Here is a 57529-nt window from a genome sequence, read left to right on the forward strand (position 1 = left end):
GGAGCTATTTCCGCGTTGCGATAGCTGCGGAAACGCGGGGTCCGTTCAGGCTGTTGCGTTGAGATTGAAAATCAACCGCGTCGTGTGCCGTCGTTTAATAAATAATTATCTGTGTTGATAAGAGTTTGTCATCCATCATTCGGCGAACGGCAAGACAAAGCCGCCGAGGCTTATATCCCCGACGGCATTACCCGGCGCTATCGACAAACCAAATGGATCTTACTCGCATCGAAGTGCATGCGCAGCGTCTCGCCTGCTTGCGGCAGCTCGTCGTCAGGCACGCCCACCTTGTTGACCTTCCACTGCAGACGTGTGGGCGCATCGACGCGCGGCACGTCCAGCAGCACCAGCCGCTCAAAGCGCGAATCGCTCACACGGGCCACGTGCAAATCATAGCTGTTGCGGCCCCGCTCCGCGCGATTGTCAACATGGAAGTAGCTTGCGCGAATGCCCAGGTACGCCACATCATCGGGAACCTCGCGACCCACGTTAAAGGTCATGCCCCAGTCGAGGGCCTCAACTTCTTCGTCGCCGATCTTGCGCGCCCGGCTTGTGTTCTTGCAGCCCGTCAGGCGCAGTGCCGCCAGCGTCTGCGGACGACGGACCACGTCCTCGATGGAGCCAATCTCCTCAACATGCCCGTCGTGCATCACGCAGATGCGCTGACACAGGCGGCACGCTTCGTCGATGTCGTGGCTCACATAGAGCACGGTACGGTTGCAGACGTCGAACAGGTCGAGCATGTTTTGCTCAAGCGCGCTCTTGAGATACGCATCGAGTGCGCTCATGGGCTCGTCGAACATAAAAATGCCCGGGTGCGCCGCCACCATACGGGCAAGCGCCACGCGTTGCTGCTGCCCGCCCGAGAGTCGCGCGGGGTAGCGATCGACAAAATCGGCCAGACCGAAAATGCCCAGATAGCGCTCGGCGAGCTTTTTGCGCGCGGCGGCGTCGCCAGCATCCTTTACACCGGCGCATACGTTATCGGCCACCGTCATGTTGGGAAACAGCTGATAGTTTTGGAACAACAGGGCGCATTTTCGCTCCTGGGGTGACAGGTTGATGCCAGCCGCCGAGTCAAAAAAGGTCACGCCGTTGACGACGATCTTGCCCTCGTCGGGCGTCTCCACGCCGGCAATGCAGCGCAGTGTGCAGCTCTTGCCACATCCGGAGGCACCGAGCAAGGCCACGCGCTCCTCGCCGGCCTCAAGCTGCATGTCGAGCACAAACCCGGGATAACGTTTCTTAATATCCAGAACGAGCGACATGGCCTATCGACCTCCCTGTAATGCGGCATCATCGCGCATGAGCTCGGCCAGTGCCTCGCGATCGATACGCAAGGCATCACCGCCCGCCGGGTCGAGCGAATCGCCCTGTCCGGCGAGATCTTTGGCCTGCTTACGCTCCGCACGGGAAAGGCCCCGCTCGCGGTACTTTTGCGAATGCGCCGTGTACATATTGATGAACAGAATGACCAGGAAACTGAACGCGATTACGACAACGACCCAAAAGAGGGCCACCGACGTATTGCCGCCCATCCACTCAAAATAGATGGCGATGGGAATGGTCTGCGTAATGCCGGCGTAGTTGCCCGCAAAAAACAGGGTGCAGCCAAACTCGCCCATCGCACGGGCAAAGGCGAGCACCGTGCCAGCGGCAATCGAGGGCCAGCCGAGCGGCATCATAAGCCTGGTAAAGATGCGGCGCTCGGACCATCCCAGGGTTCGCGCCGCATCGAGCATCTGCGTGTCGAGGCTCTCGAAGGCTCCGAGCGCCGTGCGGTAGACGAGCGGGAACGACACCACCACGGCAGAGATCACCGCCGCCGGCCAGGTAAAGACAACCGAGATACCGTGCGCGATGAGCCACTGGCCCACCCCGGTCGAGCGGCCAAACAGCATAAGGAGCAGAAAGCCGCAGACCGTGGGCGGCAGCACCATAGGAATCGTAAAGACCGAATCGAGCAGGCCCTTGATGCGACTCGTCGTACCCATGGTCTTCCATGCGGCAAACAGGCCCAGCGCAAAGGAGATCAGCAGGGCAAGGCCGCTCGTTTTAATGGACACCCAAAGCGGGCGATAGTCGATGTCGCCCAAAAAGGAGGCCAGAGAGGTCAAGGGCCCCTGCTCATCCCGCAACACGACGGACGATGCTTCTACCATTTGAGCGCTATCAAGCCAACGCGCGCCGCCCTTGGCATCACCCGAGGCTGATGCAATCACCACATAGCGGTCCCCATCCGCACCGCGCTCGTCAAAGCCATAGGTATACCCGCCGGCATCAAACGTTGTTTCCGCCGTGACATACCAAGGAAGATCCACGTCCCCTAGCTGCGCACCTCCCATGCAGTTTGCGCTGTCGAGCTCACTGACGAGGGCCTTGAGACCCGATACGCACTCGTTATCCTGCGGATCAAATCCATACTTCTCGACCGCCTTGGGCGATATCCACACCACAACGCGATCGGCAGCAGGTGCCACTACAAGGTCCACGTCCTCGTCAACGGGAAACCGGTAGCCCTCAGGCTGGCCCTCCATGGCACGAGCGGTCCCCCTGGCCAACCGCTCAAAACCCTCGATCCCATAGGAAAGCCCATGAGCGGTCGCAGCAACCTGGGCCCCGTCCTCAGTGTCCCCAGCAAACGCAAATCCTGGCACCCAGCAAAGCGCGAAGGTCAAAGCACAGGCGACAAGCATGCGGAATCTATTAAGCACGAAAAGCTCCAAGCGAATACAAGGACGGAGTGAAACATAAAACGATGGAATTATCGCGCCAAGCCGCTCTACGCGGAAAGCTCAAAGCCGTACTTGGCCCAAATCTTCTGGGCTTTCTTGTTGGTCAGGCAGAAGTCGATGAACGCCTTGGCCTCGTCGGCGTGCTCGGAGCTCTCGGCAACGGCACCCGGATACACGATGGGCTTGTGCGAATCCTCGGGGCACACAAAGGCCTCCTCGATGCCGTCGTAGCGGAAGATATCGGAGCTGTAGACAAAACCGGCCACGCAGTCGCCCGTAGAGACGTAGGCGGCAGCGGTGCCGACCTTATCGGCCAGGGCCACCTTGTCGGCGAGTTCGGGCGCATACTCGCCGTCGTCACCCTCGGTGCCGGTGTAGAGGCCCACGGAGGCCAGGGCCTGGTTGGCGTACTTGCCGGCGGGGACGGTCTTGGCGTCGCCAATGGCGATCTTGCCGTCCAGATTCGCGACGTCGGCGATGGCCTCGACCTTGGTGTCGGAGCCCTCGGCGCGAATGATCACGAGGTCGTTGACGAACATGTCCTCACGCGTATCGACGTCGACGAGCTCGGCGGCTTCGGCGTCGTCCATGGTGCCCTTGGAGGCTGTGATGAGCACGTCGACAGCGGCACCGGCGCGCATCTGCTCGACAAGGTCGCCGGAGGCCTTAAACTGCGTGTCTGCAAACGTGGTGCCGGTCTGCTCTGTGTAGAGCTCCTGAACCTCGGGCAGAGCCTTCTCGAGCGAGTTGGCGGCAAAGACCTGCAGCTCGACAGCCTTCTTGGAAGATGCCTTAGCAGAACCGGCATCGGATCCGGCCGGCTCGGACGTCTTGCTGCCCGAGCAGCCAGCAAGACCAAGGCCGGCAGCGGCGACAGCAGAAAGCGAGACGAATCCGCGACGAGAAACCATATCGAACATATTCAACCCTTTCGGACCTTGTGCCCGGGTACCCCACCGCGGGCTTTAATCTGCAATCAGATTATACTTTTGCGCGAATAATGTTAGTGAGAAATTATTCTCGCCAGAGAATATAGTTTCGAGTTACCGTACACCTCGGCGTCGATTCGGCGGAAAACAAAAGCGGAGCGACCGATAAGGTCGCCCCACCGCAGGTAAATAGCTTAGTTGGTATGTCCGCCGCCCGCTGTCATCTGAGCCGCGTGCTCCAGCTGGTCCGCTATGGCCTCCCAGCTTTCGCGGGCGGCCTTCGTGGAACCGGGAAAGTTTACGACAAGTGTATGACCTCGTTGCATGCAAATAGCACGCGAGAGCATAGCGCGGCGCGTCTTGGTCATCGAGTACGCACGAATTGCCTCTGCAATACCCGGCACATCGCGGTCGCAGACGGCACGCGTCGCCTCGGGCGTCACATCGCGCATCGAAAGCCCCGTGCCGCCGCAGGTGAGCACGACATTGGCGTGGCACTCATCGGCGGCTTCCACAATGGCATCACCAATCTCGCTGACGTCATCGCGCACGACCACATGTGAGGCGACCGTCCAGCCCTGCGCCTCGATAAGTTCCTCGAGTGCAGCTCCAGCCTCGTCCTGGGCAAGATCGCGCGTATCCGAGCACGTCACAATCGAAATCTTCAGCTCCATAGCATTCCTCCTACAACACCGTTCCCTCGGGCAGGTCGACACGCACGACATCCACGACGTCGCCTGCCTTGAGCTCACACGGCCCTTCGTCAATACGCAGCAGACAGTTGGCACGCTGCATCGTGCCGAGCAGCGCCGAATTCTGCGTCTTGGCCTCGGTCACCAGCAGCTCATCGGTCTCGGGGTCGCGCAAAACCGTGGCGCGATCGAAGAAGCGTCGGTCCTGGCGCTTTTTCACACCGTGGGTAAGAACCGCTCGCTGCACGGGGCGCGCCCCCTCGGCAAAACCACGCATCTTGCGAATCGCCGGGCGCGCGAGCATCTCAAAGCCCACATACGCCGCGGCCGGATTGCCTGAAAGCCCCAGGTAGGGCTTACCCCCGAGCAAGCCAAACGTGATGGCCTTGCCCGGACGCATCGAAATGCGGTCAAACAGCACCTCGCCCTCGCGCCGGACGAGCGCCGTCACGTAGTCGTAATCGCCCGCCGAGGCGCCACCGCTCGTAATGACAAAATCGCACTCCTGCACGGCGCGATGCACCAGTTCGGCAATCGCCTGCTCATCGTCGGGCGCAATGCCAAAGAACACCGGCTCGGCTCCTGCATCGAGCGCCTCGGCCATCAACGCCGAGGAGTTGGAGTCGCGAATCTGCCCGCGCGCCGGCACGTTACTCGGTGCGACCAGTTCCGTGCCCAGCGAGATGATGCCCACACGCGGGGCAGCGTGCACCTTCACGCTCGCGTATCCGGCGCTTGCCAGCAGACCCGCGCCCGCCGGAGCCACGACCTCGCCGGCGCGCATCACAGCATCGCCGGCATGGGCCTCCTCGGCGGCAGAGCGAACGTTCTCCCCTACCTTGGCCGGCGCCGAGAAGCGAACGTGCGAGCCCTCGTTGCCATCGCCGTCAAGCACGTCGACGATCTCGTATTTCACTACGGCGTCAGCACCCTCGGGCACCGGCGCGCCCGTCATGATGCGGACGGTCTCGCCCGTGCCGACCACGCCCTCAAAGACATGGCCCGCTGCCTCGTGTCCGATAACGTCGAGCGTCACCGGCGTCTCACCAGACGCCTGCGCCAAGTCCGCCGAGCGCACGGCATATCCGTCCATAGCGCTGTTGGCAAACGGCGAGATGTCGATATCGGCCACCGCGTCCTCGGCCAAGGGAAGACCGGCGGCCTGCCACACGGGAATCTCGACGAGATCGGTCGGAGCAACGTGCGACAGAACGATCGACTGCGCGTCCTCCAGCGGAATGAGTTTCTCTGCCATATGCACCTCTTTAATGCCACGGCGCACAACAGGGACGCCGATTCTTTATGCTTGTCTCAGTATAATCCCCCGACGCGCGACCGCGATTTGGCCTGTACCCGCAAATACACCTGTCGGCCGCAAGCCGCGAAACAGAATGGAAAGCAACCCACCGGCTCGTCGCGCTTGCCACGTTTTATAATGCTTGCGTTGCAACCTAAAAGAGGAATATATGGCTCATAACAACAAACCCGAAAGCGCAAACGAAGCGCAGGATCATTCCCAGCCGCTCGACGATGGCGGCTTTTTCTCCCTTAGCGACGTCATCATGGCCGGCAGGCGTCAACTCACCCGCTCCGAGCAGCTCTTGGCCGCCGACACACGCCGCAACGCCCGCAACCTGTTTGCAAGCGCCAAACTGCTCGCGCTCGTCGTCATCGTCTCGCTCGCCATGGGTGTTGCCGCTTGGGCATTTTTGGCCTCGCTGAATATCGCGACCGATTATCGCGAGCACCACGTGTGGATTTACGCGTTGCTTCCCGTTGTGGGCGTTGCCACCGCATGGGTGTACAAAAACCACGGCCTTGCCGCCAAACGAGGTAACAACCTGGTCATCGACTCCGCCCTGGGCACACGCCTTATCCATATGCGCATGGCCGTCCTCACCTTCGTCTGCTCCACACTCACGCACCTAACAGGCGGATCGGCCGGCCGCGAAGGCGCCGCGGTGCAGATTGGCGGCACCATCGCCAGCAACATCTCGAGCCTCGCCCACCTCAAAAAGCATGACCACCACGACCTCATGCTCGCCGGCATCTCGTCGGCCTTTGGCGCCGTATTCGGTTCACCCCTCGCCGGAGCCTTCTTTGGCATGGAGATGTGCTTTATCGGCAAGATCGACTACACCGCGGGCATCTACTGCCTGGTCGCCTCGTTTACCGGCTACTTTACATCACTTGCCCTGGGTACCGAGTACGAAGCGAATGTCATCGCCAGCGTTCCCGCTATGACGCCCACAACGGTCGTCATCGTTGTTATCAGCGCCATCATCTTCGGTCTGACGGCACGCCTCTTTGCCTGGTCGGTTCGAACCGTCAAGAGCCTGTACGGTCGTTTTATCACCAACTATATTGCTCGCGCACTCGTGGGCGCGCTCGTAGTGCTCGCGGCCTACGCGATGCTCGACGCCTGGAAGTATGCCGGCCTTGCCACCTGGCTCTCGGGTGCCGGGTTCGCCGGTAACACGACCCTTGCCGACGCAGCCATCAAGCTCGTGGTGACGGCGCTCACCCTGGGCGCCGGCTTCCAAGGAGGCGAGGTCACGCCCCTGTTTGGTATCGGTGCGGCGCTCGGCGGCTGGATCGGTTGCCTCGTCGGAATCGACCCCAGCTTTCTGGCAGCGCTGGGTATGCTCGGCGTGTTCTGCGCCGGCCTCAACGTGCCCATCACCACCTGCATGATGGCCATCGATCTGTTCCACGGCACGGCCGCCGGGTTCTTTGTCATCGTGGCCTTTATCAGCTATCTCGTCGGCGGCCACCGCGGCGTGTACCCCGCCCAGCGCATTATCTCACCCAAGCGTCGTTCGCTTATTGTGGATGAGGGCGGTACGGTAGCGGATGCTATCGAGCGCCACAACGGCCTGATAGAGTAGACGTAAGTATTCGCCGTGCAGCCACAATCGGGGGCAATTCGACCTGAGCGCGACCGCACCGTCACGTCATACGCCGGGAGTCGCCCCATGCACGTAACTGATTTTGGTCGCACGCTCATCATCGCCAACCCCGCCGCCCAGTCGGGTGCGGCGCGCGAGGTCGCTGAGCGCCTGCAGCGCTTTTTGGACATGACCGCGCGCGCATCCCAGTTTGACTTGGTGCTGACCGAACGCGCGGGGCATGCCAAGGAGCTTGCCGCACAGGCCCAGGGCTACCGCACGGTTATCGCGCTCGGCGGCGACGGCGTGATCCACGAGGTCGTCAATGGCTTGATGGCGCAAGAAGAGGCGGTTCGACCGGCGCTTGCCGTCCTGCCCGTAGGCTCCGGCAATGATTTTGCCCAAACACTCGGCATCGACGATTTCTCCGGCAAGGATTTTGGCGCGCTGCTCACCTGCGAGCTGCAGCATCAGGACATCGGGCGTATTCGCTCGTGGAGCCCTGCAAGCGGCAGCGGCGAGGCTGCCGCTGAGTACTACGACCAGACGCTTTCGGTCGGCATCGATGCCGCCATCGGCCTTGGCACCACCGAGCTGCGCAAAAAGACGGGCCTCGCCGGCGCTCCGCTCTACACCCTATCGGGACTTGAGCAGTTTGGCCTGCGCTACCGCAACTATCCCATGACGGTCAGCTTTGACGGTGCGCCCGCAGAGCGCGTGCGGGCGATTATTATGGCCATCCAGCTGGGGCCCACGTACGGCTCGGGCTATCGCATCTGCCCCGAAGCCGACCCCTGCGACGGCATGCTCGACGTCTGCTACGCCTGCGGCCCCGTCCCCCGTGCGGTCGCCCTGCCTATGTTTCTTTCGGCCAAGGACGGCCATCATACCAAGCTGCCGCCGGTTCGCATGCGTCGTTGCCGTCATGCCGAGCTCACGTTCGAGGAGCCCGACTACCCCATCCAGGCCGACGGCGAGCCCATCGTCGCCTCGCGCATCGAGGTCGACGTCCTCGGCGGAGCCCTCCACGTCTGGCGCCCCACCCGCTAACCCCACCTAAGTTGCGGTGAAATGGGGACTGTTTATGCAGCTAAAGCCGTAAAACAGTCCCTATTTCACCGCAACTTATGAGGAGATCATTCGTCTCTGCCCGGTTTGCGACGGTTGGCCTTTTTAATGGCGTTGAAGTGCTTATCATTGAGCCTGCGCTGGCGAGAGCGCTGGGGCACCTTGGTCTTTACGCGTCGACGCGGCGGACGGCTACGACGCTCAAGCTCTGCCCGCAGCTTACGCAGACAGCAGCTACGGTTCTGAAACTGGCTGCGGCTCTCGCGCGCCGTCACGGTAATTCCCGAAGGGATATGCTTCATGCGCACCGCGGAGTCCGTCGTGTTGACGCCTTGTCCGCCCGGACCCGTCGCGCGAAACACCTGCACCTCGCAATCGCGCGCCAACTCTTCGGCCGACATCTCGGCAAAGCGCGCATACTCGCGCCATCCCATCTTGTTCTCATCCATATCAACACTTCCCCTCATACAAAAAATGTGACAAAGGGACAGTCCCTTTGTCACATCGCATACCAATCGCTTGTGTTGCGCGCCTAGGCGAAGGCGATCTCACCGTTCTCGCAGTCCATTTCGGCGATACGGGCCAGGCTCTCAACGCGGAAGCCGCGCTCGCGGAGCTTATCGCCACCGCCCTGGAAGCCCTTCTCCACCGCAATGCCAATACCGGACACCTCGGCACCCGCAGCCTCGCAGATCTTGATAAGACCCTCGAGCGCACAACCGTTGGCCAGGAAGTCGTCGATAATCAGGACCTTATCGCCCTCGGACAGGAAGCGCTTGCCAACGATAACCGGGTACTCCTTCTGCTTGGTAAAGGAGTAGATGGTCGTGGCATACTGCTCGCCGTCGAGGTTGATGGACTGGGCCTTCTTGGCAAAGACCACCGGCACGCCGCCAAAATGCTGAGCTGCGATGCAGGCCATACCAATGCCCGAAGCCTCGATCGTCAGGATCTTGTTGATCTCGACACCCTCGAACAGACGGGCCCACTCGGCACCCATGTGGTCGAACAGCTCAACGTCGCACTGGTGGTTGAGGAAGGCATCAACCTTAAGGACGTTACCGGCCTTTACGATGCCGTCATGGCGAATACGATCCTCAAGCTCCTGCATGGCGCAACCCCTTCTCGCGGCAACGATACCGCGCGATTAATAAACGTTGTTCGATAGTCTACCACGGACCGACCCCCGCCCGCCCCACAAGCCGCATCGCACCATAAAGCTGCAAGACCAGTAGATAAGCCCGATTCTTGGCAAGCCTGCCACCACAAGCTAATGGCGGGCGCGCATCCTCACCAAACGCACCATGGCGAGCGCAAAGCCCACAGCGGCCACAGCCATGAGCACGTAGAACACCGAGCGAAAGCCAAACAGGAACACATCCGGACGGCCTGCAACAAAACTGGTCACGGCCTCGCCCATCGCCACACTCATCTGCCCATACAGGATATTCGACGCCACCGTAATGCCGAGTGCCATGCCGGCGTAGCGCGCCAAACTGCCCAAGCTGCCTGCAAAACCAAGTGCCTCGCGCGGGGCTGAACCCATATACAGCGAGTTGTTGGGGCTCTGGAAAATCGACGTACCGCACGACATAAATGCGACGCAGCACACGATCACAGGGATAGAAGAGCGCTCGTCGAGCGTGCTCACCGCGAAGAGGCCGCACACGTACACGCCCAGACCAACCGCCGTAGGACCCTCGCAGCCAACACGGTCCGAAACCGTTCCCGAAAGCGGGCCGATAAAAGCATTCACCATCGGCAGCGCCAAAAAGAGCAGTCCGGAAATGTCAGAACCAAAGCCGTGGGCGTCCTGAAAATAGAACGGAAGAATAAACTCGGATGCGCCAATACCAACGAACACGATGAGCATGCAGGCAAGGTTGATGGTGAAGGCCGAATTTGCAAAGCAGCGACGCGCGGCCTCCGCCAACGACATGGGGCGCTCGCCAGCCTCCGGCTTAACATGCGGCAGCGTGTAGAGCCCCACGATAAACGAGATGACGCCAATGGGTAGGTTGATGAGGAAGATGCTCTCCCAGGGAAAGCTTGCCACCAGCATGCCGCCCAGCACGGGGCCACACATCATGCCGAGGGCCACGAAGGTCGCGAGGATACCCATGGCACGACCGCGCTCGCGCGCCGGAAACGACTCGGTGATGATTCCCATGTTGTTGGCCATGGCCGCCGCGCAACCAATACCCTGCACAATGCGTGCCAGAATAAGAACTTCGAGCGAGGCCGAAAGGCCGCACAACAGCGAACCGACCGTAAAGACGATGACGCCCAGCTGGAACACGCCGACCTTGCCGCGCACGTCGCCCAGACGGCCAAACGGCAACATAGCCACGCACGTCGCAAGCAGATACACCGAACTCACCAGCTGAATGCGGTCGAGGCCCACGCCCAGCTCCTTTTGCATCACGGGCAGCGCCACGGTCACGACGGTCGAATCCAGACACACCATAAACGTCATGATGAGCACGGTAAACAGAATCGCCCATTTGTTCTTGCCATGGGTGTCGCCCTCTAGAGCAATGTGCTCGCGGCGCAGCTGCTCTGCAGTTTTCTCCATATCCATCCTTTCGAGTGGCCCAACGCAAAAAAACGGGGCCCCAATCGCCTGCAAACAGTCGCGATTGAGGTCCCGCCTACGGAATCGGAACGAAAGGTCGCCGAAGCTTTCTGCCAGCATCGGCTCCTTGTGCGAACGCTAGCCTAGCACTGCTCGAGCGCCTGCTCAAGGTCGGCAATCAGATCGGCCGTGTCCTCGAGGCCGCACGACAGGCGTACCATGTCGGCGGAGATGCCACAGGCGATGAGCTCCTCATCGTTCATCTGGCGATGCGTGGCGTTAGCAGGATGCAGGCAGCAAGTGCGGGCGTCGGCCACGTGTGTAGCGATCTGGGCGAGCTTGAGGCTCTTCATAAAGGTCTCGGCCGCCGCGCGACCACCGTTAAAGCCAAAGCTCACGACGCCGCAGGTACCGTTGGGCATGTACTTCTGAGCCAGGTCATAGTACTTGTCGCCCTCCAGGCCCGGATAGCTCACGAAGCGTACCTTGGGATGGCTCTGCAGGAACTTGGCGACCGCCAGACCATTCTCACAATGGCGCGGCATGCGCACGTGCAGGCTCTCGAGCGAGCTGTTCAGGAAGAATGCCGCCTGCGGGTTCTGCATGGGGCCGAGGTCGCGCATAAGCTGCGCAGTGGCCTTGGTAATAAAGGCGCCCTCGCGACCGAACTTCTCGGCATAGGTCACGCCGTGGTAGCTCTCGTCAGGCGTGGTGAGACCCGGGAACTTGTCCGCATGGGCCATCCAGTCAAACTGGCCGTGATCGACGATCACGCCACCCAGGTAGGCCGCATGGCCATCCATGTACTTAGTGGTGGAGTGCGTAACGATATCGGCGCCCCACTCAAAGGGACGGCACATCACGGGCGTCGGGAAGGTGTTGTCGACCATCAGCGGTACGCCGTGGTCGTGCGCGGCCTTGGCAAAGCGCTCGATATCGAGTACGGCAAGGGCGGGGTTTGCGATCGTCTCGCCAAAGACGAGCTTGGTGTTGGGCTCAAAGGCCGCCTCGAGCTCCTCATCGGTGCAGTCGGGGGCAACGAAGGTGCAGGTCAGCCCCATACGGCCCATGGTGTGGGCGAGCAAGTTGTACGTACCGCCGTAGATGGCAGAGCTTGCGACCACGTGATCGCCGGCACCGGCAACGTTAAAGATCGCGAGGAAGTTCGCAGCCATGCCCGAGCTCGTGAGCATCGCGGCAGTGCCGCCCTCCATCTCGCAGATCTTGGCGGCAACCAAATCGCACGTGGGGTTCTGCAGACGGCTGTAGAAATAGCCCGACTCCTCCAGGTCAAACAGCTTGCCCATGTGCTCGGACGTGTCGTACTTCCACGTGGTGGACTGGTAGATGGGCACCTGGCGCGGCTCTGCATCTCCCGGGCGATAGCCGCCCTGAACACATGTGGTACCGATGGTCTGCTCGCTCATATCTTGCTCCCTTGCCTGGGTTACGTTTTATTCGGTTCACGATACCGCTACCCCGCACCCCTCTCAACCCATCACCAAGGTGGGTTATTGGACAAATTGATCAGAGTATTTATCTCAAGCCTTAGGCATTTGCTCGATAGATAAAAATGAGGCATACATGAAGCTCTCGATGATTACATGCCCCGTCACGGGTACCATAGGCGGGTACACCGTGACCAAGGAGACAACGATGAAGCAAATCGATACGGCCCAGCTCGACATCACCGCCTGTCAGGCTCAAGCTGCCGAATACCACGCCCGTGGCTTTAACTGCGCGCAGGCCGTCGCCTGCACGCTCGCGCCTGCCGTCGGACTCGACCCCCAGGTCGCCTTTACCCTCACCGAGGGCTTTGGCGCCGGCATGGGCGGCATGACCGAAACCTGCGGCGCCATCTCGGGCGCCGTGGCCATCATGGGGTTTGTAATGAGCGACGGCATGGAAAACCCCAAGACTAAGGGCCAGACCTACAAGCTGTCGCGCGAAATCGCCAAGCGTTTTGGCGAGAAGAACACGACAACCGTCTGTGGCACGCTCAAGGGCATCGGATCGGACAAGGGTCCGCTCCGCAGCTGCCCCGGCTGCATCGACGATGCCGTCGAAATCGCCTGTGATGTGCTAAAGCGGCTCGCAGAGTAAACGGCAGCAACATAAAACGACGGCCGGCTCGCTTGGGATCCATCCAATAGTACGCCAGCCGTCGCCGTTAGAACTCGGCAAATGCGGAAGCGCCGACCTCAATCTCCTCGCGCCCCGCCATAAGCTCGCGCATCTTGGCGCAAAACGACTCCTGCTCCCCTGCCTTAAACACCAAGTGAAGTGTCACGGTATCCGCGTAATCGGTATCCGAAACCTTGGCACCCGAATCCTGGGCCAAGCGAAGCACCTGCTCATACTGCGGATAGGCCACATGCACGTCAACCGGCACGACACTCGTCATCTCGACGATCTGCCCGGACTCCTGAGCCGAGGCCACCGCCGCCTGCGTCGCCGCGGTATAGGCGCGCACCAAGCCACCAGGACCCAACAGCGTGCCACCAAAATAGCGCGTCACCACGCAGCAAACATTTTTGAGCCCCGCACCGCGCAGCACCTCGAGCGTCGGCATACCACTCGTGCGGCTCGGCTCACCATCATCGCTCTGGCGCTCGCGCCCATCGACCAAAATCCACGCGGGAACATTGTGTCGAGCGTCGTAATGACGCTTGCAAACCATCTCGATAAAGGCATTCGCCTCATCCTCGGACTCAATATGGACCAGCTGGGCAATAAACCGGCTCTTGCGGTCCACAAACTCGCCCGAAGCCTCAATATTCGATTGCAGAGTAAAATAGCTGTCCAACAAAGCCCCTCAACAAAATAAAGCGCGGCAACAAACAGCCTCAATAATACGGCAAAGGCCGTACCGATAACCCCAGTAAATAGAACGGCAACGCCGATGATTCCGTAAACGAAAGCGAGACGGCGTCAGCTGAGTCGATTTGGCCCGAAAGAGGAGGGAGCACGCCTTATGGCGGCGACCGACGAATGAGCGCCAAATCGGCCAGCTGACGTCGTCGCAGCGTCAAGAAAGTGCTGAGTGGGCCGATAAGCCGGGTTCTGTCGTGAACGGTCATTTATCTTGTCTGCACGTTACCGTGCAGCTCCACGCACGCTACCCGAACGCGGACCGGGCCGGCCCATAGCGTTCCTATTCGCGCTTGCTCCGGATGGGGCTTGCCAAGCCGCCGTGTTGCCACGACGCTGGTGGTCTCTTACACCACCGTTTCAGCTTTTCCCTTTACGCCTTGCGGCGCAGGTGGGAGTCTTCTTTTCTGCGGCGCTTTCCGTCGGATCACTCCGCCCGGCCGTTAGCCGGCATCCCGCCCTCTGGAGCCCGGACTTTCCTCACGCGTACTGTAAGCAGCACATCGCGCGACCGTCTGGCCCACTCAGCAGTGCAAGAGTGTAGCACACCGTTGCCGCAGGCAATGGCACAACACAAGCGTTCGACACGATAAACCAAGAACCACGCTATGCAGTACAATAGTGTCGTCGATGGGCAACGTCGTCAGTCGAGACGCGACCGCGCTCCGCACCCCTCCGTCTACTCGGTGCGTTCCCGCCTCCTCCCCGAGGCGGGATGTCGGCATTTTTCATGCACCAACAACCTAATAGCCCGTGAACAGCCTAGGCGGCATTGCACACGGGCAGCATCGCGCATCTCGGCAGGAAATGCAAAAAGGGACCCGTCCATTGCGGACGGATCCCTTAAAACAAGTGATCGTCAAACCGATTTACTCGGCGTCGGTCTCCTCGTCCTTCTTCTCGGAAGGCAGCGGGGTAACCTCAATCTCGACGCCCAGAGTCTCAGCAGCAGACTTCATGGACAGGGAGATACGACGACGGTCGAGGTCGATCTCCATGACCTTGACCTGAACCTTGTCGCCCACGTGGGTGACCTGAGAAGGCTGATCGACGTGCTTGTTGGCCATCTCGGAGATGTGCACCAGGCCCTCGATGCCCTCGCCCAGGTCGACGAAAGCGCCGAACGGGACAAGCTTGGTCACAGTACCCTCGACGATAGCGCCGACGGGGTACTTCTTGACCAGTGCGCGCCACGGATCCTCGGTGGTCTGCTTGAGACCCAGGGAGATGCGCTCACGGTTGAGATCGACGTCGAGAACCTCGACCTCGACCTCCTGGCCGACCTTGACAACCTCGGAAGGATGGTTGACGTGGTTCCAGGAGAGCTCGGAGATGTGGATGAGGCCGTCGATACCGCCGAGGTCGACGAAGGCGCCGAAGTCGACGATGGAGGAAACGGTGCCCTGGAGACGCATGCCAGACTTGAGCTTGGACAGGATCTCGGAGCGCTCGGCCTTACGGGACTCCTCAAGCACGACACGACGGGAGAGGACAACGTTGTTGCGGTTGCGGTCCATCTCGATGACGCGGGCCTCGATGCGGGTGCCCATGTAGGAGGTGAGGTCCTTGACGCGACGGAGGTCGACGAGGGAAGCGGGCAGGAAGCCACGCAGGCCGATGTCGAGGATCAGGCCGCCCTTGACAACCTCGATAACCTCGCCCTCGACGTTCTCGCCGGAGTTGAACTTCTCCTCGATGCGGTTCCAAGCACGCTCGTACTCGGCACGCTTCTTGGACAGGACCAGACGACCGTCCTTGTCCTCCTTCTGGAGAACCAGGGCCTCGATGGGATCACCGAGTGCAACGATGTCTGCAGGGTTAGCGTCCTTGCGGATGGACAGCTCGCGGACCGGGATAACGCCCTCGGACTTGAATCCGATGTCAACGAGCACCTCGTCATGCTCGATCTTAACGACAGTGCCGTTAACGAGATCGCCCTCATCAAAGTCGGTAATCGTACCGTCGATGAGGTTGTTCATCTCCTCCTCATTGACATCGTCAAGAGAGAAAATGGACGAGTTCTGAATCTCACTCAAAGGTGGACCCCTTTCGAACTACGGGGCCCCGATTGCTAGGACCTACAGAAGGGTGCGACAAGCACACAACGTTTAGGAACACTCGGGAGCCGACAGATACTAATGTGACGCTTATGCAATCACGTTCGTATAGGTTACGGGGAAATGAGTTCGATTTCAAGCGTGAACTGCGTTTTTTTACTCGTGTGGAGACTTTTTCGTAATCTTATGGACAGCTGTCTCCACAACTTGACGATAAGCAGTTTGCCCATACGCCTTTGGGGTAAAGTATCCCAGACATACGATTCTGAAATGATTTTTCGAGAAAGGTGCCCGCGTGCTCAAAGCAGTCGTTTTCGATATGGACGAAACGCTTCTTAGCATCAACCTCAACGCGTTCATCCTTCGGTATTTTAAGGATGTCTCGTCGATGCTCGCGGACATCGGGCGACGCAGCCGCGGTGGCACGATGGCACGCCTCGGAACCATCCTGGTCGACCTCAACGCCAATCGCCGCAGCGGCACGGACAATCGCACCAATCTTGAGTTCTACCAAGAAGAGGTTGAGCGCCGGTGCGGCATCTGCCTCTCGGACCCACTCATCTACGAGGCGTTTACCTACTACGACCGCGAAGTTCTACCGCACAAGAACGACGATGTCATCAACGCCCACGCCATGCCCGGCGCACACGCCGCGCTCCAGGCCGTACAGGATGCAGGACTACGTTGCGCGCTCTTTACCAATCCCAGCTTTCCGCAAGGGGCCATCGAGTGCCGCATGGGTTGGGGCGACCTGGCCGACGTCCCCTTCGAGCTCGTGACGCACATGGGAAACACCACCCGCTGCAAGCCCGATGCAACCTACTATCTCGAGCAGCTTCAGGTGATGGGGCTCGAGCCGCACGAGGTCCTCATGGTGGGCAACGATCCCAAGCGCGACTTCCCCAGCCCCGCCTGCGGCATTCAGACTGCCTATGTAGGCCAGGGCAAGCCCAGCCGAGCCACCTGGCGCGGAACCATGGAAGACTTCGCCCGCGACTTTAACGCCGTAGTAGAAGCCTTCTACGAACACCAAGTAGCCGACGAACTGTCATAGGACCCCTCGCTCCAAACAAAATGGCGCCGCAGGTTGAGCACAAGTCAGCGAAAATGCCCCTAAGCGAGCAATGTGCCTTGAAAGAGGAGGGCATAGGCCTTCTGGCCATGCCCGACGATTGAAAGGCAGATTGCCGCTTAGGGGCGTTTGCAGCGTCGACTGGTTACGCGGTTTGGTAAAACCGCGCAACTAGCACACCTGCGTTTTGCCGATCATGATGTTGAGGATCTCGACGTCGGTATCTTTCATGCCCACGCGGCCTACGTAGCCCATGCTGGCAATCGTCTGCTCGACGGTATCCTGGATCAGGCCCTCGCCGGCACGGAAGCCGCGGCCCTGCATGGCCATATCGTGGCCCAGAATCGCCGCATCAACGGCAGCCGAGATCTTGGCGGCACAGCTCGCCTTGGCGCCGTCGCACACGATGCCGCCCACGTTGCCAAGCGTATTCGAGACCGTCGCGCCAATCTGCTCGCGCGTGCCACCGCACAGCCAGGTAATCGCAGCGCCGGCACCGCACGCGGCGCAAATAGCACCGCAAAACGCCGAGAGCGCACCAATATAGCTCTTGATATGCACGGCGATAAGATCGGACAGCATCACGGCGCGCACCAGGCGCTCGTGGTCGCAGCGCAGGTACTCGGCATACTCCATGACGGGCAATGCGCAGGTAATGCCTTGATTGCCCGAGCCGCACACAATGGCGACCGGCAGCGCGCAGCCGTTCATGCGGGCGTCGGACCCGGCGGCCGCACGGGCACGGGCACGGCAGGCGACGTCATCGGCACGAGCACCCAGCAGCGTACGACCCACCTCGGCGCCCCAAGCGTGCGCAAGGCCCTCGGCACTGATCGCGCCATTCAGCTCAATCTGACGCTCAACGGCAGCGCGGGCGTCCTCAATGTCGCCGTCCTCGATAAAGTCAATGATGGACTCAATCGACATGGGCGTGTCGGCCTTATCCGCCGCTCGCTCGGCCACCACGCGCTCGGCGCAGGCGGCACACTCCCCCGCCGACTTGCCGCATACCGGAATACCGTCGAGCGTATGGCACGTGACGTTGGTGTGGTGGTCGGTAATCTCGACGACCGCGGTATGGCCCCCGGCCGTCGCAGTCACCTTGATGTAGAGGTTGGGCACACCCTCGACAAGCGATACATCGCAGTAGTCGGCGTCGGCGAGGAGCTCGGCCACACGTGCACGGTCTTCATCGTTAACGCTCTCAAGCACCTCGAGCGCGCTCTTGGCGTCGCCGCCCACGGCACCCAGCACGGCCGCGGCTTCAATACCGTGCATACCGCCCGAGTTGGGCACGGTCACGCTCTTGACGTTCTTGATGATGTTGCCCGAGCAGGCAACGTCCATGTGATCGGGTTCACAGGCGAGCGTCTGGCTCGCCAGCGCCGCTGCATAGGCAACGGCAATGGGCTCGGTGCAACCGAGTGCACAGACAAGCTCGCGGTTCAAAACATCGCAAAACGCGGCATCACGAAGGGAATCGGTAGGCATAGGTATCTCCTACTTGTATAACGGACTGGGCTCTCAATAATAGTTAGCTCCTTTATTTGATAACAATGCATCAAAAACCGCAACCATGGTTCCGGCGGACGGCGCTCGAGCACAAATTGGCGGCATCATTCATGAGAAGCCGATCTTGTTGCATGCTAAAGCGTTTGACCAAAAAACGCCCGAGCGTTTACACAAAAGTCGCGCTATCATGCAGTCGAACGCGGTAAAACCTTTAGCAATTCCGCCGCACGGACCAGAGAGGAACCACTCATGAAGATCGGTATCGGTAACGACCACGCCGCCGTCGAGCTCAAGAACATCATCTCCGAGCACCTAAAGGAGCGCGGCTGCGAGGTCGTGAACTTTGGCACCGACACCTCCGAGAGCTTTGACTACCCCATCGCCGGCTACAAGGTTGGTAAGGCCGTTGCCAACGGCGACGTCGACCTGGGCATCCTAATCTGCGGCACCGGCGTCGGTATCAGCCTGGCTGCCAACAAGGTCGAGGGCGTACGCGCCGTCGTGTGCTCCGAGCCCTTCAGCGCCAAGCTCTCCCGCATGCACAACAATACCAACGTGCTCGCCTTTGGTGCCCGTGTCGTGGGCTCCGAGCTTGCCAAGATGATCGTCGACGAGTGGCTCGACGCCGAGTTTGAGGGCGGCCGCCACGAGCGTCGCGTCAATCTCCTCAACGAGATCGACCAGACCCGCGGACTCAAGGTCGTCGACGAGGCCTAAACTACTCAGTACCACAAGCTAACAGCAGGGGCCCGCTCGGAACACATGTCCGAGCGGGCCCCTTCATAGATTTTGGAATAAAACGGGCGCCGCGGATGGAATTCCGCGGCGCCAAAGCCACACGCTAACAGCTTTAAGGAGTCAAAGCTGGTTTAGCCAAAGAAGCGCTTGATCTCGATCTCGGCGTTCTCCAGGCAGTCGGAGCCGTGAATCACGTTGGCGTTGACATCGACAGCGAAGTCGCCGCGGATGGTGCCGGGGGCAGCATCAAGCGGGTTGGTAGCACCCATAAGGGTGCGCATCTTGGAAACAGCGGAGAGACCAGAAACGACCATCTTGACGACCGGACCGCTCGTCATAAAGTCGCAGAGACCGCCAAAGAAGGGCTTGTCGGCCAGATGGGCGTAGTGTTCCTCGACGGTAGCGCGCTCGAGCGTGGTCATCTCCATGCGCTCGATGACAAGGCCGCTGCGCTCAATGCGAGCAACAATCTCGCCGATCTTGCGATCGCGCACGGCGTCGGGCTTAATCATGATGAAGGTCTTCTCGATAGCCATAAGGTAGCCTTTCAAGTAGGTTCGCGCGTGCCCAAGTCCCATTCCGGCACCCGCCTGGACTGCATCGTAACAGAGTTTTAGCTGCAGTTAAACAAAAAGCTGTTTATTGAAACGCTGCAATTTATTGAAGCGTTCCATATGTGTCACTTCTGTTTCGAAGCCCGATTAGAGTACCATCCGGCCGCCCATCAACCGCACCGAACAGAGCAGGCGGTCGGTTGCCGCCCGCGAACGTATCCCCTTCACAACCTGCCCAAAGGTCCTACAGAAGTTCTCGACAAGCCCCTCCCCCATAGCAACAAAATACGGGCGCCTACATCAGCAGGCGCCCGTAAAGCGAAAACGATTTATCAATAAATGGACAATACGTCTTCAGCCAAACCTCTACTTTGCCCCGTGACCCATCTCGACGACCTTGGTTAGCGATCCAAACACGCCTTCGTCGGCCACGAACTGTGCCTCGGCACGCTGCAGCTGCACGGCAACGGCGGCAGGAGCGGTGCCGCCCTCGGTCGTGCGCGCGGCGACAATCGACGGGATGTCGAGCGCCTCGGTAATGTCGCGCTCAAAGAGCGAGCTTGCCTCCTGGAACACCTCAAACGGCAGGTCCTCAAGATTGCAGCCGCGCTTCTCGCACATCAGGACCAGATGGCCCACCACGGCATGTGCCTCGCGGAACGGCAGGCCACGCTTGGCCAGGTAATCGGCAACATCGGTAGCGGCAAGGTGCCCCACGCCGCACTCGCGCGCCATGGCATCCTCGTTGACGGTCCAAGTCGAAATCATACCGGCCATAACGGACAGGCACTGCATGAGCGTGTGAGCGGTATCGAGCGCGCCCTCCTTGTCCTCCTGCAAGTCCTTGTTATAAGCAAGCGGCAGGCCCTTCATGGTCACGAGCAGCTGCACCAGGTTGCCATAGACTCGGCCACTCTTGCCGCGGATAAGCTCGGCAAAGTCGGGGTTCTTCTTCTGCGGCATGATGGACGAGCCGGTGGAGTAGGAGTCGGAAAGCGTGATAAAGCCAAATTCGGAGCTCGACCACAGCACGATCTCCTCGGAAAGACGCGACAGGTGCATCGCCATGACAGAGCCGGCGTAATGCAGATCGAGCAGGAAATCACGGTCGGAAACCGCATCGAGCGAGTTGGGAATCACGCCCGCAAAACCAAGTTCGGCAGCCGTCATCTGGCGATCGAGCGGATAGCTCGTACCGGCAAGCGCGGCAGCACCTAGTGGACAGTTGTCGGCGGCATCAAAGGCGGCCTTCAGGCGCGTAAAGTCACGCGCGAACATCCAGGAATATGCCAGCAGATGATGCGACAGCAGCACGGGCTGAGCGTGCTGCATATGCGTGTAGCCCGGCAGAATCACCTTGTCGTACTTCTTGGCCGCATCCACCAGCACATAGCGCAGCTCAAGATTGGCCTCCATGAGCTCCTTGGCAAGCGCCTTGACGCCCAGGCGCGTATCGGTCGCCACCTGGTCGTTGCGCGAACGCCCGGTATGCAAGCGCTTACCGGCCTCACCGATGCGACGCGTCAGCTCGCTCTCGATGGACATATGGATGTCCTCGTCGTTGATATCGAAGGTAAAGTTGCCGGCATCGATATCCTGTTCGATTCCGGTCAGGCCCTCGGCGATCGCCTGCTCGTCCTCGGCACTGATGATGCCCTGGGCGGCCAGCATCTTGGCATGTGCCTTAGAGCCGGCGATATCCTGCTTATAGAGATGCTTGTCGACCGGCAACGACGCGCCAAACTCCTGCGTGACCTCGGCCACGCCCGCCTCAAAACGACCGCCCCAAAGAGCCATGGAACCGTCTCCTTTCTCCAAATACCAAAACAAGCGCCCAAAGCAATGCGCCATATCGCTAAAGCGATTTTTCAACCGCTAGTTTTGCATATTCCCCACCGTGCGCGAGGCCATATAGCTAATTTGCAAAGAAGTGACGCACCATGCACTTGGCGCCCAACGTCTCCCTCCGGATGTTGCCCTGCGAACCGTCAATCCAAGCCTTCAGGCTCATAGGAACGTCCTCGACCTTTGCAGCATCGAGCTCGGGCGCGAGGGCAAGTAAAGCATGCACGACAGCATTGAACATAATGGATACTCCTCATATATATAGGCGCAGAGCCGCCAAATTGATAGAAGGAGCCCCGCCGGACAACCCCGGCGGGGCTCGGACTCAGCCGCAGTCGCGGCGTCATATATGCGGGCGGAACGTAGGGGCCACCGATGTTAAGAAGTGTCAGCAAGCATAACGAAAGGTAGGGACCCCATGCGCCCGTTGTGTATCACGCGGATGGGCCGCGCGGATACCAAGGAAAGGAAGACTTAAGCCTGGGCAGCGGCAGAGCTGGGACCCTGGACCTTGGCCCACGTCTTGAGCGACAGCGTATCGATCTTGATAAAGCCGGCGCTGGCCTTCTCATCAAACGTGGTGTCGCGGTCGTAGGTAGCCAGACCGTAGTCGTAGAGGCTGAAGGGGCTCTTGCGGCCGACGACGTGGCAGTTGCCCTTGAAGAACTTCAGGCGGACGGTGCCGGTCACGAACTTCTGGGTGTCGGCCATAAAGGCGTCGAGCGCGTTCTTGAGCGGGCTGTACCACTGGCCGTTGTACACGGCGGTGGCCCAATCCTGCTCGAGCTTAATCTTAGTCTTGAGCAGGTCGCCCTCGACGCAAATGTCCTCGAGTGCCTTGTGGGCGGTGATGAGCGTCAGGGCGCCGGGAACCTCGTAGCACTCGCGGCTCTTGAGGCCCACCAGACGATCCTCGACCAGGTCGAGACGGCCAAAGCCGTTGTCGCCCGAAATCTTGTTGAGGGCGATGACGATCTCGGAGAGCTTCATCTTCTTGCCGTCGACGGCGACGGGCTTGCCCGCCTCAAACTCAATCTCGGTGTAAGTCGGGGTATCGGGCGTGTCCTCGGGATTCTTGGTCATAACCCAGGCGTCGTCGAGCGGCTCGTTCCAGGGATCCTCCAGGTGGCCGCACTCAATGGCACGACCCCACAGGTTGTCGTCAATGGAATAGGGGTTATCGTTGGCACCCTCGGGAACCGGCACGTTGTGGGCGTGGGCATAGGCGACCTCGTCGGGACGGCACTTCAGATCCCACTCGCGAACCGGGGCGATGACCTTAAGCTCGGGATCGAGGGCCTTGACGGCAGCCTCAAAACGAACCTGGTCGTTACCCTTGCCGGTGCAGCCGTGGGCGACGTAGGTCGCGCCAAACTCGTGGGCGACCTCGACAAGCTTCTTGGCAAGCAGCGGGCGAGACAGGGCGGAGAGCAGCGGGTACTTGTTCTCGTACATGGAGTTTGCGGCGATGGCCTTAGTCAGGAACTCATCGGAGAACTCGTCGCGCAGGTCGAGCACCTGGCAATCGAGAACGCCCAGGTCAAGCGCCTTCTGCTTCTTGGCGTCCAGGCCGGTCTCCTCCTGGCCCACGTTGCCGCAGACGCAAACGACATCGAGATTCTTCTCGTCCTGGAGCCACTTGACACATACAGATGTATCAAGACCACCGGAATATGCGAGAACGACTTTTTCCTTGCTCATGGCTGTTTCCTTTCGCCCTTGGTAGCTAGTTAGAACATCGGTCAGTTGCAAGTCATTTCAAGGTCATATACCGTGCAATATCAGGTTAAATAGCAAAAATCAGCACATACATGCCCTAGAAACATGCAGCAATGTCGTGCTAAAACCCAACGACCTCAAAATGACTCTGTTGAGGCAATTCGCCCCATGCGGACAGAGACGATTGTTATCGTCGTCGGGAAATTGCGCGCTGGCGTCGGATGGCATTGTCTGCAGTAGTGATGATCTTTACGAACTGCATCTGCCTCTCCTTTCACCTATCGCCGGGCGCAATTCAAATATCGTAAACGGTACCTTTTCCTCGGTAAGCGGCTCTTTTGCCGTCTCCGTTTTCGATGGTCGCTATATTACGCTAAAGTGCCCGCAGCACAAGCGACAAATTCAAATTTCTGAAAAGTTTTTTCATTACTTTGTGAAGCGTGGTGCAAATACGCTCCGTTCCTGCGACAATACGCTCGGTTACTGGTTGATGGTTATAACGTCTGAAACAATTTCGAAACGAAAGGCGCGCTTTTATGCAAACTTACGAATCGGACACCAATATCGGCAGCATTAAGATTCTCGCCGTTGATATGGACAAGACGCTGCTCACCGACGAGCGCGTGTTGCCGCAGGGTCTTGATGAGCGCCTGGACAAGCTCGCCGACGCCGGCATCGTGTTCTGCCCCGCCAGCGGACGTCCAGCCCCCAAGCTCGAGGAGATGTTCGAGAGCATCAAGAACCGCCTCGCCTTTTGTCCCGACAACGGAGCGTGCGTCATCTATCGCGGCAGTTATATCTATAAGAGCAACATCGATGTGGCGCTGTATCAGCAGGTCTTGAGCCGTGCCTCGGAGGATCCTCGCGCCGTTCCCGTCCTGTGCTGCTTCGACGAGTTCTACGTGCTTGCCCGCGACCATCAGTACCACGACGAGATCAGCGTCTACTACAACACAATCAACTACGTCGACAGCTTTGAGGGCATGGATTTCGAGTCCAACAAGATTTCGGTCTTCTTCCCCGGCTACGACGCCGAGCCCGCTTTCCGCGAGACCTATAGCCCCGAGTTCTCGGACAAGCTCTACGTCACCAACGCCGGGCGCGAGTGGATCGACTTTATGAACCTGGGTGTCGACAAGGGCGCCGGCGTCGCGCATCTGTGCGAGCAGCTCGGCATTGATATCGCCGATGCCGCCGCCGTGGGCGATACGTACAACGATATTCCCATGCTGGAGCGCGTCGGTCACAGCTTTATCGTGGACAATGCCGAGGAGCATATGAACGCGCATGCTAAGTGGCGCATTCCGAGTAACAACGACGGGGGCGTACTGACGCTCATCGACGCCATCTTGGCGGCTCGGTAGCCGTCCCATCGGGCCTGGCCGGGCGGCACGGGTTAACTTTTCGCTCGGTCAGGTCCTGCGCAAGACGAAAGCCACATTAAGTGGCTTTCTTTGCGTGCGGAATCTACGAAAAGTTAACCCGTGCCGCCCGGCTAGGCCCTAGGTTTACTTACCTGCCGCCAAGATGGCGTCTTGGCCTCTAGATACTAGGCTGATTTTTTGGAATGAAGGGGGCTCCTTGTTGGTAAGGAGCCCCTTCTGCTTTTGGTTACTTTGGGTATGTTGGTGCTTCTTTATTTGGCATCGGCCCAGGTTATGCCGGTGCTGGCTTCGGCGATGAGGGGTACGCGGAGGTCTACTACGTGCTCCATGACGTCGCGGACCATGGTGGTTAGGCGCTCGACTTCGTCGATGGGGCACTCAAAGTCCAGTTCGTCGTGTACCTGCAGAATCATGTGGGCGGCAAAGCCCTCTTCTTCCAGGCGGCGGCTTACGCGGGCCATGGCGATCTTGATGATGTCGGCGGCGGTGCCCTGCATGGGGTGGTTCATGGCCGTGCGCTCGCCAAAGCCGCGGAGTTGCGGGTTTTTGGCCTTGAGCTCGGGAATATGGCGTCTGCGGCCATACATGGTCTCGGCATAGCCCGTCTGCTTGGCGCGCGCCACCACATTGTCGAGGAACGTGCGCACGCCCGGGTAGGCCTCGTAGTAGCGATCGATCATATCGCGCGCCTCGGCCATCGAGATATGCAGCGACTGCGACAAACCGTAGGCCTGCTGGCCGTACACGATGCCAAAGTTCACGGCCTTGGCGCGGCTGCGTAGGTCGGGAGTCACCTCGGACACCGGCACGCCAAACACGCGCGCTGCCGTCTCGGCGTGGAAGTCCTCGCCCTCGTTAAAGGCGCGCACCAGGTGCTCGTCACCCGAGAGATGCGCCAGCAGACGCAGCTCGATCTGCGAGTAGTCCACCGCCAAAAAGACGCTTCCCTCGCCTGCCGAAAACGCCGTCTTGACGGTACGCCCCAGCTCCGAGCGCGTCGGGATGTTCTGCAGGTTCGGGTCGCTCGAGGACAGACGCCCCGTCGCGGTGATGGTCTGGTTGTACGTGGTGTGCACGCGACCGTCACCACGGCGCAGCGGACCTAGCGTGTCCAGATAGGTCGACTTAATCTTGGACTTCTCACGCCAGTCCAAAATCAGGCGCACGATCTCGTGATCGCGGGCAAGATCGCTCAACACCTTGGCGTTGGTCGAATAGTAACCGCGCTTGGTCTTCTTGAGGCCCTTGGTCGGAAGCCCCATCACATCAAAGAGCACATGCGAAAGTTGCATGGGGCTGCCGATGTTAAAGGTCTCGTCACCCGCCAGGTCGCGAATGCTTCGTTCGACCTCGGTGATCTGGGTCGCCAGACCCTCGGACAGACTGTGCAGGCGGTCGGGGTCCACGAGCATGCCCGCGCGCTCCATCTTGGCAAGTACCGGAACGAGCGGCATCTCGATGCCATCGAACACGTTGGCAGCGTTCTCACGGGCCATGCACTCGCGCAACGGCGCCACGAGCGCCAGCGTCAGAGCCGCAGTACGGGCGGCAGGCGCCGGAGCGTCCTCACCAGCACCCTCTGCACCGCGCGCCGCAGGCAACGCCATCTGCAGATAGGTATCGGCCAGATATGCCTCATCGAACTCGGAGCGATCGGAATCCAGCAGATAGGCAGCGACCACGGTATCGAAGATACGCGTGGAATCGGCAGCGAGCGGATCCATGAGCTCGGGCTCAGAAGAATCGATGGGCGAAAGCTCGTGCAGCAGCGCTTTCGTATCCGGGCTCGCCACGCGGCCCTCCATAAACAGGCGCGCAAGCACGCCGGCGATCACACCGTGAGCGAAGTTGAAGCCCTCAACCTCAGCCGCCGCACAGCTGTCGCCCTCCTCGAGCGCGAACAGGCCCTTGGACGTCGCCAACCACAGCGTGCGCGTCAGCCCAAAGAGCGCGCCCTCTTCCTTGTCGTCGTCCACCACGGCGGCGACCCACTCACCGGCACCAATCGCGCGGGAGACCTCAGCCGCAACGGCACCAAGCGCGTCGGCATCGCCGGCGGCTGCGCGAACCATAGCAGGTATCTCAAACACACTGGAGGCAGCAGCCCCGCCCTCGCCGCCGATCAGCGCCAAGAAACGGTTCTGCATGGCGGTGATACCAAGCGTACCCAGCGCCGCGGAAACCTCATCGGCAGAAAACGCCGGGAAGGACGTCGCCTCAAAGTCGAGCTCGACGGGCGCATCGGTGCGAATGGTCGCAACCTTGCGGCTCAGTAGTGCGTCATCGATGTGTGCACGCAGGTTCTCGCCCATCTTGCCCTTGACCTCATCGGCATGCGCGATGACTTCGTCCAGGCTACCGTACTTCGCAATGAGCGCACTCGCCTTTTTGGGACCGATGCCCGGTACACCGGGGATGTTGTCGGACGTATCGCCCTTTAGACCGTAAAAATCGGGCACGAGCGCCGGCGTAATGCCGTGATACAGGTCGTCCACGCTCTCGGGCGTCATAATCGCCACGTCGGACAGGCCCTTGCGGGTCGAGACCACGTTGACGTGCTCGGTCACGAGTTGATACATGTCGCGGTCGCCGGTCACCAGTAGCATGTCGCAGCCGGCCTCTTCACCCAGGCGCGCCATGGTTCCCAGGATGTCATCGCCTTCCCAGCCCTCGGACTGCAGAATCGGCACGTTGAGCGCGGCGAGCAGCTCCTTAATCATAGGGAACTGCGCATGCAGATCGGGGTCCATGGGCGGGCGTTGCGCCTTATACTGCGGCAGCATCTCCATGCGCACGCGCGGTTTACCCTTGTCAAACGCCACGACGACGCCGTCGGGGTTAAAGGCATCGATCATCTTGAGAAACATGTTCAGAAAGCCAAAGATCGCGTTGGTGGGGCGACCGTCCGGCGCGTTCATGGTCGGCGGCACGGCGTGGAAGGCGCGATGCATGAGCGAGTTGCCGTCGATAACGGCAAAGGTGCGGCGCTTGTCAGACATATTGAATACCTCGCTTTGGGCTGGGCACGGTTTGCTCACTCCAGTTTACACGCTCCCCGCCCCGCGGCCACCTCACATCAAGCTCCCCCGCCACCGTGAGCCCGCGCGTGATACGATGGCTCACGGTACATCAACCAGCACGATCGATCCGAAAGGAGCCTGCGTCATGGAGCGTCCCTGCGCATGGAAAAAGTACACGCCACAGCAAGTCGAGGAACTCGAGGAGCTTTGCCGCGGCTATAAGCAGTTTTTGAGTGAGAACAAGACCGAGCGCCTGTGCGTCAAGACCGGTATCAAGATGGCCGAGGAGGCGGGCTACGTCAATCTGGAGACCGTGATCGCCGAGGGCCGCGCGCTCAAGGCCGGCGACAAGGTGTACGCCGCCAATCACGGCAAGGACCTCATGCTCGTCAACCTGGGCACCGCCCCGCTCGAGCAGGGCTTTAACATCTTGGGCGCCCACGTGGACTCGCCGCGCCTGGACCTTAAGCAGAACCCCGCCTTCGAGGCCGGCGACATGGCCTACCTCGACACGCACTACTACGGCGGCGTCAAGAGCTACCACTGGGTCGCTTCCCCGCTCGCACTCGTAGGCGTCATCTGCAAAAAGGACGGCACCACCGTCGACATCAACATCGGCGACAAGGCAGACGATCCGGTCTTTACCATCTCCGACCTGCTAATCCACCTCTCGAGCGAGCAGATGGCCAAGCCCGCCAAGGACGCCGTCGACGCCGAGATCCTCGACGTGATCGTGGGCGGCCGTCCCGTCAAGTTTGACGAGGACGACAAGAACGCCCCCAAGGAGCCCGTCAAGCAGATGTTCCTTGACATCCTCAAGGAGCAGTACGACGTCGAGGAGGAGGACTTCCTCTCCGCCGAGATCGAGGTCGTGCCCGCCGGCCCGGCCCGTGACATGGGCCTCGACCGCTCCATGATTCTGGGCTATGGCCACGACGATCGCGTCTGCGCTTACCCCTCTATGCTTGCCCAGATCGACGTCGCAAACGTGGAGCGCACGAGTATCACGCTCATCGTCGACAAGGAGGAGATCGGCTCCGTAGGTGCCACCGGCATGACGAGCCGCTTCTTCGAGAACACCGTCGCCGAGATCATGACGCTCGCCGGCGAGGATAGCCCGCTGGCCCTGCGCCGCGCGCTCGCCCGCAGCCGTATGCTCTCCTCCGACGTGTCCGCCGGCTTCGACCCGGGCTACGCCGGCAAGTTCGAGACCAAGAACGCCGCCTTCATGGGTCGCGGCCTGTGCTTCAACAAGTACACGGGCAGCCGCGGCAAGGGTGGCTCCAACGACGCCGACGCCGAGTACGTGGCCCTCGTCCGCGACATCATGGACGAGGCCGGCGTGGACTTCCAGACCTGCGAGCTCGGCCGCGTCAACGCGGGCGGCGGCGGCACCATCGCCTACATCATGGCCAAGTACGGCATGAACGTCATCGACTCCGGCGTTGCCGTCCTGTCCATGCACGCCCTGTGGGAAGTCGCCAACAAGGCCGATATCTACGAGGCCTACCGCGGCTACAAGGCCTTCCTCGAGCGTGCCTAATCCACCCTTGTAAAACGAGCCCAAACAGCCCTTTATAACTTGCGGTGAAATAGTTCCCAGACATGCCTTTTAACAGGCAAAACAGGAATTATTCCACCGCAACTTCCTTTTTGGCAGAGGAGAGTCCGTGCTGCAGGTCATCATTTCGCCCGCCAAGCAAATGCGCGCGGCCCAAGATGCTTTTGAAGTCCTGGGCATTCCACCCTTTGTGCGCGAGACGGCTCGCCTCCACCGCGCACTGCTAGATATCGAGCGGAATGAAGGCAGAGCCGGCCTGCAGGCGCTGTGGAACGTGAGCGACAGGCTGCTGGGGCCTTGCCTCAACACCCTGCATGAGTTCGGGCCCATCCTGAAAAACGGCGATCTCGACAATCCCGCACTCGCCCGTCACCTCTCCCCTGCCGTCATGTCCTATCACGGCATTCAATACCAGAGCATGGCACCCGAGGTGATGGATGCCGCGCAGCTCGCATGGCTGCAAGACTATCTGTGGATCCTCTCGGGCCTTTACGGATGCATACGCCCCTTTCATGCCGTCGAACCGTATCGGCTGGAGATGGGCGCGAAGCTCGCCGTTGACGATGCCCGAGACCTCTATGCGTTTTGGAGCGACAAGCTCGCGCGGGCTATCGCCCCGGCAGGCTCAAACACCACGATCGTCAACCTCGCCAGCGTAGAATACGCCAAAGCCGTTCTGCCCCACCTCGCGGACGACGCCACAGCCGTCACGTGCCTCTTTGGCGAGGGCATCCGCAACGGGAGGCCCATCCAACGGTCGACCGCCAGCAAAAAGGCGCGCGGCTCCATGGTGCGGTGGATGGCGGAAAACAAGGTCGAGGACGCCGGCCGTCTCACCGAGTTCAACATCGGCTATCGCCACGCCCCCGAGCTCTCATACCCAGGCACCCTCGTGTTCATCAACGAACAGGTGCTCTAGAGCAGCCACCCAAAACTGACCGCTCAGCCTTCTCTATATAACTTGCGGTGGAATAGTTCCTATTTGAGCCTTTTATCGCACAAACGGGAACTATTCCACCGCAACTTTTATGAATTGGCTGGCTAGGCTCGACACCTATTCTGCTAGACCGTCGGCCTTTGCAATCCCGTTTGTCGAACCGTCCTGATAGACAATCTTGACGTGCTCAACCTCGGACACCGCAACACCCGTCGGAGGCTCCAGACGCCATTCCGTCAGGGCGATATCCATGGTCGTGGGCACATCTCCTTGATCTTTGAGCTTCACCGTCAGCGTTTTGAGCGCCGCGTCAAACGTCACGCGTTCGATTTCTTCGCCTGGAATGGACCCACCACTCAGCTGCAACTGCACAAACTCATCGCGCGGGTACCAATAATCGCCCGGAATGGCGAGCGTATTGGCATTACCGCCAGTACTCCTCACCGTCATAATCGGTAGGCTATCATCGGCCTCAAACTCCCAGGCAGTGCCGCCGCGACCACCAAACGTCCAGATACAAACGGCAATCACAAGCACGGCAAGCACCGCAAAACCAATCGCGACAAGGCCATGGTGCGCACGGCTTTCCTCGGCCGATACATCCCATTGCGTCTCTCGATATAGATGCTTGTCTTCCATGTTCGCCTCCTCACAGGCACGCTCGTTAGGCCAATCGTACCCATTCAGGCTATACTTGAGCCCACCACTTAAACGGGGAGCTTGCAGGACAAGACGGCAGGCTGAGACTGGGCGCGCCCGCCCTGACCCGCAAACCTGATATGGGTAATGCCAACGAAGGGAGCCGTGCCAATGAGCACACAGACCGAGCCCAAGCTCGTCACGCAAATCGACTTCGCCCGCGCCGGACAGATCACGCCGCAGATGAAGGAAGTCGCCGAGCGCGAGCATCGCGACCCCGAGTACATCCGTGAGCGCGTGGCCGACGGCCGCATCGCCATCCCCGCCAACATCGTGCACATCAAAAAGGGCATGCGCGCCTTTGGCGTCGGCGAGGGCCTGTCCACCAAGGTCAACGTGAACCTGGGCATCTCGGGCGACAAGGCCGACGCCGCCGAGGAATGGAAGAAGGTCAAGATCGCCGAGGACTTTGGCGCCGACGCCATCATGGACCTCTCCAACTCGGGCAAGACACGCCAGTTCCGCCAGCAGCTCATCGACGAGACGCCGCTCATGGTGGGCACCGTCCCCATGTACGACGCCATCGGCTACATGGAAAAGCCGCTGGTCAAGCTTACCAAGGACGACCTGCTCGAGGTCGTGCGCGCACACGCCGAGGACGGCGTGGACTTTATGACCATCCACTGCGGCATCAATAAATCGGTCATCAAAACTTTCAAGGAGACCGGCCGCCTTATGAACATCGTCAGCCGCGGCGGCTCGCTGCTGTTTGGATGGATGGAGGTCACCGGCAACGAGAATCCGTTCTACGAGTTCTACGACGAGGTGCTCGAAATCTGCCACGAGTACGACGTGACCATCTCGCTCGGCGACTCCTGCCGCCCGGGCTGTCTCTACGATTCCAACGACGCCACCGAGACCGCCGAGATGATTGAGCTCGGGAAGTTGTGCAAGCGCGCCTGGGCCGCCGGCGTCCAGGTTATGGTCGAGGGACCGGGCCACATGGCGCTCGACGAGATCGCTGCCAATATGAAGCTGCAGAAGCGCCTGTGCCACAACGCCCCGTTCTATGTGCTCGGGCCGCTGGTGACCGATATCGGCGTGGGTTACGACCACATCACCGCAGCCATCGGCGGCGCTATCTCCGCGAGCTCGGGCGCCGACTTCCTGTGCTACGTGACGCCCGCCGAACACCTGTGCCTGCCCAACGCCCAGGACGTGCTCGACGGCCTCATGGCCACCAAGATCGCCGCACACGCCGCCGACATCGCCAAGAAGGTGCCCCACGCCCGCGACATGGACGACAAGATGGGCCAGGCACGCCGCAAGCTCGACTGGGACGCCATGTGGAAGTGCGCGCTCGACCCGGTCACCGGCAAGAAGCGCTACGAGGAATCCCCTGCCGCCACCGAGGGCACTTGCACCATGTGTGGCAAGATGTGCGCCGTCCGCACCGTTAACAAGGTGTTCGAAGGCACGACGATCGACCTCGGCATGGAGGACTAACTCGTCACCGGAGCCACAAACGGCCACAAGGTGTTCGTCAATTGTTGACATGTGAACATTTGCTTGCGTTTGCGTAAAGATTGCACTACCCGCCCGGGATCGGCATACAGCCGGACCGGGCAACTTTATAATGCAGGCAGAAGACCCATTTGAATCCGACCGAACAAGGGAGCGAACATGGATCGCAGTAAGGTACCCGCCGTTCTATCCATCGCAGGATCCGATTCCAGCGGTGGTGCCGGCATTCAAGCCGACATCAAGACCATCACGGCGCACCGCCTGTATGCCGAGACGGCCATCACGGCCATCACCGCACAGAACACCCTGGGCGTCACCGCTGTGCAGAACATCTCCCCGGATATTGTCGCAGCGCAGATCGATGCCGTTTTTGACGATATCCGACCCAGCGCCGTCAAGATCGGCATGGTTTCCTCTGCCGAGATTATCGAGGTTATCGCCGACCGCCTGAGCGCTTGGGACGCAACCAACGTGGTCGTCGACCCCGTTATGGTCGCCACGTCGGGCGCTCGCCTCATTGCCGAGGATGCCGCCGAAGCGCTTACGCGTCGCCTGTTCCCGCTGGCGACCGTCATCACCCCCAACATTCCCGAGGCCATGGCGCTGCTCGACTACGAGGTCGATTCCGAGCGCACACAGCAAAACGCTGCCATGCTCCTCACCCGCCGCTTTGGCTGCGCGTCCCTCGTTAAAGGCGGGCATTTTGTCAACGAGGCCAACGATGTGCTCGCAGAGCCCGCGCCGCTCGATGACGAGGGCAACCACCTGGGTGATCCGCTCACCACGTGGTTCCGCCACAAGCGCATCGAGACCGGCAACACGCATGGCACCGGCTGCACGCTCTCATCCGCCATCGCCTGCGCGCTGGCCCAGGGCATGGATCTTGCCGACGCCGTCAACGCCGGCAAGGCCTACCTAACCGGCGCTCTCGCCGCCGGCTTTGACATGGGCAAAGGTTCCGGCCCCGTCAACCACATGTGGCAGTATTAAAGCCCGCAGCCCAAAACCACCGCAAAGGGGACAGGCACCTTTGCGGTGGTTCCCAAAAACATCTCGATCTGTAACAGTTAGAGCCCATTTTTCGGCCCACCTGTTACAGATCGAGATATTCAAATTCCGCTGAGAAGACAATCTCGATCTGTAACAGTAACTCGGCAAAATCGACCCTAGATGTTACAGATCGAGACAAACGACCGATATCGACCTAAATAATCTCAATCTGTAACATCTAGCCCGTTTTCGGCCTTACAACTGTTACAGATCAAGACAAACAGACGACCCCAAGCCACCGCAAAGGTACCTTTGTGGTGGCTTGGGGTCGCGCTACTCACCGAGCATCTCTTTGAGCTTGGCTGCCACGGCATGTCCCAAGCTCTCATGGCTTTCGGGCATCATATGCAGATAGTCGATATCGCCCGGCTCGGCAAACTCGGCGGCATTCAAAAAGTCGCAGCCAAACTGCTCGGCCACGTGCGCATAGTACTCGCCAAAATGTTCAGATGCCTCAACGGAATGCTCGTCAAAGTCGGTCATATACACATCGGCGATCTGCGGCTTGATCTTGATAGGAGCCATCAGCAGAATGTGCGGACAAGGCGCAGCGTCGGTCCACGGAAACGCGCGGACGGCGCGAATCAGTGCCATGGTGCCACGGGCGATATCGGAAGCTGTCACGTTAAAGACCGTCTTGCAGTCGTTGGTGCCCAGCATGATCACAATGGCATCCAGCGGCTTATGGGCCTCGAGCAGCATCGGAAGCGCGCGAATACCGTTGAGGTTAGTGTCCAGATGGCACATATCGTCGCGCACCGTCGTGCGGCCGTTGAGCCCCTCCTCAATCACATGCCAGCCATCGCCCAGGTCACGCTGCGCCACGCCGCACCAGCGCACATCCTGCGCATAGCGCACCGCGGTGCCATCGCGCATACCAGCCGGATCATAGCCATAGGTGTTGCTGTCACCAAAGCACAGAACGTTTTTCATCGTAAGCCCTTCCTTTAGTAAAAAGCCGACGGGAGCAGCCCTCCCGCCGGCTCGACCTATCTGTCGGCACGTACCGATTACAGGTACTTGCGCCAATCGTCATCGTCCTCGTCGTCCTCGGCAGCGGCCTGAGCCTGCTCGGCGGCACGGGCGGCCGCAGCGCGTGCGGCAACCTGGGCATAGGACTCCTCGTTGCGCTCGGGGAAGTTTGCCAGCACGTGCTCGAACTTGGCAAAATCCTCATCCCAGCGCGTAGAAGGCACGGCAAAGAACACCTGCTTGACCTTAAAGTCGCCCGATGCGAGCTCCTCGCGGAAGAGCTCTGCCACGGCCTCGGCGTCAAAGCCGTTATTGTCGCAGCCCCAAGCACCCAGCACGAGCTTCTCGCGACCCAGCTCATCGCAGATGGCAAGGACAAAGCGGATGCGGTCGCGCAGGGCATCCAACAGGGCGTCGTCGCTCACGCGGTACTCCTGGCGGGCACGCCTGACGTTGGGCGCGGCGGCAACGATTACATCGGCGTATGCGTGCACGTGGTTGCGGTCGAAGCGCACGGCGGGCACCACCAGCGCACGATTGCGGTACAGCTCGCAGTTGATGTTGCGGCGACGGTTCTCGCCGTACCACTTGCGCTGCTTGTCGAGCACGTTGTACAGGTACGAATCGGCGCAGAGCGTCGCCTCCTGGCCCAGGTAGCCCTGGATATAGCCGCCGCCCGGATTGGTAAACGAGGCAAAGGCAAGCACGGCCATATCGCAGAACTGCGCATAGCCGCGGCCGTTATCGAGGATTGCCTGCGTGGCGGAGGCATCAAGCACAGTGACCTCGGGCAGGACCGGAGCAGCCTCCTCCGCGGGCGCGGACTCAGCCTCGTCGGCCGACTCGGTGGACTCGGGTGCCGCCTCGGGCTCGACCGCAGTCTCCACCTCGGCAGTCTCCACCTCAGCGGCCTCAGCAGCCTCGACGTCCTCGGCAACCGGCTCCTCGGCAGCCGCAGCCGCCTGGGCCTTGGCCTTCATCGCCGCGACAAAACCGGCAGGCATACCATCGAACTCGCGCACGCCGGCAAGCGAACGCTCGATGTCCTTGGCGCAGGCCTCGGACACAGCCGCCACATGGCGCTCGGCGGCCTTGGCACGCGCCTCGCGCTTGGGATTGGGCTGACCCGCTCGGTTAGACCTGCGGTTACGGTTCCTGTTGTCGACATCTGCCATACGTGGCCACCTTTCCTGTCGCTGCCGCTATCGGCTTTTTCCCATCCATGATACCCCGCCACGCACAAAAAAGACGGCCCCGAAGGACCGCCTTTCGTATCGTTTTACCGTGTCCGGCAGGAAGCGTCGCAATGCCGCGCTAGTCGCGACGACCGAGAATGTTCAGGATGCGCAGGAACACGTTGATAATGTCCACGAACAGGTTGGACGCCATGAGCACCGCATTGGGCAGCGTGGGCGGCACCGTCGTGGCAACATAGGTGTCGTAGCCAATAAACCCGGCGAACACCACGATCACGATCAGATCGGTGATGGGCTGCGAGACGCCCATGAACATCAGCACGATCTCGACCAGAATCGTGGCGAGCAGAATGCCAAAGCCGATGCCATATACGCGCTGGAAAAACTTGGGGAACGTCACGCCCAAGGCACCAAAGACAAAGGTGATGGCGGCCGTGGCGATAAAGGCAGTGTTGATAGTGGGCAGGTCATAGTTGGCAAGGCCAAACGACGCGGTCAGGCCAAAGGTGCTCGCAAAGATCACGTAACCCACGAGCGACAGGCCCACGGACTGCTTGCCCGCAGCAGCCGACATCATGACGATACCGACAATAGTCAGGATAAACGAGCCAAAGACCAGCGGCAAAGCGGCGCCGCTCATCATCATGCGGGCAAACGCCATGGTGCTCGTAAAGTAAGCACCGGCGCCCATGGCGCAAAAGCCCAAGAAGATGAGAGCAGACATGGCGAGATTGTACGCGCGCGGCGACATCTCCTTGGCGCGACTTGCGCCGGTCTCGATGGGGCCGTTCTGATAGCCCTGGATATCGTTCATACTTCGTCCTTTCAAAAAGCGCACGACAGCGCCGTAGGTGACAAGATTCCTGCCATTGTACCCGAATGCCGTACGTCCTTACCTACGGCGCTCGCCCTCAAGCGTACGATCAAAGGCCCAGACCCACCAACGCATCACGTGCGCCTGCGAGCCGTCCGCCCGCTCGCGCGTCTGGTCCTCCAGATACAACTCGGTCGCGTGCCCACCAAAACGCACCTTATATGTTGCCGTACGGATGCCGTGGACCATCAGGCCAAACCCAGTGGTCGAGATAATTTCGTCGATCGTAAAACAACGGCCGTCGACCCAGCAGACGGTGACCGGCACGACCTGTCCGCCCGCGAGGATGCGAGCCACGACGTCCACATACTGCTTGTGCACGCGCCGAGTTTTGCCGTCTGTCTGTCGATATTCCATGCCCCCTATTATCGAACGCATGTTTGCATGTTGTAAAGCGAACAGACTGTGGTTTTGGAGTGTCGTAGCAATCGCACGTGTCCGCATGGCGTGTTAGCAAAAAGAACACCCGCGGTCAACAGGGCTAATATTCAATTTTAGTGCCAAAAAGTTCACTTCTCCCATCAGAACTCGGTAAAGAAACCCGCAGGAGGTGATACGATTTATCATGTTTTTGTAACGTGCCTGCAAACTTCGAGAAAGCCCATATATGGACGTAACGTTCTCAACCTTCCTCGGCCAAATTGTGTCGAACCCAGTCCTTGCCGTCACCGTGATCCTCGCGTTGGGCGCCATCTTCGTCAATGGATGGACCGACGCGCCCAACGCCATCGCGACCTGCGTCACTACGCGTTGCATGCCCGCCCGCGCCGCCATTCTCATGAGCGCCGCATTCAACTTCCTCGGCGTGCTCATCATGACGCACTTTAACGCGAGCGTCGCCAACACCATCTCACATATCGTCGACTTTGGCGGAAACAGCACCATGGCGCTCGCCTGCCTGTGCGCGGCGCTGTTCTCCATCGTCGTCTACGGCGCCACGGCGTCGCGTTTTGGCATCCCCACCTCGCAAAGCCACAGCCTTATCGCCGGCCTGACCGGTGCCGCCATCGCCCTCGGCGGCGCGAACAGCGTCAACGTCCACGAGTGGATGAAGGTCATCTACGGCCTGGCGCTCTCCATCGGCCTGGGCTTTGTTATGGGCTGGGTCCTGTGCAAGCTCGTCTCGATTCTTTTCGCCGCCGCCAACAGGCGACGTGCCAATGTCTTCTTTAAATACGCTCAGATCGCGAGCGCTGCGGCCATGAGCTTTATGCACGGCGCGCAGGATGGACAGAAGTTCATCGGCGTGCTCTTTTTAGGTGTCGCCTTCGCCAACGGCCAGACGAGCGTCGGCGATGCCGGCATCCCCATCTGGATTATGCTGCTGTGCTCGGCCACCATGGGCATCGGCACCAGCGTGGGCGGCGAGCGCATCATCAAGTCCGTCGGCCAGAGCATGGTCAAGCTCGAGAAGTATCAGGGATTCTCCGCCGACCTCGCGGGCGCCGCGAATCTGCTGCTTGCCACCCTTACCGGTATCCCCGTGTCCTCCACCCACATCAAGACCTGCGCCATCATGGGCGTCGGTGCCGTCAAGCGCCTTTCGGCCATCAACTTCGGCGTGGTCAAGGACATGATGTTCACCTGGTTCTTCACCTTCCCCGCCTGCGGACTCATCAGCTTTGTCATGGCCAAGCTGTTCATGATGTTCATCTAGTCAAACCGAACGTCCATCCGGACCGTAATACTTCGCCCACCCGTCTTCGCCTCGAAAGGACCCACCCATGGCAAAGAAACCCGATTCGTTCTACTTTGACAACTACGTTGCCTGCGCCGACCTAGCCGTCCAGGCTGCAGAGTTGCTCACCAAGATTTTCGAGAACTTCGATCCCGCGAAGATTCACGATATGCTCGACAAGATGCACGCGATCGAGCATGCGGCCGACAAGAAGCATCATGAGCTTGAAGACGCCCTGCTCACGGCCTTTATCACCCCGCTTGAGCGCGAGGATCTGGACCTGATGAGCTGCTCGCTCGACACCGTGCTCGACCGTATCGAGGGCGTCGTGCAGCGCGTCTACTTCACCAACATCCAGAGCATCCATCCCGATGCCATCGTGATCGCCCACAAGGTGACCGATGCCTGCCGCGCCATGAAGGACCTGATGGTCGAGCTTCCCAATTACCGCAAGTCCAAGACCCTGCGCGAACTCGTCATCCAGATCAACACGATCGAGTCCGAGGCCGACGAGCTCTACATCAACGCTATGCGCAACCTGCATGTCAACGGCAAGGATCCGCTCGAGGTCATCGCCTGGCGTGACGTCTACGCCTTCCTGGAGTACTGCGCCGACTGCTGTGAAAATGTGGCCGATGTCGTGGATTCGATTGTCATGAAGAACAGTTAATTGGGGGTACGTGTCCCGGCGGTCGCGGGCCCGACCACTAATAACCTTTTTCACTCCGGCTGCAAGCAGAGTCGTTCAAAAGGGTATTAGTGGTCGGGCCCGCTCCCTTACGTACCACCATTGGAAACTTTGGCTGATACTTTGAAAGCGATGGGGCTTTTGTTGGCAGGGCCTTGGGGCCCGATTGGAAACTTTGGGACCGCTTTAAACGTTTGGCTGAATGTTGCTTTGGGTACCCTTTTGCTTAGTTTTGGGTTGTTTTATTAGCTTTGGAGGCTCGTATGGGGTATTTGGATTTGGCTCGGACTCGGTATTCTTGTCGTTCTTTTGAGGATCGGCCTGTTGAGCAGTCGGTGGTGGATGCCATTGTTGAGGCGGGGCGCATTGCTCCTTCTGCTTGTAATAATCATCCAACCCGTGTGATGGTGCTTGATACTCCGGAGTTGTTGGAAAAGGCTGCTGCTTGTCAGCCGCGCTTTGCTCGTGAGGGGTCTATCTTTGGGGCTCCGCTTATCTTTCTTATTTGCAGCGTTACTGACGATGCTTGGGTGCGCCCTTATGACCAGATGAACTCCAGTGCCATCGATACTTCGATTGTCTGCGATCAGATGATGATGGAGGCCGAGGAGCAGGGCCTGGGAACGTGCTGGGTATGCCATTTTAAGCCCGAGCTAGCCCGCGAGCAGTTCAACCTGCCCGAGGGCGTCTATCCCTATCACATGCTCGTCTGCGGCTATCCCGCCGACCATATCGCCGACCCCGAGCATCGCGAGGCCCGCACCATTCCCCTCTCCGACTTCATCCTTAAGTAGATTATTGGGACATGCCTTAACATCTGCCTTTGACCTCCAGCCCGTCCGCCGAGCTCTGCACCACCACGCGCAGGGCTCGGCGTTTTGTTTTCCAACCCGTTTACAGCCACAAAAAAGGAGCCCGCAAGTGCGAGCTCCTCTTAAGAACGCTAGATTGTAAGTCTGGTGCTAATCCAAATCGTCGGCGGCGAAGTTGTCGATCGGTGCGAAGGGATCGGCAACGGGGATAACCGGCTCGGCGACGGGCAGCGGCTCGGCAGCAGGAACGGTCACAGCCGGAGAAGCGGCGGAACCGACCGGCGTGGAAGCCATGAGATCGGACGGGAAGGAGTTCTGAGCATCGTCCATGAAGTGCTGGATGAGCTTGAGGTACTCGGCCTTAAACTCCTCACGGGAAGCCTTAAGACGGTCGATCTCCTCAAGCTCGGCCTGCTTCTCGGTCAGGGCCTGACGGATGACCTCGCGGGCCTTGGCGTCGGCCTCGTTGCGGATGCGGTCGGCGTTCTCGTTGGCGTCGTTGACAATGCCCTCGGCGGTCTGCTGGGCAGCAATAAGGGCAGCGGAAATCTGGCGCTCCTGAGCGGAGAAGTCGGGTGCAGGAGCGGCCACGGGGGCGGCGGGAACGGCCTGCGCGGCAGCGTCCTGAGCCTGAGCAAGCTGGGCCTGCGTATCGGCGAGCTGCTGCTCGGTGGCGGTCAGACGACCCTTAAGATCGACAATCTTGGCGAGCATGGCATCGACCTCAGAGGACAGGGTCTCCAGGAAGACGTCGACCTCGGCGGGATCGTAGCCGCGCTTGGCCTCAGAGAAGGTCTGAGCCTGAATGTCAGCAGGGGTAATAGCCATAACAAGTTCTCCTTTATCTTCGCCTTGGCGCCGTGCGCCCGACGTGAGTTACTAAGCCAGTTTTATATGAGTATACCTATAAGAAGTTGCAGAACCAGCTTCTGCACCAACTGCAACGCAATAATCGCAACGACCGGTGAAAAATCGACGCCGCCCATGGGCGGGATAAACCGGCGGAACAAATTGAGCCACGGGCCGCACACGCTATCGAGGACGGCGGCGATATCCTGTAGCAATCCGCCCTGTTTCATAGGGATCCACGTCATAAGGCAGTAGACCACGATGAGCGTGGAGTAGAAGTTGAACAGCGTATTGACCAGCTGGACAATGGTGTAGATGTTGATGAGAATCTCCTCGTCTTGTCTTTACTTAAGGTAGCCGTCGGCACGGAGCTTCTTGAGGTCCGAATCCTTGACCTCGCAACCGGCGGGCAGCACCATAAACACGCGATCGCCAACCTCTTTAACGGTGGCACCCAGGCCGCAGGCAAACCCGTAAGAGAAGTCCAGGACGCGCTTGGCGACCTCGGTACGAACGCCCACAAAAATCAGCGCGACAGGCTGCTTGGTGCGCACGCGGCGCACGACGGTCTCCACGTCGTCATAGCTCTCGGGGCGCAGGACATAAGCCGGCAGCTGCGGCGTAGCGTTGATGATATTGCTCGCATACGCCGAAGCATCGCTCGGTGAGGGAGCAGGTGCGGGGGCAGCAGCGCGGGCACGCGTGCTCTCGGCATAGCTCGACGGCGTGTCGTAGGCACCGGGACGATAACCGCCCGCAACCGTCTCCTGCGAGCGCGATGGCGGGTTGTAGGTCGTAGCGTGGCGAGAATCGTCACCGACCAGCTGACCGGAGCGCGTGTACACGGCCACCGACTCGGCCTCGCCGCGGCGCGTCTGACCCAACAGGCCGTTGCTCGGCTCGTCCTGGGTGTAGAAGCCCTCGCCCGAAGCACCGCTGTAACCGTTGTTCTGGTAGCCGTCGTCATAGCCATCATCGTAGCCGTAGTCGTCGTCCTGACCATAACCCTGGTCGTAACCCTGCTGGCCGCCCAGGTGCATCTTATTTTTAATCTCGTCAAGGAAGCCCATGGTTGTGTCCTCTCGCGGTTTAGTGCAGGCGCTCTGATAATCAGTGCGCACTTCAGAGCCTTATTTTACTGCAAACTCCGGGCTAAATACTACCCTGCCCAGGCGAACGAGCGTAGAGCCTTCCTCAAGGGCAGGCTCAAAGTCCTCGCTCATGCCGCAGGAAAGTTCGGGCAGGCTCAGATCGGAGTGCGTCGCCTCAAGCTCATCCCTTAGCTCGCGAAGTCCGGCAAAGGTGCGGCGCGCCACATCTTTATTACCCCGTGGTGCCATAGTCATAAGGCCCTGCACACAAATTCCCTCAAGCTCCGCAAGCTCACCTGCGGCGTCTCGGACCTCGTCGGGCGAAAAGCCGCCCTTGGACTCCTCGCCGCTCACATTGACCTCGATCAGCACGCGCTGGGGGCCGGAGAGCTCGCCCGCCTCAATCTTGCGGACCGCACGGCTCGAGATAGCCTGAGCCAAATGCAGCGATCCCACCGAATGAATCAGCTCGGCCGAGCCCAGAACCGCATTGATCTTGTTGGTCTGCAGGTTGCCGATCATATCGAAGCGCACCTCGGGTAGCTCCGGATGCTCCGCGAGGCCTGCAAGCTTGCGAACGAGCTCCTGCGGGCGGTTCTCGGCAAAATGGCGATACCCCGCCTGGATAGCGGCAACGGTCTCATCGACGCCAACAGTCTTGGAGACGGCAATCAGGCGCGCGGCATCGTGGGGACGGCCCGCGCGATCGAGTGCTGCATAAAAACGCTCCAGAATCTGCTCGCGGCGAGCGCGCATCAAGTCCAAATAGTTATCCATTGCCAATCGCCTCCGCAGACAGCCAAACAAGTAGTCCCATGCTAACGCAAGAGCGCGGCCTCGCATGTGCAAGGCCGCGCTCACATAGGTATTTACAATCTTTCGACGAACGGGGCCACCCTACTCCTCGTCGTCCTCGGAGTCGTCCTCGTCCTCGAGGTGCTCGAGCAGGTAGCGGAGACCCTCGCTCACCTCGTTAGCGGGCACTTTGGCAACATAGTGTGCATCGACGGCAGGCCTCATGATGACGCCCTCGCCCGAAGGCACGCGCATGCTCTCAAGCTCATCCTCGTCCGTACGGGCGATATCGCCGGCAGTCATGCGCTGGCCGGTCAAAAGGAAGGTCAGACGGCAGGCGGCATCAATGGAAATCGAGGCGATGCGATCGAGGTAGCGCGAAACCATGATGGCACGGCGCAGATCGTCATAGTTACTGTCGTCGTCCATAAAATCGCCCGTGTCCATGCGGTTGAAGGTACGGAAGAACTTCTCGTACGCCGCGTGCACCGGCTCGTCCTCGCCGGCCAGGTTGCAGATGATGGACATATCGTTGGTGACGAGCGCAGAAAGTGACGAACCCAGCACCTGGTAAACAGCCTCGGCCTCGGCCTCGACCGTAGCGACAAGTTCCTGGGGCAGCGAGATGTCGGCCTTGACCATGTGACGCGTGGCGCGGCAGATCTGGCGAACCTTATCGGTCATGCGCTGCAGGTTAAAGTCGACGTAGATGATCGTCTGCAGCAAGCGGAAGTCGGAGGCGACCGGCGACTGCGTAGCGATCAGGTTGTAGCACACGGCCTCCAAGTTGGCGCAGCGCGCATCGATCGAGAGCGTGCGCTTCTTGGTCTTGGTGGCGAGCTTGCGATCGTCGGTCACATAGGCCTTCACGGTGTCGTGAAGCGCCAGGTCTACAGCCTCGTAGATGCTCAGCATCTCGTGACGGGCTTCGATGAGCTGACGGGAAAACAGTTTGCGCATGGTTCACTCCAATCAGTTGGGTGCGGTCATGCCGCCCGCACAGTGAATACGCACCGGACCAGGTCCGATCGGCTTGGGACTAGTCGCACCGATCAGCCAAAGCGGCCGGTGATATAGTCTTCCGTCCGTGAATCCACCGGGCTGGTGAAGATCGCGTCGGTTTGACCATACTCGATGAGCGTGGCGGGCTCGCCGGCAACTTCCTGCAAGAAAAATGCGGTGTAGTCGCTAATGCGAGCGGCCTGCTGCATAGAATGCGTGACGATGATGATCGTCATCTCGGGCGCCAGCTCGGCCATCAGATCCTCGACCTTAGAGACGGACGTGGGGTCGATGGCGGAGCAGGGCTCGTCCATCAGTAGGACATCGGGCTGCACCGCAAGCACACGCGCGATGCACAGACGCTGCTGCTGACCGCCCGAGAGCGCCAAACCATCCTTGTTGAGCTGATTGGATACCTCTTTCCAGAGGTTGGCGCGCTTGAGCGATTCTTCCACGATGTCATCGAGGTCGCTTTTGCTAGTCACGCCCTGCAGACGAGGGCCAAAAGCGACATTCTCGTAGATGGATTTGGGAAACGGGTTGGGCTGCTGAAAAATCATGCCCACGCGGCGGCGAAGGTCGACCGGGTCGACGCCCTCGGCATAGATATCGTTGCCGTCGAGCGTCATGGTGCCCTCGACGCGGGTACCCTCGATAAGGTCGTTCATACGGTTGATGCAGCGCAAAAACGTCGATTTGCCGCAGCCCGAAGGACCGATAAACGAAGTGATGGCGTTTTTGGCGATGTTGAGGTCGAGCCCCGTCAGCGCATGAAAGTCACCGTACCAAAAGTTGAAATCCTTGGCCGTGATGGCCGCTTGCTCCAGCGTGGGAGCGGACTGATAGACGGACATGGGACTCCTTAACTAGCGGCGTTTGCGCGACAGATAACGCGCAAACAGGTTGAAGGCCAGAATAATCGCCATCAGCAAAAGCGCGGTGCCGTAGGCTGCGTTCATGTTGATGCCGTCATTGGCAAGCAGATAAAGGTGAACGGTCATGGGACGACCGGAATCGAGCGGCGAAATAGGCAGGTTGATGGCCTGACCCATGGTGTAGAGCACCACGGCGGTCTCGCCGATGGCGCGGCCGATGGCAAGGACAATGCCGGTGGCAATGCGGCCAAAGGCAGAAGGAAGCACGATCTTGGAGACGACCTGCCACTTGGTGGCGCCCAGGCCGTATGCGCCCCAACGGATATAGCGCGGAACGGCGCGGATTGCCTCCTCGGTGGTACGCATGACAATGGGCAGCATCAGAAGTGCCAGCGCCAGGGCGGCCGAGACCATCGAAAGGCCCAGACCCATAGCCTCGACAAACAAGGCGTAGCCAAAGAGGCCCATAACAATGGAGGGCACCGAGGCCAGGGCATCGGCAGCATAGCGAATGATGTCGACGACCTTGCCCTGCTTGGCGTACTCGGCCAGATAGACCGCAGCCAAGACGGCAACCGGAGTGCAGATGAGCATGGCGAGCGCCGTCACGTAGATGGTCGAGACGATCGTGGGCCAAATGCCGCCCTCGGCGTTTACGCCCTGCGGCCAGCCAAAGATAAAGTCGAGCGAGATATGCGGCAGGCCGTTGATGACCACGTAGGCGATGATGGCGATCAGCACCAGCGTGGTGATATAGGCCGCGGCGCGAAACACGCCGAGCATGATCTTGTTGGACAGATCCTTGTTGATGCGGCCCTTCTTGCCATGGGAAAGGGCACGCTTGATGCGCTCACGCGACGAGGTCGTATCGACCGTCGTGTCAACGGAATCGGACATAGCCTACCCCCTCTTCTTGGAAATCAGGCGGACGATACCCACCAGTGCAGCGGAGATGATAAACAGGACAACGCCCATGCCGAACAGAGCCGAGCGGTGCAGGCCCGAGGAATAACTCATGTCGAGCGCAATCTGACTCGTGAGCGTCGAGATGGGGCTCGAGATGCTATCCGGAATGACCGGGGCGTTGCCCACGACCATCAGCACGGCCATGGTCTCACCGATGGCACGCCCCATACCCAAGACAATCGCATCGACAATGCCCAGCTTGGCTGCAGGAAGCACGACCTTGTAGATGGTCTGCCACTTGGTGGCACCCATGGCATAGGATGCCTCACGAATGCCCATGGGAATGGAATTGAGGGCATCGATGGTGAGCGTGGTGATGGTGGGAACGATCATGATGGCGAGCACGAACCACGCCGTCAGCGCGCCAAAGCCAAGACCGCCGGTCAGCTGCGCGATAAACGGACGGATGATGACCATGCCAAAGAAGCCGTAGATGATGGAGGGGATGCCCGCCAGCAGGTCGACGGCGGGGCTGATGAGCCTGCGCACGCGTTTGCTGGCGATCTCGACCAGATACACGGCCGTGCCCACACCCAGGGGCACACCCATGGCGAGCGCACCGACAGTCACCAGACCAGAACCCGCCAGCAGCGACATAATGCCGTAGTGGCCCTCAGAGGGTGCCCATGTAAAGCTAAAGAAGTCCGCCAGGCCGATGTCGGTAAAGACCGGCAGCGCCGAGTACGTGGTAAAGACAAAAATCAGGATGACGGTGACGACCGCCAAGAACGCGCAGGCAAAGAAGATCCACTGCAGCGCCTTCTCCTTAAGATAGGTGCTGCGCGACACCAACGCCAACTCACGCTTTTTGGGCACCCGGGTCTCCTGCTCAATCTGGGGGGTTTCCTGTGCTTCCACGCTACTCACTCCCCTTTCCGTCGTTGGTGACGGGAATAAAGCCCGCCTCGCGAATCTGCTTGTCCATCTTTTCGGACGTCACATAGTCGATGTAATCCTGCGCCTGCTGCGAAGGCGTCCCCTTCACAAAGAAGTAAAGGTCACGCGAGATGGGATAGCCGCCACTTGCGACCGTCTTCTCGGATGCCTCGACATGGTTGACCGAAACAGCCTTGACCGAGGTCTTGGCGTTGAGGCTCTCGACAAAACCCAGCGAGATGTAGCCAATGGCGCCACGCGAGCGAGACACGACATCGCGCACCTGGCCCGTGCCCGAAAGAACAGCCGAGCGGCGATCGAATGGCGTGCCGTCCATCACGATAGTGCGGAAGGCCTCACGCGTACCGGACGCCTCGTCGCGGTTGATAACCTGAATCTTCAGGTCCTCTCCGCCGACTTCTTTCCAGTTGGTGATCTTGCCGGCGTAAATATCGCGGAGCTGCTCGGTCGAGAGATTATCGACCGGGTTGTCGTCGTTCACGATGACTGCAATGCCGTCGTGCGCGATAACGATAGGCGTCAGACCCAGGTCTTGCTCATCGGCGTTGAGGCCACGAGAGGAGCTGGCGATATCGGCGGTGCCGGCGCTAACAGCTTCGATGCCAGCAGATGAGCCAAGGCCGGAGACGAGCACGTCGGTGCCGGTCTCCTCTTTAAAGCCCTCGGCCGCGATCTCGGCAATGGGAAGGCACGTCGTAGAGCCGGCAACGGTGATGGAAGAGGTAGAAGATCCCGAGGAGCAGGCGCACAGCGTGAGCGTGAGCACTGCCGCGCTCAGGACCGATGCGATCTTTCTCATAGCATCACGCCGATCGCAGCATGGCGCCCACAGGTCCCGCCCTCGTTGCGATAGGAATAAAAGCGGTCGTTTTGACGCACGGTGGAAAGTTTGGTGTCCACAATGCCATTCACATCGACACCGGCATCCACCAGCGCCTCGCGAATGGCGGCGGAAAGATCGAGCATACGGGAAGCGGTAGCATCGATGCACGCGAACTCGGCGGCAAAGCGATCCATAAGTTCTTGGGACACCTCATACTCGTCACCCAGGATATGGGGCCCAATATAGGCAGAGATGTCCTCCGGCGTGCAGTCAGCCGCCTCGCAGAGTGCTTGGCTGGCCTTGGCGGAAATGCGCGCAATCGTGCCCTTCCAGCCAGAATGCACCACGGCAAAGCCGTTGGGAGCCACCAGCACCACGGGAACACAATCGGCAAAGCAGAGCATCACGGGCACCTCATGGGCCGTACAGACGATGGCATCGCAGCCCTCGGCAATCTGTTCGCGAATGTTCTCGAGATCGTCGGCGCCGTTCGAGGTCACCGTCACGACATGGTCGCCGTGCACCTGATTGGGAACAAGCAGATTATGCTCGCACTCAGCGGCGCCCATGGCTTCGAGCGCTCGACGACGATTTTCTTGAACAGCAAAGGGGTCATCGCCTACATGCGAGCCCAGGTTGAGCGAGGAGTACGCATCTTCGGAAACGCCACCGGTGCGCTCGGTAAAGGCAAAGCGGACATCGTGCGTCGCGCCCTCTACCAACGTAACTCCATCATGGTCGACACGCGAAACGTTGTCCGCACGTGCTGCCATACTAAAGCCTCCTAATAACACAAGTATCGCGGCGAAGCCGCAGCAGTCCGTGTCATACGGCTGCCATACTTCATCAAAAGGATACCCGCAGCGGTAGGGACCAAACGTAAAGGGAACGTAAGGAGATTGGAGGCTTTCGTTTACAAACGAGAAACAAAAAGGGCGCATCCATACGGACGCGCCCCTGTGCAAAACAATGCGAAGAACGACTTAGAAGCTGCCGCGCTTGAGGAAGTCGGGAAGCTCAAACTGATCGTTGCCAAAGTTGGGCAGCTCGGTACCACCGACGTTGCGAGTCGGGGCAGCCTGAGCGGGGCTGGCAGTCGGAGCAGTGCGCTGCGGCTCAGCAGAAGCAGCAGCCTTGCTCTGGGACTGCTGGGCAGCGAAGAGCTCGTCCTGACGGTTGACGTTGGAGTCGGAGAAGCCCGTAGCGATAACGGTGATGCGCACCTGGTCGCCCAGGGACTCGTCAACAACGGTACCGAAGATGATGTTGGCCTCGGGGTCGACAGCATTGGCGACAACGTCGGCGGCGTCGCTGATCTCCTGGATGCCCAGGTCCTTGGAGCCGGCGATGGAAAGCAGGACGCGCGTGGCGCCATCGATGGAGCTCTCGAGCAGCGGACTGGAGATAGCCTGCTGGGCAGCGTCGACGGCACGGGTGTCCCCAGAAGCGGTACCGATACCCATCATGGCGGTACCGGCCTGCTTCATGATGGTCTTAACATCGGCGAAGTCCAGGTTGATGATACCCGGGACGGTGATGAGGTCGGTGATGCCCTGGGTGCCCTGGGAAAGGACGCCATCGGCAATCGCGAAGGCCTCGAGCATGGTGGTCTTCTTCTCGGCGATGTCGAGCAGTTTGTCGTTAGGGATAACGATCATGGTGTCGACGCAATCGGAGAGGGTCTTGATGCCCTCCTCGGCGCTCTTCTTGCGCTTGCGACCCTCGAAGGTGAAGGGCTTGGTCACAACGGCGACGGTCAGCGCGCCGACCTCGTTCATCGCGATATCGGCAACGATGGGAGCAGCGCCGGTACCGGTACCACCGCCCTCGCCGCAGGTGATGAACACCATGTCGGCGCCAGCGAGCGCCTCGGCGATATCGTCGCGGGACTCATCGGCAGCCTTGCGGCCAACCTCGGGGTTGGCGCCGGCGCCCAGGCCGCGGGTAAGGTCGGTGCCGATGTGCACCTTGATATCGGCATCAGAGATCGCGAGCGCCTGAGCATCGGTGTTGATGGCAACAAACTCGACGCCGCGGATGCCCTCTTCGATCATTCGATTGACCGCGTTGGTACCGCCGCCGCCGACGCCGACCACCTTAATGACGGCAAGGTAGTTGTTGATCTCTGTCTCGTGCATGTCGGTCCTCCGAACAAAGGTTATAGCCATAGCATGGGTTGACCCCTGCGCACATTAACCTTCAGGTTGAAAGTAAATGCAAAGGTAAACCGTATTATGTTTGCACATTATGAACGTTGCAGTCAAATAATTGACCGTGAAAACCAAACAAACCAGATAAACGGCGTGGTATGGCCCCTCAACAAAGCCATTTAGGATGCTAGGCGGTCGGTGCGTTCCTAAACGTGTAGTTGCCCGGAGAGCGTACATTGATATAGGTTACGCCCTCTACCTGCGAAAGTAGCTTGGTCACGATGCGTTCTTTCTTGGCAATATCATCCGAATCGCCCAGCGACACCTCGACGCCGTTGTCGAGATTTGCCGAGATAGCCTCAACGGAAGGCGTGGAAATATCCTTCACCTGGTCCAAGAACTCGCTCGAAAAACCGCGTGCGTAATCCAGGCCGGCCTTGACGGCCTTGGAGCTCACCGCCCGACCCGAAACCGGTACGACATCGGCCGAGACGTCAGTCAACAGCACGGCGCCGTAGTGCTTGGCAAGCGCCAGGGCCGCATCGATACCGGTCAGGGTGTTGGCACCCTCCCCCGATGTAATGACGTTCCCCTGGTCGTCCACCTCGACAGACGTCGACAGCGGAGCGATCCAGGTGTCATCGTCTCCGATAGCCCAGGCAAGGTCGTCGGAGCTGATATACGCAATGGCGATAACTTTACGCTCCGTCGGCGTGATGATAAGCGTATGGGGAAACTGGCGCTGGACATTCACGCCCGAGACCCACGGGTTTTGCTTGAGGCCCTCGGTAATCTGATCGGGATCCACGTTAAAGAGCGACGTGTTCTCGGGAAGACTGATGAGCTGCATGGCGTCGTGCTTGGTCACATGCTCGCTGCCATGAATCTGAATATCGGTGGCGGCGAACAAGCCGGAGTTGATGACGACGATGGCAACAATGGCAAGTACGGCCAAGGCTGCCAGGATGCCGCCCGCGATTTTGCCCTTACCTTTAATGGCAGAAGCGACGTCGGTCGTCTTGCTTGCCATGGCACCAAGCGATGACAGAGGATTGATGCCCTTTTTTGCCGAAGACGCCTTGGCAGCGGGCACCGATGTCAGTGAACGCGGCTTAGCGCCAGCCAACGTACGGCCGGCATGCGGCGCACGAGCTCCCAGCGAAGGTCTGGGCGTCGCCATGGGTCGGGAGGTCTTGGTGCCCATCGCCGGCTTGGGCGTCACCGAAGGACGCGGAGCCGGACGACTCGTCTTTTTAGAAGCGGGGCGTCCTCCCAGCTGCGAGCCGACGACCGGGCGCTTGGCAGGACGAACGGGCCCAACAGACTTGGAGGGCATGGCGGGCTTATGTTGAGGCTGGGCAGGTGCGCCGGAACGCCCTCCGGCGCGGCGGAAGGTTGGTTTCGATGCTCTAGAAGCCGAGGAATTTAACTTCCGGTCTGAGCTCGATGCCATACGCCTCCCTCACCTTTCCGTGCACATGCCTGATAACCGCGGCCACGTCATCGGCCGAGGCGGTTCCGTTATTAACGATAAAATTAGCGTGTACGGGCGAAACTTCCGCACCGCCAACCGAAAAACCCTTTAATCCACAATCCTCAATCAACTTGCCCACGCTTGCGTCGGGCGGGTTGCGAAAGACCGATCCGCAGGATGCACGGCCCATGGGCTGCGTGCGCTTGCGGCGCGTCAGGTACCGCTCCATGCGTTCGCGAATGTCGACCTTGGGCGCGGCCTTAAGCTTAAGCACGCACTCGAGAATGATCTCGTTACGCGGCAGGCTGCACTCGCGATACCCCCAAGCGATCTCGGATCCTGCATAGTGCTTAATACCGGACGCCGAATCAAACGTGACCACGTCCTCGATAAGGGAGCCGATCCACTCGGTCCGCGTACCTGCGTTCATGGACACGGCGCCGCCGACCGAACCGGGAATACCGACCGCGAACTCAAGGCCCGAAAGCCCGCGCGACAAGGCGTCGTTGACCAAACGCGCGAACATCACGCCCGCACCAACGGTCAGCGTGCAGCCGTCCTCGGCAACAACCGTGCGCTGAAACTCACGTCCCAGCGAAATAACGGCGCCGCGATAACCGGCATCGGCAACAAGCAGATTGGACCCCTTGCCGATAATCACCCACGGCACCTGCTCGCGGTCGAGCACCGCCACGGCGCGACGCAGGGCATGGTAGCTATGGCACGTCACAAAGAGGTCGGCCTTGCCGCCGATACGATAGCTTGTATGGCGTGCAAGACGTTCGTCCTCGACCACGTCCGTGTCGATCATGCCCGAAAGCGCCATGACGGCGTTAAACAGACCCATAGAGGTTAAGCGTCTTTCTTGGCAGTCAGATACTCGATGAACTCGGGGCCGACGGTCGTAACGTCGCCGGCACCCATGGTGAGCAGCAGGTCGCCCTCGCCCACGAGCTTCTCAAGCTCCTGGTTGAGCTCAAGACGGCTGGAGCAGTACACGACCTCCTTGCCGGGGTGCTTGGCGCGAACGGTATCTGCGAGCATCTTGGAGGTAACGCCCGGAATCGGCATCTCGCCGGCGGAGAACACATCGATCAGCAGCAGCTTATCGGCGTTGGCAAAGGCATCGGCAAAGTCATCGCACAGAGCCTGCAGGCGCGAATAGCGGTGCGGCTGGAACACGACGTCGACATGCTTGTAGCCCAGCGAAGAGGCAGCAGCGAGCGTCGCCTTGATCTCGGTGGGATGATGGCCGTAATCGTCAACCACCGTGATGCCGTCGATATCGCCCACGTGGGTAAAGCGACGGCGGACACCCTCAAAACTCGAAAGTGCCTTAGCGGCGGCGTCGATATCGAGACCCAGGACATGGGCGACGGTCAAGACGGCCGTGGCGTTGAGCATGTTGTGACGACCGGGGTTGCTCTTAATCTCGACAGCGTGCTCGGTGCCGTCCTCAAAGCGAACGATAAAGTCGCTCTGGATGCCCTTGACATCCGGATGCACGCAGACGATGTCGTTGTTCTCGGCAAAGCCATAGGAAAGCACATGACGGCCCGTCGACTTGGCGAGCTCGACCAGATGCGGGTCCTCGCCGCAAACGATGACGGTGCCGTCCTCGCCCACCAGCCCCATAAACTTTGCAAAGGTGGCCTCGATCTCCTCGATACCCGAGTAGTGATCGAGATGGTCGGCCTCGACGTTGGTCACGATGACCACGTTGGGGTTCAGGAACAGGAACGAGCTGTCGGACTCGTCGGCCTCGGCGACAAAGTAGTCACCCGAGCCGTTCTTGCCGTTGGTGTCGTAGCCCTCGACGATGCCGCCGATTAAAAAGCTGGGGTCCAGACCCATGCGATCGAGCATCGTGGCGCACATCGAAGACGTCGTGGTCTTGCCGTGCGTGCCGGCAACGGCGACGGTGGTGTAGCCGTGGCCCAAGGCCGAGAGCATCTTGGCACGGGGCCACACGGGAATACCGAGCTCGCGGGCATGCACGAGCTCGGGGTTGGACTCGGGAATTGCGGTGGAGACCACAACCACGTCAGGCTTGACCTCGTCGATTGTCGAAGCTTCGTGGCCCACGTGGACCTTCACGCCGGCGCGGGTAAGCTGGCGAATATAGCGCGACGTCTTAAGGTCGGAGCCGGTAACGGTGTAACCGCGCTCGTGCAGGACGAGGGCGATGCCGCTCATGCCGGCGCCACCGATACCGATAAAGTGGGCGCTCTTGAACTCGGGCGCGGAGGTTGCAGTCTGGGAATCAGCCATGTGCTCGTGTACTCCTTGCGTAAACACTGCCTGTAACCCGTTAACTGTACCGCACCTACCGCATCCGCGCGAGGGCGACCGGCGATATCCCGTCTAACTAACGCAATCCCTCTACCGCGTCGGCCAAAAGTGCGGCGGCACGGTCCTGGGCCAAGCCACGCGCCGCCTGACGCATGACATCACGCGCCGCGGCGTCATCGATCAGGTGCAGCAGCTCGTCGGCAAAGGCAGGGGCATCGATATCGGCATCGGCGCAAAGCACGCCGGCACCGGCATCGACCAGGTAACGCGCATTCGTGGTCTGGTGGTCGGCCGTGGCGTGCGGATACGGCACGAGCACCGAGGGCACGGCAAGCGCGGCAATCTCCGCCACGCTCGAGGCACCGGAACGCGAGAGCACCAAATCGGCCGCAGCCAGCATATCGCCCATGTTGTCGATGTAGGGCTGGACTCGATAGCGCTTCGCCTCCTCGGGCGTCAGCGCCAAAGCGCGCTCGGTCTCCTCAAAGCCGTCGGCACCCGTCGAATGCAAAATGTAGAGATTCTCGCGGGTCAGCAGCTCACTCTTGAGCGAGGCAACGCGCTCGTTGAGATGCTGGGCACCGAGCGAACCACCAAAGACGAGCAGAAGCGTCGCGTCCTCGGGCACACCGAGCGTCTTGCGACCGCGAGCGCGATCGCCCTCGATCACCGAACGACGCACAGGATTGCCCGTCATGAGCACATGGTCGGGGTCGCCCTCGCGCTCAAAGACCGCGCGGGCCGCAGGTACCGAAATGCACACGCGGGCGGCATGTGAGTTCATCATCTTATTGGCCAGACCCGGAACAGAGTTCTGCTCGTGCAGCAGATACGGAACGCCGGCGTCCTTGCACCAACCCAGCAGCGGGACCTCAACGTAAGCACCAAAGCCGATAGCGGCATCGGGCTTACCGACCTTCGAGAAGTGACGGGCAAGCGCACGCTTCGCCTTGTTGACGCGCCACAGCGAGGTCAACGCCGTCCAGGGACGGGAGCGATCGAAGCCCGTGACCGTGATGGGCACAAAATCGAATCCGGCCTCGGGAACCAGACGACCCTCGAGCTTGCGCGATTGGCCCACGAACACAACGTGATGACCGCGGTCTCGCAGCTCCTCGGCCAAGGCGAGCGCGGGGTTGATATGTCCTGCCGTGCCGCCAGCTGCAATAGCAACGGTCATCTTATCGGTCATGGTAATCCCTTCGTACACGCGGCCCCTGGTCATCGGTGCGCAAACGCGCCGACGGGTCCGAATTCAAATCGATTCGATTATATCCGCCGCCCGCATTGCGGGGAGTGGGGCGCTGCGGACGACCTTGCGGCGCCGTTCGCTGACGCGGACGGGCTGCCGGCTCGGTCGCAGAGCCATCCAGGACGGTAAAGCCGTTACGCGAAGATCGCTCGCCGCGCACGTGGGGCACGCCGGCGGTACTCTCATCCATAACGGCAAAGCTCTCGCGGCGACGGTCGTACTCATCGCGACGGGCGCTCTCATACGAAACGCGCAGGATCAGACCGGCGAGCATAAGCGACACGATAATCGACGAGCCGCCGTAGCTAATAAACGGCAGCGGCTTGCCCGTCATGGGAAACACATTGAGAATGCCCAGCGCGTTGATCAAAAACTGCACCGCAAGGATGACCGCGGAACCCGATGCCATAAGTGCTCCGCGACGGTCGGTCGCCTGCTCGGCAATGCGAAACGCCGAGTAGATCAGCATCGCAAACACCAAGAAGAACAGCACGGTTCCGATAAAGCCAACTTCCTCGCCGATGATAGCCAAGATGTAGTCGTTATGCGCCTCGGGCAAATACGAGTACTTCATGGTGGAGTTGCCGATACCGCGACCGAACAGGCCGCCCGAGGCAAACGCCATGATGGCAAGCGTGGCCTGATAGCCGTCGCCATATTCGTCTGCCCAAGGATTCCAAGCAACCTCGACACGCGTCATACGATACGGCTCGGCGATAAGGGCGATCGCAATGACGGCGATGCCGGCAACGACCGTCCAAACGATATATTTGGGGTCCAATCCCGCAAACAACGCCATGCACATGAGGGTCAACAAGATGATCAGGACGGTGCCAAAATCGGGCTGAACAAAGATCAGAAAGAGCGAAATGCCCAGGTAGACGCCCATCTTGCGAAGAAACTCGTTGATGTTGCCGCCGGGCGAAAAGATGCGGTCGAGCATGATGGCCGAATACGCGATGGCGAACGGCTTTAAAAACTCAGACGGCTGGAACTGAATACCGGCGATGTTGAGCCAGCGCGTGGCGCCACGACTACCGCTACCCATAAAGAACACCAGAACCAGTAGCCCTATCATGCCCATGAGGAAGATCCTGAGCACGTCTTCCCCAAACCAACTGTCCGGCAAGACGCGCACGATGGCAACCATAGCCAGCACGCCAACTCCGGCAAACGCGGCCTGTCGAAACAGGAAAAACGTTGCCGAACCATTCTCGTGCATCGCCTCGACCGAAGATGCCGAGTACACCATCAGCAAGCCAAAGCAAACCAAGCTAAACAGGCAAGCCATAAATATCAAACGGGGGCGCATGATGCGGGCGGGGACGCCGGCAATATAGCGCTCACTGAACGTCTGCCCGCCGCGTCCGGAACGCGGCGTGCTACGCAGCGAGGAAGCACGGTCCGAGTCGGGCCTCCTCATATCACTTCGGGGGCTCTCCTCTCTCACCGGCAACCCCTATTCCGTTTGCGATTTCGCCGCTGCGGCAAGCTGGGCCACGTAGTCCTTAAACACGCGACCGCGCTCCTCGTAGCCCGAGAACTCGTCGAACGAAGAGCAGGCGGGCGAAAGCAGGATCACGTCGCCGCGGCTCGAGAGTGAGCGGGCAACGTCAACGGCATCGCGCAGATCATCGGCCTGGGCGATATCCACGTCACCATCGACATCGGCCTCGTCCATAGCGGCGGTAAAGCGCTCGCGCGCATCGCCAAAGCAAACGACCGAGCGCACGTTGTCCATAACGACGCGGGCAAAGTCCGCAAGCGGCGTACCCTTATCGTGGCCGCCGAGCAGCAAAATCACATCGTCGTCGGAAAACGCCGTCAGGGCCTTTTCGACTGCATCGGTGTTCGTTGCCTTGGAATCGTTGACGTAGCGCACGCCATCGATCTCGCCGCAGGGTTCCACGCGGTGTTCGAGTGGCTGGAACGATGCCAAACCGCGGCAAATGCCCTCGGGATCGGCACCGACGGCCAGAGCAGCCGTGGCGGCACATAGGGCATTGATGACATTGTGATGGCCCGAGATCTTGAGCTCGGACGTGGCGACAAGCTGAGTCTCGACACCCCTCAGGCGCACGACCATCTTACCGTCGCGCACAAAGGCGGCGTCTGCACCCTCGGGCTCGTCAAAAGCGACCTTGCAGATACGGCGACCCGGTGTGTAGATGTACTCATCGAACTCATGGATGCCGGCATCCTCGACGTCGATAACCACGAGGTCGTCGTCGACCATATTCTCGAACAACTTGATCTTGGCAAGCGCATAGTTCTTGTGGCTCTTGTGCCAGCCCAGGTGGTCGGGCGTGATGTTGAGCAGCACCGCCACGCGAGGATGAAGCTCGGCTGTCGTAGCAATCTGATAACTCGACAGCTCGGCCACAAACCACTCATTGTGTGCGCGGCCGTCGATCTCGTTCACCGGCGGCTCGCCGATATTGCCGACGGCCACGCTGGCTTCACCGGCGGCCTTGAGCAGATAATCGGTCAGCGACGTGGTAGTTGTCTTGCCATTGGTGCCCGTGATGGCGATCCAATTTTGGGGAGACAGGCGATAGGCAAACTCGGGCTCGCCCATAATCTGAGCGGCATGCTCACGCCCAGCCTTAAAGAAGGCCGAAAACTCCGAGATACCCGGGCATGTCACGCACACGTCATAGGCACCCTCGACCTGCTCGGTGCCGTAGACAAACGACGCGCCCTGCGCCTCGAGCGCACGCGTGGCTTCATTGGGCTCGGAGCTACCGCCGCCATACACGGTCGTGGCGCTCACGCGCTCGGGGTGAGCCAACGCCCAACGGGCGACATCGAGACCGGATTTACCCTGCCCCAAAACAAGCAGGCTAAAGACATTAGCAAGAGGCATGAAAGACCACTATCCCAACTGGAAGAACAGGGCGAGGCCAACGGCGCCAAAGGCCGCGGCGATAATCCAAAAACGGATAACGACCTTGGTCTCGGCCCAGCCCTTCTTTTCGAAATGATGATGAATGGGCGCCATAAGGAAGACGCGCTTGTGCGTAAAGTGGAAATAGACAACCTGGATCATGACCGACAGAGTCTCGACGATAAACAGACCGCCGATGATGAGGGAAACGACTTCGGTGTTGGTCATGATGGAGGTGCAGGCAAAAGCGGCACCCAGGGCAAGCGAGCCGGTATCGCCCATAAAGATGCTCGCCGGGTAGCAATTGAACCACAAAAAGCCCAGGCAGGCACCAGCGCACGCCGTGCAGAAGATGGACAGGTTCACGTCACCGTGCAAAAACGCCATGGCGGCCATGGCGAGCATGGCGATCATGGAAGTGCCACCGGCAAGGCCGTCCAGACCATCGGTCAGGTTCACGGCATTGGAAAGACCGGCGATCATCAGCCAGCAAAATACAATGTAGAGCCACGGGAACGAAAGGCCGCAGATGGTGGTCGAAAGAACACCGAGGTCAATCGTCAGGCCGCCGGGAAAACGAATCTC

At 60.1% G+C, this 57529-nt stretch carries 52 protein-coding genes, 1 other RNA gene and 1 pseudogene (1 of these 54 cut by a window edge); 13 read left to right on the plus strand and 41 right to left on the minus strand.

Going from position 1 to position 57529, the window contains the following annotated elements; all coding sequences use genetic code 11:
- Positions 1–197: 197 nt before the first annotated feature.
- The 5 genes from ACEXKH_RS07355 to ACEXKH_RS07375 all read right to left on the minus strand — a co-directional run bounded on the left by ACEXKH_RS07355 (position 198) and on the right by ACEXKH_RS07375 (position 5611).
- Positions 198–1268: a sulfate/molybdate ABC transporter ATP-binding protein gene (locus tag ACEXKH_RS07355; protein ID WP_373573645.1), complete on the minus strand. Its 1071-nt coding sequence runs from the start codon at positions 1266–1268 to the stop codon at positions 198–200.
- Between the two features lie 3 nt (positions 1269–1271).
- Positions 1272–2537, minus strand: coding sequence for a molybdate ABC transporter permease subunit (modB, locus tag ACEXKH_RS07360; protein WP_373573646.1), 1266 nt, complete (start codon positions 2535–2537; stop codon positions 1272–1274).
- Positions 2538–2782: 245 nt separating this feature from the next.
- Positions 2783–3655: a molybdate ABC transporter substrate-binding protein gene (modA, locus tag ACEXKH_RS07365; protein WP_373573647.1), complete on the minus strand. Its 873-nt coding sequence runs from the start codon at positions 3653–3655 to the stop codon at positions 2783–2785.
- A 203-nt stretch (positions 3656–3858) separates the two neighbouring features.
- Positions 3859–4338 carry a MogA/MoaB family molybdenum cofactor biosynthesis protein gene (locus ACEXKH_RS07370; RefSeq protein ID WP_118080408.1) on the minus strand — a complete coding sequence of 160 codons (480 nt, stop codon included), beginning with the start codon at positions 4336–4338 and terminating at the stop codon, positions 3859–3861.
- Between the two features lie 10 nt (positions 4339–4348).
- Complete coding sequence (locus tag ACEXKH_RS07375; RefSeq protein WP_373573648.1) at positions 4349–5611, minus strand: molybdopterin molybdotransferase MoeA; 1263 nt, start codon at positions 5609–5611, stop codon at positions 4349–4351.
- A gap of 211 nt (positions 5612–5822) precedes the next feature.
- On the opposite strand from ACEXKH_RS07375, the gene ACEXKH_RS07380 reads away from it, so the two are divergent.
- Together ACEXKH_RS07380 and ACEXKH_RS07385 are read left to right on the plus strand one after the other, a co-directional pair.
- Positions 5823–7244, plus strand: a complete 1422-nt coding sequence (locus ACEXKH_RS07380; RefSeq protein ID WP_373573649.1) for a chloride channel protein — start codon at positions 5823–5825, stop codon at positions 7242–7244.
- 87 nt (positions 7245–7331) lie between these two features.
- The gene (locus tag ACEXKH_RS07385) at positions 7332–8294 is read left to right on the plus strand and encodes a diacylglycerol/lipid kinase family protein (RefSeq protein ID WP_349089880.1); all 963 of its coding nucleotides are present in this window, start codon (positions 7332–7334) and stop codon (positions 8292–8294) included.
- Between the two features lie 86 nt (positions 8295–8380).
- Here ACEXKH_RS07385 and ACEXKH_RS07390 read toward each other — a convergent pair.
- The 4 genes and pseudogenes from ACEXKH_RS07390 to ACEXKH_RS07405 form a co-directional block, all read right to left on the minus strand.
- A pseudogene (locus tag ACEXKH_RS07390) lies at positions 8381–8689 on the minus strand (peptide chain release factor family protein); the annotation flags it as partial.
- A gap of 155 nt (positions 8690–8844) precedes the next feature.
- Entirely contained in the window at positions 8845–9423 is a 579-nt protein-coding gene (locus ACEXKH_RS07395) for a xanthine phosphoribosyltransferase (protein ID WP_373573650.1), read from the minus strand.
- Positions 9424–9582: 159 nt separating this feature from the next.
- Complete coding sequence (locus tag ACEXKH_RS07400) at positions 9583–10887, minus strand: MFS transporter (protein ID WP_373573651.1); 1305 nt, start codon at positions 10885–10887, stop codon at positions 9583–9585.
- A gap of 143 nt (positions 10888–11030) precedes the next feature.
- Complete coding sequence (locus ACEXKH_RS07405) at positions 11031–12314, minus strand: O-acetylhomoserine aminocarboxypropyltransferase/cysteine synthase family protein (protein WP_117794724.1); 1284 nt, start codon at positions 12312–12314, stop codon at positions 11031–11033.
- A gap of 229 nt (positions 12315–12543) precedes the next feature.
- Between ACEXKH_RS07405 and ACEXKH_RS07410 the strand changes: the two genes are divergently transcribed.
- Positions 12544–12990, plus strand: a complete 447-nt coding sequence (locus tag ACEXKH_RS07410; RefSeq protein ID WP_349073708.1) for a C-GCAxxG-C-C family protein — start codon at positions 12544–12546, stop codon at positions 12988–12990.
- A 67-nt stretch (positions 12991–13057) separates the two neighbouring features.
- Here ACEXKH_RS07410 and ACEXKH_RS07415 read toward each other — a convergent pair whose 3' ends face one another.
- From ACEXKH_RS07415 to rpsA, 3 genes are all read right to left on the minus strand, one after another.
- Positions 13058–13696 (minus strand): YigZ family protein, encoded by a 639-nt coding sequence (locus ACEXKH_RS07415; protein ID WP_373573652.1) that lies wholly within the window; start codon positions 13694–13696, stop codon positions 13058–13060.
- A gap of 227 nt (positions 13697–13923) precedes the next feature.
- Positions 13924–14285: RNase P RNA component class A (rnpB, locus tag ACEXKH_RS07420), an RNA gene on the minus strand.
- Positions 14286–14627: 342 nt separating this feature from the next.
- A complete protein-coding gene (gene rpsA, locus ACEXKH_RS07425; RefSeq protein ID WP_022095232.1) occupies positions 14628–15794 on the minus strand; it encodes a 30S ribosomal protein S1 in 1167 nt (388 codons plus the stop codon).
- A 316-nt stretch (positions 15795–16110) separates the two neighbouring features.
- Here rpsA and ACEXKH_RS07430 point away from each other — a divergent pair, with 316 nt between their 5' ends.
- Complete coding sequence (locus tag ACEXKH_RS07430) at positions 16111–16869, plus strand: HAD family hydrolase (RefSeq protein ID WP_373573653.1); 759 nt, start codon at positions 16111–16113, stop codon at positions 16867–16869.
- 189 nt (positions 16870–17058) lie between these two features.
- Here ACEXKH_RS07430 and ACEXKH_RS07435 read toward each other — a convergent pair whose 3' ends face one another.
- The gene (locus tag ACEXKH_RS07435) at positions 17059–18378 is read right to left on the minus strand and encodes an L-cysteine desulfidase family protein (protein WP_373573654.1); all 1320 of its coding nucleotides are present in this window, start codon (positions 18376–18378) and stop codon (positions 17059–17061) included.
- 270 nt (positions 18379–18648) lie between these two features.
- On the opposite strand from ACEXKH_RS07435, the gene rpiB reads away from it, so the two are divergent.
- Positions 18649–19116 (plus strand): ribose 5-phosphate isomerase B, encoded by a 468-nt coding sequence (gene rpiB / locus ACEXKH_RS07440; RefSeq protein WP_055251633.1) that lies wholly within the window; start codon positions 18649–18651, stop codon positions 19114–19116.
- 152 nt (positions 19117–19268) lie between these two features.
- Here rpiB and ndk read toward each other — a convergent pair whose 3' ends face one another.
- From ndk to ACEXKH_RS07460, 4 genes are all read right to left on the minus strand, one after another.
- The gene (gene ndk / locus ACEXKH_RS07445; RefSeq protein WP_055251725.1) at positions 19269–19673 is read right to left on the minus strand and encodes a nucleoside-diphosphate kinase; all 405 of its coding nucleotides are present in this window, start codon (positions 19671–19673) and stop codon (positions 19269–19271) included.
- Positions 19674–20057: 384 nt separating this feature from the next.
- Positions 20058–21488 (minus strand): argininosuccinate lyase, encoded by a 1431-nt coding sequence (gene argH, locus ACEXKH_RS07450; RefSeq protein ID WP_373573655.1) that lies wholly within the window; start codon positions 21486–21488, stop codon positions 20058–20060.
- 118 nt (positions 21489–21606) lie between these two features.
- Positions 21607–21777, minus strand: a complete 171-nt coding sequence (locus ACEXKH_RS07455) for a hypothetical protein (protein ID WP_161115562.1) — start codon at positions 21775–21777, stop codon at positions 21607–21609.
- A 233-nt stretch (positions 21778–22010) separates the two neighbouring features.
- The gene (locus ACEXKH_RS07460) at positions 22011–23237 is read right to left on the minus strand and encodes an argininosuccinate synthase (protein ID WP_373573656.1); all 1227 of its coding nucleotides are present in this window, start codon (positions 23235–23237) and stop codon (positions 22011–22013) included.
- A gap of 554 nt (positions 23238–23791) precedes the next feature.
- Between ACEXKH_RS07460 and ACEXKH_RS07465 the strand changes: the two genes are divergently transcribed.
- Positions 23792–24619, plus strand: a complete 828-nt coding sequence (locus ACEXKH_RS07465; RefSeq protein ID WP_373573657.1) for a Cof-type HAD-IIB family hydrolase — start codon at positions 23792–23794, stop codon at positions 24617–24619.
- Positions 24620–24891: 272 nt separating this feature from the next.
- On the opposite strand, the gene polA is transcribed toward ACEXKH_RS07465, so the two are convergent.
- Complete coding sequence (polA, locus tag ACEXKH_RS07470) at positions 24892–27639, minus strand: DNA polymerase I (protein ID WP_373573658.1); 2748 nt, start codon at positions 27637–27639, stop codon at positions 24892–24894.
- A gap of 166 nt (positions 27640–27805) precedes the next feature.
- On the opposite strand from polA, the gene ACEXKH_RS07475 reads away from it, so the two are divergent.
- The gene (locus ACEXKH_RS07475; RefSeq protein ID WP_373573659.1) at positions 27806–29203 is read left to right on the plus strand and encodes an aminopeptidase; all 1398 of its coding nucleotides are present in this window, start codon (positions 27806–27808) and stop codon (positions 29201–29203) included.
- 127 nt (positions 29204–29330) lie between these two features.
- Complete coding sequence (locus tag ACEXKH_RS07480) at positions 29331–30140, plus strand: YaaA family protein (RefSeq protein ID WP_373573660.1); 810 nt, start codon at positions 29331–29333, stop codon at positions 30138–30140.
- A 135-nt stretch (positions 30141–30275) separates the two neighbouring features.
- On the opposite strand, the gene ACEXKH_RS07485 is transcribed toward ACEXKH_RS07480, so the two are convergent.
- Positions 30276–30797: a hypothetical protein gene (locus ACEXKH_RS07485; RefSeq protein ID WP_271759113.1), complete on the minus strand. Its 522-nt coding sequence runs from the start codon at positions 30795–30797 to the stop codon at positions 30276–30278.
- A gap of 171 nt (positions 30798–30968) precedes the next feature.
- Here ACEXKH_RS07485 and thiC point away from each other — a divergent pair, with 171 nt between their 5' ends.
- Positions 30969–32303 carry a phosphomethylpyrimidine synthase ThiC gene (gene thiC / locus ACEXKH_RS07490; protein ID WP_117803359.1) on the plus strand — a complete coding sequence of 445 codons (1335 nt, stop codon included), beginning with the start codon at positions 30969–30971 and terminating at the stop codon, positions 32301–32303.
- 177 nt (positions 32304–32480) lie between these two features.
- Positions 32481–33311, plus strand: coding sequence for a bifunctional hydroxymethylpyrimidine kinase/phosphomethylpyrimidine kinase (thiD, locus tag ACEXKH_RS07495; RefSeq protein WP_373573661.1), 831 nt, complete (start codon positions 32481–32483; stop codon positions 33309–33311).
- Positions 33312–33644: 333 nt separating this feature from the next.
- Here the strand turns inward: thiD and ACEXKH_RS07500 are convergent, their stop codons facing one another.
- The 4 genes from ACEXKH_RS07500 to ACEXKH_RS07515 all read right to left on the minus strand — a co-directional run bounded on the left by ACEXKH_RS07500 (position 33645) and on the right by ACEXKH_RS07515 (position 36770).
- Positions 33645–34304 (minus strand): GDSL-type esterase/lipase family protein, encoded by a 660-nt coding sequence (locus ACEXKH_RS07500; RefSeq protein WP_373573662.1) that lies wholly within the window; start codon positions 34302–34304, stop codon positions 33645–33647.
- Between the two features lie 77 nt (positions 34305–34381).
- The gene (locus tag ACEXKH_RS07505; protein WP_373573663.1) at positions 34382–35518 is read right to left on the minus strand and encodes a TIGR02452 family protein; all 1137 of its coding nucleotides are present in this window, start codon (positions 35516–35518) and stop codon (positions 34382–34384) included.
- A gap of 139 nt (positions 35519–35657) precedes the next feature.
- The gene (locus tag ACEXKH_RS07510; protein WP_373573664.1) at positions 35658–36353 is read right to left on the minus strand and encodes a Bax inhibitor-1 family protein; all 696 of its coding nucleotides are present in this window, start codon (positions 36351–36353) and stop codon (positions 35658–35660) included.
- A 78-nt stretch (positions 36354–36431) separates the two neighbouring features.
- On the minus strand, positions 36432–36770 hold the full coding sequence (locus tag ACEXKH_RS07515) for a hypothetical protein (protein ID WP_117746758.1): 339 nt from the start codon (positions 36768–36770) through the stop codon (positions 36432–36434).
- 250 nt (positions 36771–37020) lie between these two features.
- On the opposite strand from ACEXKH_RS07515, the gene ACEXKH_RS07520 reads away from it, so the two are divergent.
- The 3 genes from ACEXKH_RS07520 (at position 37021) to ACEXKH_RS07530 (ending at position 39573) form a co-directional block, all read left to right on the plus strand.
- Positions 37021–38070 (plus strand): inorganic phosphate transporter, encoded by a 1050-nt coding sequence (locus ACEXKH_RS07520; protein ID WP_316364750.1) that lies wholly within the window; start codon positions 37021–37023, stop codon positions 38068–38070.
- Positions 38071–38137: 67 nt separating this feature from the next.
- Entirely contained in the window at positions 38138–38761 is a 624-nt protein-coding gene (locus ACEXKH_RS07525; protein ID WP_055251695.1) for a DUF47 domain-containing protein, read from the plus strand.
- Between the two features lie 281 nt (positions 38762–39042).
- Positions 39043–39573: a nitroreductase family protein gene (locus tag ACEXKH_RS07530; RefSeq protein WP_373573665.1), complete on the plus strand. Its 531-nt coding sequence runs from the start codon at positions 39043–39045 to the stop codon at positions 39571–39573.
- A gap of 168 nt (positions 39574–39741) precedes the next feature.
- Here ACEXKH_RS07530 and ACEXKH_RS07535 read toward each other — a convergent pair whose 3' ends face one another.
- The 18 genes from ACEXKH_RS07535 to mraY all read right to left on the minus strand — a co-directional run.
- Complete coding sequence (locus tag ACEXKH_RS07535; protein ID WP_343006698.1) at positions 39742–40419, minus strand: DivIVA domain-containing protein; 678 nt, start codon at positions 40417–40419, stop codon at positions 39742–39744.
- A gap of 62 nt (positions 40420–40481) precedes the next feature.
- The gene (locus ACEXKH_RS07540) at positions 40482–40769 is read right to left on the minus strand and encodes a YggT family protein (protein WP_324249574.1); all 288 of its coding nucleotides are present in this window, start codon (positions 40767–40769) and stop codon (positions 40482–40484) included.
- A gap of 15 nt (positions 40770–40784) precedes the next feature.
- Positions 40785–41510: a cell division protein SepF gene (locus ACEXKH_RS07545; protein WP_195502923.1), complete on the minus strand. Its 726-nt coding sequence runs from the start codon at positions 41508–41510 to the stop codon at positions 40785–40787.
- Between the two features lie 60 nt (positions 41511–41570).
- Complete coding sequence (locus tag ACEXKH_RS07550) at positions 41571–42308, minus strand: YggS family pyridoxal phosphate-dependent enzyme (protein WP_373573666.1); 738 nt, start codon at positions 42306–42308, stop codon at positions 41571–41573.
- Positions 42309–42428: 120 nt separating this feature from the next.
- The gene (locus ACEXKH_RS07555) at positions 42429–43286 is read right to left on the minus strand and encodes a phosphate signaling complex PhoU family protein (RefSeq protein WP_373573667.1); all 858 of its coding nucleotides are present in this window, start codon (positions 43284–43286) and stop codon (positions 42429–42431) included.
- 92 nt (positions 43287–43378) lie between these two features.
- Complete coding sequence (pstB, locus tag ACEXKH_RS07560) at positions 43379–44182, minus strand: phosphate ABC transporter ATP-binding protein PstB (protein WP_089571588.1); 804 nt, start codon at positions 44180–44182, stop codon at positions 43379–43381.
- Positions 44183–44194: 12 nt separating this feature from the next.
- Complete coding sequence (gene pstA, locus ACEXKH_RS07565) at positions 44195–45100, minus strand: phosphate ABC transporter permease PstA (protein ID WP_320677644.1); 906 nt, start codon at positions 45098–45100, stop codon at positions 44195–44197.
- A gap of 3 nt (positions 45101–45103) precedes the next feature.
- Complete coding sequence (gene pstC / locus ACEXKH_RS07570) at positions 45104–46027, minus strand: phosphate ABC transporter permease subunit PstC (RefSeq protein WP_195502930.1); 924 nt, start codon at positions 46025–46027, stop codon at positions 45104–45106.
- A gap of 1 nt (position 46028) precedes the next feature.
- Complete coding sequence (locus tag ACEXKH_RS07575) at positions 46029–46865, minus strand: phosphate ABC transporter substrate-binding protein (RefSeq protein ID WP_373204618.1); 837 nt, start codon at positions 46863–46865, stop codon at positions 46029–46031.
- Positions 46862–47662, minus strand: coding sequence for a polyphenol oxidase family protein (locus tag ACEXKH_RS07580; RefSeq protein WP_373573668.1), 801 nt, complete (start codon positions 47660–47662; stop codon positions 46862–46864). The genes ACEXKH_RS07575 and ACEXKH_RS07580 overlap by 4 nt, the downstream gene beginning before the upstream one ends.
- A 210-nt stretch (positions 47663–47872) precedes the next feature.
- Complete coding sequence (gene ftsZ, locus ACEXKH_RS07585; RefSeq protein WP_373573669.1) at positions 47873–49027, minus strand: cell division protein FtsZ; 1155 nt, start codon at positions 49025–49027, stop codon at positions 47873–47875.
- 199 nt (positions 49028–49226) lie between these two features.
- Positions 49227–50375, minus strand: a complete 1149-nt coding sequence (locus ACEXKH_RS07590) for a cell division protein FtsQ/DivIB (protein ID WP_373573670.1) — start codon at positions 50373–50375, stop codon at positions 49227–49229.
- Positions 50376–50448: 73 nt separating this feature from the next.
- Positions 50449–51360 (minus strand): UDP-N-acetylmuramate dehydrogenase, encoded by a 912-nt coding sequence (gene murB, locus ACEXKH_RS07595; protein WP_320677655.1) that lies wholly within the window; start codon positions 51358–51360, stop codon positions 50449–50451.
- Between the two features lie 5 nt (positions 51361–51365).
- Positions 51366–52784 carry a UDP-N-acetylmuramate--L-alanine ligase gene (murC, locus tag ACEXKH_RS07600; RefSeq protein WP_373573671.1) on the minus strand — a complete coding sequence of 473 codons (1419 nt, stop codon included), beginning with the start codon at positions 52782–52784 and terminating at the stop codon, positions 51366–51368.
- A 97-nt stretch (positions 52785–52881) separates the two neighbouring features.
- Positions 52882–53997 (minus strand): undecaprenyldiphospho-muramoylpentapeptide beta-N-acetylglucosaminyltransferase, encoded by a 1116-nt coding sequence (murG, locus tag ACEXKH_RS07605; RefSeq protein ID WP_373573672.1) that lies wholly within the window; start codon positions 53995–53997, stop codon positions 52882–52884.
- Complete coding sequence (gene ftsW, locus ACEXKH_RS07610) at positions 53987–55480, minus strand: putative lipid II flippase FtsW (protein ID WP_373573673.1); 1494 nt, start codon at positions 55478–55480, stop codon at positions 53987–53989. The genes murG and ftsW overlap by 11 nt, the downstream gene beginning before the upstream one ends.
- A 36-nt stretch (positions 55481–55516) precedes the next feature.
- The gene (gene murD / locus ACEXKH_RS07615; RefSeq protein WP_373573674.1) at positions 55517–56923 is read right to left on the minus strand and encodes a UDP-N-acetylmuramoyl-L-alanine--D-glutamate ligase; all 1407 of its coding nucleotides are present in this window, start codon (positions 56921–56923) and stop codon (positions 55517–55519) included.
- 9 nt (positions 56924–56932) lie between these two features.
- Positions 56933–57529, minus strand: the 3' portion of a protein-coding gene (gene mraY / locus ACEXKH_RS07620) for a phospho-N-acetylmuramoyl-pentapeptide-transferase (protein WP_117746963.1). 423 nt of this gene lie beyond the right edge of the window; the window shows 597 of its 1020 coding nt (coding positions 424–1020); the start codon falls outside the window, past its right edge; the stop codon is at positions 56933–56935.

The sequence above is a fragment of the Collinsella aerofaciens ATCC 25986 genome (genome assembly GCF_964259375.1).
In the GTDB taxonomy this organism is placed as follows: domain Bacteria; phylum Actinomycetota; class Coriobacteriia; order Coriobacteriales; family Coriobacteriaceae; genus Collinsella; species Collinsella aerofaciens_BO.

What these genes read in the sequence shown, in the direction of transcription:
- ACEXKH_RS07370 (WP_118080408.1), bottom strand. Translation starts at nt 4,338, where the DNA reads ATGGAGCTGAAGATTTCGATTGTGACGTGCTCGGATACGCGCGATCTT.
- ACEXKH_RS07590 (WP_373573670.1), bottom strand. Translation starts at nt 50,375, where the DNA reads ATGCCCTCCAAGTCTGTTGGGCCCGTTCGTCCTGCCAAGCGCCCGGTC.
- ndk (WP_055251725.1), bottom strand. Translation starts at nt 19,673, where the DNA reads ATGGCTATCGAGAAGACCTTCATCATGATTAAGCCCGACGCCGTGCGC.
- ACEXKH_RS07545 (WP_195502923.1), bottom strand. Translation starts at nt 41,510, where the DNA reads ATGGGCTTCCTTGACGAGATTAAAAATAAGATGCACCTGGGCGGCCAG.
- ACEXKH_RS07400 (WP_373573651.1), bottom strand. Translation starts at nt 10,887, where the DNA reads ATGGAGAAAACTGCAGAGCAGCTGCGCCGCGAGCACATTGCTCTAGAG.
- murD (WP_373573674.1), bottom strand. Translation starts at nt 56,923, where the DNA reads ATGCCTCTTGCTAATGTCTTTAGCCTGCTTGTTTTGGGGCAGGGTAAA.
- ACEXKH_RS07455 (WP_161115562.1), bottom strand. Translation starts at nt 21,777, where the DNA reads ATGTTCAATGCTGTCGTGCATGCTTTACTTGCCCTCGCGCCCGAGCTC.
- pstB (WP_089571588.1), bottom strand. Translation starts at nt 44,182, where the DNA reads ATGTCCGTCTATCAGTCCGCTCCCACGCTGGAGCAAGCGGCCATCACG.
- polA (WP_373573658.1), bottom strand. Translation starts at nt 27,639, where the DNA reads ATGTCTGACAAGCGCCGCACCTTTGCCGTTATCGACGGCAACTCGCTC.
- ACEXKH_RS07355 (WP_373573645.1), bottom strand. Translation starts at nt 1,268, where the DNA reads ATGTCGCTCGTTCTGGATATTAAGAAACGTTATCCCGGGTTTGTGCTC.
- ACEXKH_RS07505 (WP_373573663.1), bottom strand. Translation starts at nt 35,518, where the DNA reads ATGGCAGATGTCGACAACAGGAACCGTAACCGCAGGTCTAACCGAGCG.
- pstA (WP_320677644.1), bottom strand. Translation starts at nt 45,100, where the DNA reads ATGTCCGATTCCGTTGACACGACGGTCGATACGACCTCGTCGCGTGAG.
- ACEXKH_RS07515 (WP_117746758.1), bottom strand. Translation starts at nt 36,770, where the DNA reads ATGGAATATCGACAGACAGACGGCAAAACTCGGCGCGTGCACAAGCAG.
- ACEXKH_RS07375 (WP_373573648.1), bottom strand. Translation starts at nt 5,611, where the DNA reads ATGGCAGAGAAACTCATTCCGCTGGAGGACGCGCAGTCGATCGTTCTG.
- ACEXKH_RS07555 (WP_373573667.1), bottom strand. Translation starts at nt 43,286, where the DNA reads ATGCGCAAACTGTTTTCCCGTCAGCTCATCGAAGCCCGTCACGAGATG.
- ACEXKH_RS07485 (WP_271759113.1), bottom strand. Translation starts at nt 30,797, where the DNA reads ATGGAAGACAAGCATCTATATCGAGAGACGCAATGGGATGTATCGGCC.
- thiD (WP_373573661.1), top strand. Translation starts at nt 32,481, where the DNA reads ATGGATCGCAGTAAGGTACCCGCCGTTCTATCCATCGCAGGATCCGAT.
- ACEXKH_RS07550 (WP_373573666.1), bottom strand. Translation starts at nt 42,308, where the DNA reads ATGGATAACTATTTGGACTTGATGCGCGCTCGCCGCGAGCAGATTCTG.
- ftsW (WP_373573673.1), bottom strand. Translation starts at nt 55,480, where the DNA reads ATGAGGAGGCCCGACTCGGACCGTGCTTCCTCGCTGCGTAGCACGCCG.
- ACEXKH_RS07380 (WP_373573649.1), top strand. Translation starts at nt 5,823, where the DNA reads ATGGCTCATAACAACAAACCCGAAAGCGCAAACGAAGCGCAGGATCAT.
- murB (WP_320677655.1), bottom strand. Translation starts at nt 51,360, where the DNA reads ATGGGTCTGTTTAACGCCGTCATGGCGCTTTCGGGCATGATCGACACG.
- modA (WP_373573647.1), bottom strand. Translation starts at nt 3,655, where the DNA reads ATGTTCGATATGGTTTCTCGTCGCGGATTCGTCTCGCTTTCTGCTGTC.
- ACEXKH_RS07395 (WP_373573650.1), bottom strand. Translation starts at nt 9,423, where the DNA reads ATGCAGGAGCTTGAGGATCGTATTCGCCATGACGGCATCGTAAAGGCC.
- ACEXKH_RS07510 (WP_373573664.1), bottom strand. Translation starts at nt 36,353, where the DNA reads ATGAACGATATCCAGGGCTATCAGAACGGCCCCATCGAGACCGGCGCA.
- argH (WP_373573655.1), bottom strand. Translation starts at nt 21,488, where the DNA reads ATGGCTCTTTGGGGCGGTCGTTTTGAGGCGGGCGTGGCCGAGGTCACG.
- ftsZ (WP_373573669.1), bottom strand. Translation starts at nt 49,027, where the DNA reads ATGCACGAGACAGAGATCAACAACTACCTTGCCGTCATTAAGGTGGTC.
- rpiB (WP_055251633.1), top strand. Translation starts at nt 18,649, where the DNA reads ATGAAGATCGGTATCGGTAACGACCACGCCGCCGTCGAGCTCAAGAAC.
- murG (WP_373573672.1), bottom strand. Translation starts at nt 53,997, where the DNA reads ATGACCGATAAGATGACCGTTGCTATTGCAGCTGGCGGCACGGCAGGA.
- ACEXKH_RS07525 (WP_055251695.1), top strand. Translation starts at nt 38,138, where the DNA reads ATGGCAAAGAAACCCGATTCGTTCTACTTTGACAACTACGTTGCCTGC.
- ACEXKH_RS07575 (WP_373204618.1), bottom strand. Translation starts at nt 46,865, where the DNA reads ATGAGAAAGATCGCATCGGTCCTGAGCGCGGCAGTGCTCACGCTCACG.
- ACEXKH_RS07465 (WP_373573657.1), top strand. Translation starts at nt 23,792, where the DNA reads ATGCAAACTTACGAATCGGACACCAATATCGGCAGCATTAAGATTCTC.
- ACEXKH_RS07535 (WP_343006698.1), bottom strand. Translation starts at nt 40,419, where the DNA reads ATGGCTATTACCCCTGCTGACATTCAGGCTCAGACCTTCTCTGAGGCC.
- ACEXKH_RS07435 (WP_373573654.1), bottom strand. Translation starts at nt 18,378, where the DNA reads ATGCCTACCGATTCCCTTCGTGATGCCGCGTTTTGCGATGTTTTGAAC.
- ACEXKH_RS07475 (WP_373573659.1), top strand. Translation starts at nt 27,806, where the DNA reads ATGGAGCGTCCCTGCGCATGGAAAAAGTACACGCCACAGCAAGTCGAG.
- ACEXKH_RS07405 (WP_117794724.1), bottom strand. Translation starts at nt 12,314, where the DNA reads ATGAGCGAGCAGACCATCGGTACCACATGTGTTCAGGGCGGCTATCGC.
- thiC (WP_117803359.1), top strand. Translation starts at nt 30,969, where the DNA reads ATGAGCACACAGACCGAGCCCAAGCTCGTCACGCAAATCGACTTCGCC.
- modB (WP_373573646.1), bottom strand. Translation starts at nt 2,537, where the DNA reads ATGGAGGGCCAGCCTGAGGGCTACCGGTTTCCCGTTGACGAGGACGTG.
- ACEXKH_RS07500 (WP_373573662.1), bottom strand. Translation starts at nt 34,304, where the DNA reads ATGAAAAACGTTCTGTGCTTTGGTGACAGCAACACCTATGGCTATGAT.
- ACEXKH_RS07530 (WP_373573665.1), top strand. Translation starts at nt 39,043, where the DNA reads ATGGGGTATTTGGATTTGGCTCGGACTCGGTATTCTTGTCGTTCTTTT.
- ACEXKH_RS07460 (WP_373573656.1), bottom strand. Translation starts at nt 23,237, where the DNA reads ATGAGCAAGGAAAAAGTCGTTCTCGCATATTCCGGTGGTCTTGATACA.
- ACEXKH_RS07580 (WP_373573668.1), bottom strand. Translation starts at nt 47,662, where the DNA reads ATGGCAGCACGTGCGGACAACGTTTCGCGTGTCGACCATGATGGAGTT.
- ACEXKH_RS07385 (WP_349089880.1), top strand. Translation starts at nt 7,332, where the DNA reads ATGCACGTAACTGATTTTGGTCGCACGCTCATCATCGCCAACCCCGCC.
- murC (WP_373573671.1), bottom strand. Translation starts at nt 52,784, where the DNA reads ATGGCTGATTCCCAGACTGCAACCTCCGCGCCCGAGTTCAAGAGCGCC.
- ACEXKH_RS07410 (WP_349073708.1), top strand. Translation starts at nt 12,544, where the DNA reads ATGAAGCAAATCGATACGGCCCAGCTCGACATCACCGCCTGTCAGGCT.
- ACEXKH_RS07520 (WP_316364750.1), top strand. Translation starts at nt 37,021, where the DNA reads ATGGACGTAACGTTCTCAACCTTCCTCGGCCAAATTGTGTCGAACCCA.